General features: G+C 65.9%; 45 protein-coding genes, 1 tRNA gene and 3 pseudogenes (2 of these 49 only partly in view). 20 read left to right on the top strand and 29 right to left on the bottom strand.

Annotated elements, in window-relative coordinates; all coding sequences use genetic code 11:
- The 7 genes from RZR99_RS16660 to iolB all read left to right on the top strand — a co-directional run.
- On the top strand, positions 1-943 hold the 3' portion of the coding sequence (locus RZR99_RS16660) for a sugar ABC transporter substrate-binding protein (RefSeq protein WP_323120870.1). It extends 107 nt beyond the left edge of the window; the window shows 943 of its 1050 coding nt (coding positions 108-1050); the start codon falls outside the window, past its left edge; it ends in the stop codon at positions 941-943.
- A 103-nt stretch (positions 944-1046) separates the two neighbouring features.
- Positions 1047-2192: an ABC transporter permease gene (locus RZR99_RS16655; protein WP_323120869.1), complete on the top strand. Its 1146-nt coding sequence runs from the start codon at positions 1047-1049 to the stop codon at positions 2190-2192.
- Positions 2193-2205: 13 nt separating this feature from the next.
- Positions 2206-3006 (top strand): ATP-binding cassette domain-containing protein, encoded by an 801-nt coding sequence (locus RZR99_RS16650; protein WP_323120868.1) that lies wholly within the window; start codon positions 2206-2208, stop codon positions 3004-3006.
- A 13-nt stretch (positions 3007-3019) separates the two neighbouring features.
- Positions 3020-5011 (top strand): bifunctional 5-dehydro-2-deoxygluconokinase/5-dehydro-2-deoxyphosphogluconate aldolase, encoded by a 1992-nt coding sequence (locus RZR99_RS16645; protein WP_323120867.1) that lies wholly within the window; start codon positions 3020-3022, stop codon positions 5009-5011.
- A gap of 11 nt (positions 5012-5022) precedes the next feature.
- Positions 5023-6996 (top strand): 3D-(3,5/4)-trihydroxycyclohexane-1,2-dione acylhydrolase (decyclizing), encoded by a 1974-nt coding sequence (gene iolD, locus RZR99_RS16640; RefSeq protein WP_323120866.1) that lies wholly within the window; start codon positions 5023-5025, stop codon positions 6994-6996.
- The gene (gene iolE, locus RZR99_RS16635; protein WP_323120865.1) at positions 6993-7904 is read left to right on the top strand and encodes a myo-inosose-2 dehydratase; all 912 of its coding nucleotides are present in this window, start codon (positions 6993-6995) and stop codon (positions 7902-7904) included. Before iolD ends, iolE begins: the two co-directional genes overlap by 4 nt.
- Entirely contained in the window at positions 7904-8704 is an 801-nt protein-coding gene (iolB, locus tag RZR99_RS16630; RefSeq protein ID WP_323120864.1) for a 5-deoxy-glucuronate isomerase, read from the top strand. The genes iolE and iolB overlap by 1 nt, the downstream gene beginning before the upstream one ends.
- Positions 8705-8744: 40 nt before the next feature.
- On the opposite strand, the gene RZR99_RS16625 is transcribed toward iolB, so the two are convergent.
- The 5 genes and pseudogenes from RZR99_RS16625 to RZR99_RS16605 all read right to left on the bottom strand — a co-directional run bounded on the left by RZR99_RS16625 (position 8745) and on the right by RZR99_RS16605 (position 13451).
- Positions 8745-9164 carry a helix-turn-helix domain-containing protein gene (locus RZR99_RS16625; protein ID WP_323120863.1) on the bottom strand — a complete coding sequence of 140 codons (420 nt, stop codon included), beginning with the start codon at positions 9162-9164 and terminating at the stop codon, positions 8745-8747.
- A gap of 250 nt (positions 9165-9414) precedes the next feature.
- Positions 9415-10110 carry an ABC transporter ATP-binding protein gene (locus RZR99_RS16620; protein ID WP_323120862.1) on the bottom strand — a complete coding sequence of 232 codons (696 nt, stop codon included), beginning with the start codon at positions 10108-10110 and terminating at the stop codon, positions 9415-9417.
- Positions 10107-12070 (bottom strand): annotated as a pseudogene (locus RZR99_RS16615) (branched-chain amino acid ABC transporter ATP-binding protein/permease). The gene RZR99_RS16620 and the pseudogene RZR99_RS16615 overlap by 4 nt, the downstream one beginning before the upstream one ends.
- Entirely contained in the window at positions 12063-12998 is a 936-nt protein-coding gene (locus tag RZR99_RS16610) for a branched-chain amino acid ABC transporter permease (protein WP_323120943.1), read from the bottom strand. The pseudogene RZR99_RS16615 and the gene RZR99_RS16610 overlap by 8 nt, the downstream one beginning before the upstream one ends.
- 12 nt (positions 12999-13010) lie before the next feature.
- Positions 13011-13451 (bottom strand): acyl-CoA thioesterase, encoded by a 441-nt coding sequence (locus RZR99_RS16605; RefSeq protein WP_323120861.1) that lies wholly within the window; start codon positions 13449-13451, stop codon positions 13011-13013.
- A gap of 429 nt (positions 13452-13880) precedes the next feature.
- Here RZR99_RS16605 and RZR99_RS16600 point away from each other — a divergent pair, with 429 nt between their 5' ends.
- Positions 13881-14216: a YbjQ family protein gene (locus RZR99_RS16600; RefSeq protein ID WP_323120860.1), complete on the top strand. Its 336-nt coding sequence runs from the start codon at positions 13881-13883 to the stop codon at positions 14214-14216.
- 39 nt (positions 14217-14255) lie between these two features.
- Here RZR99_RS16600 and RZR99_RS16595 read toward each other — a convergent pair whose 3' ends face one another.
- Positions 14256-14792 (bottom strand): NUDIX domain-containing protein, encoded by a 537-nt coding sequence (locus RZR99_RS16595; RefSeq protein ID WP_323120859.1) that lies wholly within the window; start codon positions 14790-14792, stop codon positions 14256-14258.
- 125 nt (positions 14793-14917) lie between these two features.
- Positions 14918-16174, bottom strand: coding sequence for a YbfB/YjiJ family MFS transporter (locus tag RZR99_RS16590; RefSeq protein WP_407655459.1), 1257 nt, complete (start codon positions 16172-16174; stop codon positions 14918-14920).
- Between the two features lie 119 nt (positions 16175-16293).
- On the opposite strand from RZR99_RS16590, the gene RZR99_RS16585 reads away from it, so the two are divergent.
- Positions 16294-17259, top strand: a complete 966-nt coding sequence (locus tag RZR99_RS16585) for a LysR family transcriptional regulator (protein ID WP_323120858.1) — start codon at positions 16294-16296, stop codon at positions 17257-17259.
- Between the two features lie 75 nt (positions 17260-17334).
- Here RZR99_RS16585 and alaS read toward each other — a convergent pair whose 3' ends face one another.
- Positions 17335-19959, bottom strand: a complete 2625-nt coding sequence (alaS, locus tag RZR99_RS16580; protein WP_323120857.1) for an alanine--tRNA ligase — start codon at positions 19957-19959, stop codon at positions 17335-17337.
- 346 nt (positions 19960-20305) lie between these two features.
- Between alaS and RZR99_RS16575 the strand changes: the two genes are divergently transcribed.
- Both RZR99_RS16575 and RZR99_RS16570 read left to right on the top strand, forming a co-directional pair.
- Complete coding sequence (locus RZR99_RS16575; RefSeq protein WP_323120856.1) at positions 20306-21526, top strand: CaiB/BaiF CoA transferase family protein; 1221 nt, start codon at positions 20306-20308, stop codon at positions 21524-21526.
- Positions 21527-21640: 114 nt separating this feature from the next.
- The gene (locus tag RZR99_RS16570; RefSeq protein WP_323120855.1) at positions 21641-22465 is read left to right on the top strand and encodes a hypothetical protein; all 825 of its coding nucleotides are present in this window, start codon (positions 21641-21643) and stop codon (positions 22463-22465) included.
- 145 nt (positions 22466-22610) lie between these two features.
- On the opposite strand, the gene RZR99_RS16565 is transcribed toward RZR99_RS16570, so the two are convergent.
- A complete protein-coding gene (locus RZR99_RS16565; RefSeq protein WP_323120854.1) occupies positions 22611-22823 on the bottom strand; it encodes an ornithine acetyltransferase in 213 nt (70 codons plus the stop codon).
- 255 nt (positions 22824-23078) lie between these two features.
- Here RZR99_RS16565 and RZR99_RS16560 point away from each other — a divergent pair, with 255 nt between their 5' ends.
- Positions 23079-24788, top strand: a complete 1710-nt coding sequence (locus RZR99_RS16560; protein WP_323120853.1) for a glutamine--tRNA ligase/YqeY domain fusion protein — start codon at positions 23079-23081, stop codon at positions 24786-24788.
- Positions 24789-24883: 95 nt separating this feature from the next.
- Here RZR99_RS16560 and RZR99_RS16555 read toward each other — a convergent pair whose 3' ends face one another.
- From RZR99_RS16555 to RZR99_RS16545, 3 genes are all read right to left on the bottom strand, one after another.
- On the bottom strand, positions 24884-25348 hold the full coding sequence (locus RZR99_RS16555; protein ID WP_323120941.1) for an NUDIX hydrolase: 465 nt from the start codon (positions 25346-25348) through the stop codon (positions 24884-24886).
- 13 nt (positions 25349-25361) lie between these two features.
- Entirely contained in the window at positions 25362-25748 is a 387-nt protein-coding gene (locus RZR99_RS16550) for a hypothetical protein (RefSeq protein ID WP_323120852.1), read from the bottom strand.
- A gap of 83 nt (positions 25749-25831) precedes the next feature.
- A complete protein-coding gene (locus RZR99_RS16545; RefSeq protein WP_323120851.1) occupies positions 25832-27172 on the bottom strand; it encodes a cytochrome-c peroxidase in 1341 nt (446 codons plus the stop codon).
- A 237-nt stretch (positions 27173-27409) separates the two neighbouring features.
- Between RZR99_RS16545 and RZR99_RS16540 the strand changes: the two genes are divergently transcribed.
- The 3 genes from RZR99_RS16540 (at position 27410) to fabV (ending at position 31753) form a co-directional block, all read left to right on the top strand.
- Entirely contained in the window at positions 27410-28993 is a 1584-nt protein-coding gene (locus RZR99_RS16540; protein WP_323120850.1) for an acid phosphatase, read from the top strand.
- 367 nt (positions 28994-29360) lie between these two features.
- Entirely contained in the window at positions 29361-30437 is a 1077-nt protein-coding gene (locus RZR99_RS16535) for an NAD(P)H-dependent flavin oxidoreductase (RefSeq protein WP_323120849.1), read from the top strand.
- A gap of 125 nt (positions 30438-30562) precedes the next feature.
- The gene (gene fabV, locus RZR99_RS16530; protein WP_323120848.1) at positions 30563-31753 is read left to right on the top strand and encodes an enoyl-ACP reductase FabV; all 1191 of its coding nucleotides are present in this window, start codon (positions 30563-30565) and stop codon (positions 31751-31753) included.
- Between the two features lie 103 nt (positions 31754-31856).
- On the opposite strand, the gene lpdA is transcribed toward fabV, so the two are convergent.
- The 5 genes from lpdA to RZR99_RS16505 all read right to left on the bottom strand — a co-directional run bounded on the left by lpdA (position 31857) and on the right by RZR99_RS16505 (position 38114).
- Entirely contained in the window at positions 31857-33263 is a 1407-nt protein-coding gene (lpdA, locus tag RZR99_RS16525; protein ID WP_323120847.1) for a dihydrolipoyl dehydrogenase, read from the bottom strand.
- Positions 33264-33265: 2 nt separating this feature from the next.
- Positions 33266-34567 (bottom strand): dihydrolipoamide acetyltransferase family protein, encoded by a 1302-nt coding sequence (locus RZR99_RS16520; RefSeq protein WP_323120846.1) that lies wholly within the window; start codon positions 34565-34567, stop codon positions 33266-33268.
- Position 34568: 1 nt separating this feature from the next.
- Entirely contained in the window at positions 34569-35612 is a 1044-nt protein-coding gene (locus RZR99_RS16515) for an alpha-ketoacid dehydrogenase subunit beta (RefSeq protein WP_323120845.1), read from the bottom strand.
- Positions 35613-35614: 2 nt separating this feature from the next.
- Positions 35615-36847, bottom strand: coding sequence for a 3-methyl-2-oxobutanoate dehydrogenase (2-methylpropanoyl-transferring) subunit alpha (locus RZR99_RS16510; protein WP_323120844.1), 1233 nt, complete (start codon positions 36845-36847; stop codon positions 35615-35617).
- 355 nt (positions 36848-37202) lie between these two features.
- On the bottom strand, positions 37203-38114 hold the full coding sequence (locus RZR99_RS16505) for an NAD(P)/FAD-dependent oxidoreductase (RefSeq protein ID WP_323120843.1): 912 nt from the start codon (positions 38112-38114) through the stop codon (positions 37203-37205).
- A 133-nt stretch (positions 38115-38247) separates the two neighbouring features.
- On the opposite strand from RZR99_RS16505, the gene RZR99_RS16500 reads away from it, so the two are divergent.
- The 3 genes from RZR99_RS16500 to RZR99_RS16490 all read left to right on the top strand — a co-directional run bounded on the left by RZR99_RS16500 (position 38248) and on the right by RZR99_RS16490 (position 39911).
- A complete protein-coding gene (locus RZR99_RS16500) occupies positions 38248-38685 on the top strand; it encodes an Rrf2 family transcriptional regulator (protein WP_323120842.1) in 438 nt (145 codons plus the stop codon).
- Positions 38686-39265: 580 nt separating this feature from the next.
- Complete coding sequence (locus RZR99_RS16495) at positions 39266-39721, top strand: hypothetical protein (RefSeq protein WP_323120841.1); 456 nt, start codon at positions 39266-39268, stop codon at positions 39719-39721.
- On the top strand, positions 39711-39911 hold the full coding sequence (locus tag RZR99_RS16490) for a hypothetical protein (protein WP_323120840.1): 201 nt from the start codon (positions 39711-39713) through the stop codon (positions 39909-39911). Before RZR99_RS16495 ends, RZR99_RS16490 begins: the two co-directional genes overlap by 11 nt.
- 129 nt (positions 39912-40040) lie before the next feature.
- On the opposite strand, the pseudogene RZR99_RS16485 reads toward RZR99_RS16490, so the two are convergent.
- The 12 genes and pseudogenes from RZR99_RS16485 to RZR99_RS16430 form a co-directional block, all read right to left on the bottom strand.
- Positions 40041-40481: pseudogene (locus RZR99_RS16485) on the bottom strand (transposase); the annotation flags it as partial.
- 326 nt (positions 40482-40807) lie between these two features.
- Entirely contained in the window at positions 40808-42550 is a 1743-nt protein-coding gene (locus RZR99_RS16480; protein WP_323120838.1) for a ShlB/FhaC/HecB family hemolysin secretion/activation protein, read from the bottom strand.
- A gap of 32 nt (positions 42551-42582) precedes the next feature.
- Positions 42583-43083 carry a contact-dependent growth inhibition system immunity protein gene (locus RZR99_RS16475; protein ID WP_323120837.1) on the bottom strand — a complete coding sequence of 167 codons (501 nt, stop codon included), beginning with the start codon at positions 43081-43083 and terminating at the stop codon, positions 42583-42585.
- Between the two features lies 1 nt (position 43084).
- On the bottom strand, positions 43085-43273 hold the full coding sequence (locus RZR99_RS16470; protein ID WP_323120836.1) for an endonuclease toxin domain-containing protein: 189 nt from the start codon (positions 43271-43273) through the stop codon (positions 43085-43087).
- Between the two features lie 35 nt (positions 43274-43308).
- On the bottom strand, positions 43309-43464 hold the full coding sequence (locus RZR99_RS16465; protein ID WP_323120835.1) for a DUF6572 domain-containing protein: 156 nt from the start codon (positions 43462-43464) through the stop codon (positions 43309-43311).
- Positions 43465-43657: 193 nt separating this feature from the next.
- Positions 43658-43962: pseudogene (locus tag RZR99_RS16460) on the bottom strand (hypothetical protein).
- Between the two features lie 17 nt (positions 43963-43979).
- The gene (locus tag RZR99_RS16455; protein ID WP_323120834.1) at positions 43980-44336 is read right to left on the bottom strand and encodes an immunity 8 family protein; all 357 of its coding nucleotides are present in this window, start codon (positions 44334-44336) and stop codon (positions 43980-43982) included.
- Between the two features lie 136 nt (positions 44337-44472).
- Entirely contained in the window at positions 44473-44874 is a 402-nt protein-coding gene (locus tag RZR99_RS16450; protein ID WP_323120833.1) for a hypothetical protein, read from the bottom strand.
- Positions 44871-54257 carry a hemagglutinin repeat-containing protein gene (locus tag RZR99_RS16445; protein ID WP_323120832.1) on the bottom strand — a complete coding sequence of 3129 codons (9387 nt, stop codon included), beginning with the start codon at positions 54255-54257 and terminating at the stop codon, positions 44871-44873. Before RZR99_RS16445 ends, RZR99_RS16450 begins: the two co-directional genes overlap by 4 nt.
- A 448-nt stretch (positions 54258-54705) precedes the next feature.
- Positions 54706-54858: a hypothetical protein gene (locus RZR99_RS16440; RefSeq protein WP_323120831.1), complete on the bottom strand. Its 153-nt coding sequence runs from the start codon at positions 54856-54858 to the stop codon at positions 54706-54708.
- Between the two features lie 389 nt (positions 54859-55247).
- Positions 55248-55324: transfer RNA gene (locus tag RZR99_RS16435), tRNA-Arg, on the bottom strand.
- Between the two features lie 205 nt (positions 55325-55529).
- A complete protein-coding gene (locus RZR99_RS16430; RefSeq protein WP_323120830.1) occupies positions 55530-56360 on the bottom strand; it encodes an undecaprenyl-diphosphate phosphatase in 831 nt (276 codons plus the stop codon).
- 172 nt (positions 56361-56532) lie between these two features.
- On the opposite strand from RZR99_RS16430, the gene RZR99_RS16425 reads away from it, so the two are divergent.
- Positions 56533-56697, top strand: a complete 165-nt coding sequence (locus RZR99_RS16425; protein ID WP_323120829.1) for a hypothetical protein — start codon at positions 56533-56535, stop codon at positions 56695-56697.
- Between the two features lie 187 nt (positions 56698-56884).
- A protein-coding gene (locus RZR99_RS16420; protein ID WP_323120828.1) for an aldose epimerase family protein crosses the window boundary here: on the top strand, positions 56885-57671 show its 5' portion. Its footprint extends 122 nt past the window's final position; the window shows 787 of its 909 coding nt (coding positions 1-787); it begins with the start codon at positions 56885-56887; its stop codon lies beyond the right edge, outside the window.

Raw genomic sequence — 57671 nt, 5'->3', positions numbered from 1 at the left:
TTTCGTCCTGATCACCCATGCACCCGATTCCGACTCGTGGTGGAACACGATCAAGAACGCGATCAAGCAGGCGGACGAGGACTTCAACGTCACGACGGACTACCGCAACCCGCCGAACGGCGACATCGCCGACATGGCGCGCCTGATCGAGCAATCGGCCGCCCGCGACTACGACGGTGTGATCACGACGATCGCCGATTTCGACGTGCTGAAGAATTCGCTCGGCAAGGTCACGGCGAAGAAGATCCCGCTCGTCACGATCAATTCCGGCACCGAGGAACAGAGCGCGCAGCTCGGCGCGATCATGCACGTCGGCCAGCCCGAGTACGTCGCCGGCCATGCGGCGGGCGAAAAGGCGAAGGCGGCGGGCGTGAAGACCTTCGTCTGCGTCAACCACCTCGCGACCAACACCGTGTCGTTCGACCGCTGCCGCGGCTTCGCCGACGCGATCGGCGCCGACTACAAGACCTCGACGATCGATTCCGGCCAGGACCCGACCGAGATCCAGTCGAAGGTCAGCGCGTACCTGCGCAAGAACCCGAACACGCAAGCGATCCTGACGCTCGGGCCGACGCCCGCCTCGGCGACGCTGAAGGCCGTCCAGCAGATGGGCCTCGCGGGCAAGATCTATTTCGCGACCTTCGACTTCTCCGACGACATCGCGAAGGCGATCCAGAGCGGCACGATCCAGTTCGCGATCGATCAGCAGCCGTACCTGCAGGGCTACATCCCTGTCGCGGTGCTCGCGATCGTGAAGAAGGACAAGACCACCGACCCGGTGAAGATCCGCCGGATCCTCGAAGCCAATCCGAAGTTCCAGGCGCGCCTCGCGACCTACGGGCTGCAGCCGTCGTACGGTCCGAAGAACATCCGCTCCGGCCCGGGGTTCATCACCAAGGCCAATCTCGACAAGGTGTTGAAGTACGCGGGCCAGTACCGCTGAGCGGCCGCGACGGCCGATCCAATCGTAGCGCGGCGCCCCCGCCGCGCGCTTTACCGGCCAGGCGGGGCTGCCCGCCCCGCGCGCCGGGCATCAAGGAGACATCATGGGTGTAGCCGGTAAACCTCTGTCCGCGCATACGCAGGAGCCGCCCCAGCCCGGGGCCCGCCCCGACGAGCGGGTGCGCGGCGAAGCGTGGTTCCAGCGCTTCCTCAACCGCCCCGAATTCGCCGCGATCTCCGGCACCGTGCTGGTGTTCGCGATCTTCGCGTTCGGCGCGGGCGGCTCGGGCATGTTCAATCTCGACGGGATCATGAACTGGTCGCAAGTCGCCGCGTATCTCGGCATCCTGGCGGTCGGCGCATGCCTGCTGATGGTCGCGGGCGAATTCGACCTGTCGATCGGCTCGATGATCGGCTTCGCCGGGATGATGGTCGCCATCCCGACCGTCTATTTCCACTGGCCGATCTGGGCCGCGATCCTGTTCGCCTTCGCGGGCTCGATGGCGCTCGGCGCGCTGAACGGCTATCTCGTGATGCGCACCCGGCTGCCTTCGTTCATCGTCACGCTCGCGTTCCTGTTCATTCTTCGCGGCCTGACGCTCGCGCTGTCGATCATGTTCGCCGATCGCACCATCGTGTCGGGTCTCGGCGACTACGCGCACGCCGATCCGGTCACGCACTTCCTGTTCCAGGGCGTCGCATTCCACGATGTGTTCCGCTGGCTCGCGCATGCGGGCTTCGGCCAGTTGCTCGACAACGGCGAGCCGCTCGTGCCGGGCGTGCCGAAGGTGATCCTGTGGTGGCTCGCCGTCACGGCGATCGGTGCGTTCGTGCTCGCGAAAACCCGCTACGGCAACTGGATCCTCGCCGTCGGCGGCGACGCGAACGCGGCGAAGAACGTCGGCGTACCGGTGCGCCGCGTGAAGATCTCGCTGTTCGTGCTGACCGCGTTCTGCGCGTGCCTCTTCGCGGTGCTGCAGGTGGCCGACATCGGGTCCGCCGCCGCCGACCGCGGGCTGCAGAAGGAATTCGAAGCGATCATCGCCGCGGTGATCGGCGGCACGCTGCTCACCGGCGGCTACGGCTCGGTGATCGGCGCCGCGTTCGGCGCGCTGATCTTCGGCGTCGTGCAGATCGGCATCACCTACACCAACATCAGCTCGGACTGGTTCCGGGTGTTCCTCGGCGTGATGCTGCTGATCGCCGTGCTCTTCAACCACTACGTGCGCCGCCGCGTGTCGCAATCGTAACGGGAGCCGTCTCATGTCCACTCCGCAATCCGACGACACGATCCTCGCGCTCGAGAACGTCAGCAAGTATTTCGGCAAGGTGATCGCGCTGTCCGGCGTCACGCTGCGCCTGAAGCGCGGCGAAGTGCACTGCCTGCTGGGCGACAACGGCGCCGGCAAGTCGACCCTGATCAAGACGCTCGCCGGCGTGCATGCGCCGTCCGACGGGCAGTACCTGGTCGACGGCAAGCCGGTGCGCTTCGAATCGCCGAAGGACGCGCTCGACCTCGGCATCGCGACGGTCTACCAGGATCTGGCGCTCGTGCCGCTGCTGTCGGTCGCGCGCAACTTCTTCATGGGCCGCGAGCCGCAGAAAAAGCTGTTCGGCTTCATCAACGTGATGGATCTCGATTCCAGCGCGCAGGTCGCCGGCGCGAAGCTCGCCGAGATGGGCATCAACGTGCGCGACCCGCATCAGCCGATCGGCACGATGTCGGGCGGCGAACGGCAATGCCTCGCGATCGCGCGCGCGATCCATTTCGGCGCGCGCGTGCTGATTCTCGACGAGCCCACCGCCGCGCTCGGGGTCAAGCAGAGCTTCAACGTGCTGAAGCTGATCCACACCGCGCGCGCGAAAGGCATCTCGGTGATCTTCATCACGCACAACGTGCACCACGCGTATCCGATCGGCGATTCGTTCACGCTCCTCAACCGGGGGCGCTCGCTCGGCACGTACACGAAGGACACCATCAGCAAGGACAAAGTGCTCGACATGATGGCGGGCGGCGCCGAGATGCAGAAGATGATCGGTGAACTCGACGGCGCGACGATCTAACACAGGACCCGTTATGGCTCTTACTCCCCTTCCCTTTGCGCAGAACCGGGCGCTCGACGTGATCTGCATCGGCCGCGTCGCGGTCGATCTCTATGCGCAGCAGATCGGCGCGCGGCTCGAAGACGCGACGAGCTTCGCCCGCTATCTGGGCGGCTCGTCGGGCAACATCGCGTTCGGCTGCGCGCGGCTCGGCCTCAAATCGTCGATGCTGTCGCGGGTCGGCCGCGATCACATGGGGCGCTTCCTTGCCGAAACGCTCGACCGCGAGGGCTGCGACACGAGCCACCTGCGCACCGACCCCGACCGGCTGACCGCATTCGTGCTGCTCGGCATCAAGGACCGCGACACGTTTCCGCTGATCTTCCATCGCGAGAACTGCGCGGACATGGCGTTCGACGAGCAGGACGTCGACGAGGCGTACATCGCGTCCTCGAAGGCGCTCCTCATCACCGGCACCCACTTCTCGACCGAACAGGTCAATCGCGCGAGCCGTCGGGCGCTCGACTGCGCGCGCCGCAACCAGGTCCGCACGGTGCTCGACATCGACTACCGCCCGGTGCTGTGGGGGCTGACCGGCAAGGCCGACGGCGAAACCCGCTTCATCGCGAACGAAGGCGTGACCGCGCACCTGCAGCGGATCCTGCCGCTGTTCGATCTCGTGATCGGCACCGAAGAGGAATTCCGCATCGCGGGCGGCAAGGACGCGCTGCTCGATGCGCTCGCGATGGTCCGCGCGGTGACGCCCGCGACCCTCGTCGTGAAGCGCGGCCCGCTCGGCTGCTCGATCGTCGAAGGCCAGGTGCCCGCGACGCTCGATGCGCTCGCGCTGATCGGCGGCGTGGAGGTCGAGGTGATGAACGTGCTGGGTGCGGGCGACGCCTTCGCCTCCGGGTTCCTGTCGCAGTGGCTGCGCGGCCGGCCGCTCGATACCGCCGCGCGCGTCGCGAACGCGTGCGGCGCGCTCGTGGTGTCGCGCCACGGCTGCTCGCCCGCGATGCCGACGCCCGCCGAACTCGACTATTTCCTCGCCGAGGCGCAAAGCGATCCCGTCCGGATGCGCCGCCCCGATCTCGATCGCACGCTCGCGCGCCTGCACCGGGTGACGCCGGCACGCACGCCGCGCACCGAGGTGCTCGGCTTCGCGTTCGACCATCGCAACCAGTTCTTCGAGCTGGCGCAGCTGACGGGCGCGCCGCTCGCGCGAATCGACACGCTCAAGCGGCTGTTCGTCGAGGCCGTTGCACAGACCGAGCAACAGCTCGGCCTGCAAGGCCGGATCGGCGTGCTGATCGACGATCGCTACGGCCAGGACGCGCTGAACGACGCGACCGGACGCGGCTGGTGGATCGGCCGCCCGGTCGAGCTGCCCGGTTCGCTGCCGCTCGAATTCGATCACGGCCGCTCGATCGGCACCGCACTCGCGTCGTGGCCCCGCGAGCACGTCGTGAAGTGCCTCGTCCGCTACCATCCGGACGAACCGCTCGAACGGCGAATCGAGCAGGAGGCGCAGCTGCGCGCGCTCTACGACGCGGTGCAGGAAAGCGGCCACGAACTGCTGCTCGAAGTGATCCCCCCGCGCCATGCCGATCTGCCGCAAGGCCCCGACACCGTGTATCGCGCGCTGAAACGCCTGTACAACCTCGGCATCTACCCGGAATGGTGGAAGCTCCTGTCGCTCGACGCCGCGCAATGGCAGGCGGTCGACGCGCTGATCGCCGAGCGCGATCCGCATTGCCGCGGCGTGGTGCTGCTCGGCCTGTCCGCGCCGGTCGACGAACTGGTCGACGGCTTCCGCGCGGCCGCCGCGTCGTCGACCTGCCGGGGCTTCACGGTCGGCCGGACGATCTTCCACGAGCCGAGCCGCGCGTGGCTCGCGGGCGAGATCGGCGACGACGAGGTCATCGCGCGCGTGCGCCAGACCTTCGAGACGCTGATCGGCGCGTGGCGCGAGGCGCGCGCGGGCGCCTCCCGCGGCAACGGCGGCGCCGCGCGGCGCGTGGCGTAGGAGCGCCCGCGATGAACCAGCGAGCGTTGCACCCCAACTCCAACGAGGATCCCAACGTGAACGACCTCTCCCCCGGCACCGTCCGCCTCACCGCCGCGCAAGCGCTGGTCCGCTACCTGGCCGCGCAGCGGGTCGCGGCAGACGACGGCAGCGGTCGCACCGAGCCGCTGTTCGGCGGCGTGTTCGCGATCTTCGGCCACGGCAACGTCGCCGGGCTGGGCGAAGCGCTGTACCAGCACCGCGATGCGTTGCCGACCTATCGCGCGCACAACGAACAGGCGATGGCGCACAGCGCGATCGCCTACGCGAAAGCGCATTTCCGACGCCGGATGATGGCCGTCACGACGTCGATCGGACCGGGCGCGACCAACCTCGTCACCGCGGCGGCGCTCGCACACGTGAACCGGCTGCCCGTGCTGCTGCTGCCGGGCGACGTGTTCGTATCGCGCGCGCCGGACCCGGTGCTGCAGCAGATCGAGGATTTTCACGACGGCGGCGTGTCGGCCAACGACGCATTCAAGGCCGTGTCGCGCTACTTCGACCGCATCGTGCACCCCGCGCAACTGCTCGCCGCGCTGCCGCGCGCGCTGCGCGTGCTGACCGACGCGGCGCTGTGCGGCCCGGTCACGCTCGCGCTGCCGCAGGACGTGCAGACGATGGCGTACGACTATCCGCTCGCCTTCTTCGCGCCGCGCGTCGTGTCGTTTCATGCGCCCGCGCCCGTCGAGGCGGAGCTCGCGGCCGCGCTCGCGCTGTTGCGCGGCGCGCGGCGGCCGTTCATCGTCGCGGGCGGCGGCGCGCTGTACAGCGAAGGCGGCGCGGCCGCGCTGCGCGCGTTCGCCGAGCGCCACGGCATCCCGGTCGGCGAGACCCAGGCAGGCAAGAGCGTGCTGCCGTGGGATCACGCGCTGAACGCGGGCGCGGTCGGCGTGACGGGTTCGCCCGCGGCCAACGCGCTCGCCAGCGCGGCCGACTGCGTGATCGCCGTCGGCACACGGCTGCAGGATTTCACGACCGGCTCGAATACGCTGTTCCCGCAGGCCGCCGTGATCGGCATCAACGCGAACGCGTTCGACGCGCTGAAGCATCGCGCGGCGATCGTCGAGTCGGATGCGCGGCTCGCCCTCGACGCGTTGTCCGCCCGCCTCGCCGACTGGCGCGCCGACGCCGCCTGGACCGAACGGGCGCACACGCTCGCCGCGCAGTGGCGCGACGCGGTCGACACGCTCACCGGCGCGCCCGCGCGCGCCGGTGAGCTGCCCTACGAAGCCGACGTGATCGGCGCGATCCAGCGCTCCGCGCCGGACTCCGCCGCGCGCGACATCGCGGTGTGCGCGGCCGGCACGCTGCCCGCCGAACTGCACAAGCTGTGGCGCGCGGCCGCGCCCGGCGGCTATCACGTCGAGTACGGCTACTCGTGCATGGGCTACGAGATCGCGGGCGGTCTCGGCGCGAAGCTCGCGCGCCCCGATCGCGACGTCGTCGTGACGGTCGGCGACGGCAGCTACCTGATGCTGAACAGCGAGATCGCGACCTCGGTGATGCTCGGCGCGAAACTGATCGTCGTCGTGCTCGACAATCGCGGCTACGGCTGTATCAACCGCCTGCAGCAGGCCTGCGGCGGCGCGCCGTTCAACAATCTGCTGGACGACTGCGTGCAGGGCCCGCTCGGCGCGCCGCCGATCGACTTCGCCGCGCATGCGCGCGCCCTCGGCGCGCACGCCGAGCATGTCGCGGACATCGGCGCGCTCGACGCCGCGCTGCGGCGCGCCCGCGCCGCCGAGCGCACCTACGTGATCAGCATCGACACCGATCCGGCCCGCACCACGCCCGACGGCGGCTGGTGGTGGGAGGTCGCGGTGCCGGAAGTCTCGCCGCGCGAGGCGGTGCGCGACGCGCGCGTCCGCTACGAACAACAGGTCGCGGCACGCGCGGGCAGCGCCGTGCCGCCCCCCTCTCCCTCTACTCCGGAATCATCGACATGAGCGCATTCGACATCCGTATCGGCATCAATCCGCTGTCGTGGATGAACGACGACCTGCCGTCGCTCGGCGGCGAGACCCCCTTGTCCGTCGCGCTGACGGAAGGCCGCGAAATCGGCTACGAGGGTTTCGAGCTCGGCAACAAGTTTCCGCGCGAGCCGCAGGCGCTCAAGACGCTCCTCGCGCAATACGACCTGTCGCTCGTCTCGGGCTGGTATTCCGGACGGCTCGCCCGGCGCAGCGTGCAGGAAGAAATCGACGCGGTCGGCCCGCATCTGGAGCTGCTCGCGAAGAACGGTGCGACAGCGATGGTGTACGGCGAGGTGGCGGACACCATCCAGGGCGCGCCTCAGCCGCTCTATCAGCGCCCGCGCTTCACGACGGACGCGCAGTGGGACACCTACGCGCAGCGGCTCGACGCGTTCGCGCGCTATACGCTGAGCCACGGCGTGCGGCTCGCGTACCACCATCACATGGGCGCGTACGTCGAGACGCCCGCCGACGTCGATCGCCTGATGGCGTCGACCAGCGACGCGGTCGGCCTGCTGTTCGACGCGGGACACATCACGTTCGCGGGCGGCGACGCGCTGACCGAGCTGCGCAAGCACATCGGCCGGGTCTGTCACGTGCACTGCAAGGACGTGCGCCCGGCCGTGATCCGGCTCGCGCGCAACCGCAACTGGAGCTTTCTCGACGCCGTGATCAACGGCGCATTCACCGTGCCGGGCGACGGCGCGATCGACTTCCCGGCGCTCGTCGACCTGCTCAAGCGGCACGGCTATCGCGGCTGGTTCGTCGTGGAAGCCGAGCAGGATCCGGTCGTCGCGCCGAGCTACGCGTACGCGAAAAAGGGCTACCAGACACTGCGCGCGCTCGTCGACGCGCCGCTCGATCACCAGGAGGCAGCGTAATGGACCTGCTCGTCAAGGGCGCGGGCGACGGCACGTCGATCGCGCGCGTCACGCCGGAATCGGCGCACTGGCAGCACGTCGGCTTCGCCGCCTACCGGCTGCGAACCGGCGAAACGCTCGCGCTGCACGAAGCCGCGCGCGAGATGTGCATCGTCGTGCTGACCGGCACGGTCGACATCGAGGCCGACGACGGGACACAGTGGACCGCGCTCGGCTCGCGCGACAGCGTGTTCGACGGCGTCGCGCCCTACGCGCTGTACCTGCCGCCGGGCCCGCGCGTCACGGTCCGCGCGTCGCGCGATGCGGAGCTGGGCGTGGCCAGCGCGCCCGCGGCCGGCCGCTATCCGGCGCGGCTCATCACGCCGTCGCAGATGAAGCGCTCCGTGCGAGGCAGCGGCGCGAACACGCGCTACGTGTGCGATATCCTGCCGCAGACGGAAGCGGCCGAAGCGCTGCTCGTCGTCGAGGTGCGCACGCCGTCGGGACATTCGTCGAGCTACCCGCCGCACAAGCACGACACCGACAACGTGCCGCTCGAAAGCTCGCTCGAGGAAACCTACTATCACCGCGTGCATCCGCCGCAGGGCTTCGTGTTCCAGCGCGTCTATACCGACTCGCGCGATCTCGACGAATCGATGGCCGTCTGCGATCACGACGTCGTGCTGGTGCCGCGCGGCTACCATCCGGTCGTCGTGCCCTACGGCTACGAGTCGTACTACCTGAACGTGATGGCCGGTCCCACCCGCGTGTGGCACTTCAAGAACGATCCGGCGCACGAGTGGATGCTGGAAGGCCGCTGAGCCGGCCCGGCCCGCCGCTCGCCGGACGGCCGCGGCGGGATCAGCGTTTCAGCGCGGCGCCGTAGAACTGCTCGATGAGTTCCTGGACCAGGTAACGGTGATGCGGCGACAGCGCGTCGATTTTCGACGCGAGTTCGATCGTCTCCACCGTCACCGGATAGGCGGCGCGCGACAGCGGCGGCGGCGGCGCATACGCGCCCGAGCCGGACGGCGGGCCGTAATGCAGCCAGTGCAGATCGACCCGCAGCCAGTCGGCCAGCGTGCGCAGTTTTTCGAGCGTCGGGATCGTGCGGCCGGACAGCCATTTGTGCGCGGTCTGCGGCGTGATCGAATGCGCGCCGCGGTGGCGCAGATTGAACTGCAAAGCCAGCGCCGTCGCCCCCTTCACCTGCTCCGGGCTGCGCAACAACGCAAATTTCAGACGTTCGGTGAACGCCGATTTTTCTTCGGACGTCGGCATGCGCGCATTGTCGCGTTCCCGGCGCGGCGCGCGGACAACCGACAAGCTATATTTAACTCTCGTTCGCGCTAAAAACGAATTCGGCGCCGCCTTCTTTCGGCCGGAAAATGCCTTTAATCCCCATCAATGCGAGAGATAGCGAAAAAATGGCGAGCCGTAACCCGCCATGCGTCCGATCGCCTTACCTTAATTGAGATAATGCGGATGCCGCTGCACGCGGGCGTAACGCCGCGCATCGGCCGGCCATCGCTCACCCCACGCTCAGCCACCGCTGCGCGGTCGCTTCGTCGATCCCGTCGCGCGTCCCGTCGTAGACGATCTCGCCGCGCCCCATCACGGCGACGCGCGACGCGATCGCCGGTGCCAGCTGCATCCGCTGTTCGATGAGCAGGATCGCGACCCCGCCGGCGCGCAGCCTCGCGAGCGCATCGCCGACCTGGCCGACGGCTTGCGGCGCGAGCCCTTCCGCCGGCTCGTCGACGATCAGCAGACGCGGCGCGGCAACCAGCGCCCGCGCCAGTGCGAGCATCTGCTGCTCGCCGCCCGACAGCACGCCGGCCTTCGCGCGCCAGCGCTCGGCGAGCATCGGAAAGGACGCGATCACCGCGTCGAACGCGGCCGGCGACGGCGCGCCGCGCAGCCCCAGCCGCAAGTTGTCCTTCACGCTCAGCAACGGGAACACGTCGCGACTCTCCGCCACGTAGCCGATTCCGCGTCGAGCGATCGCGAAGGTCGGCGCGCCGGTCAGCTCCTCGCCGTCGAAGCGCACGGAGCCCGTCGCGCGCACCATCCCCATGATCGCCTTCGCCAGCGTCGAACGGCCCGAGCCGTTGCGGCCAAGCAGCGCCAGCGCTTCGCCGCGCGCGATCGTCAGGTCGACGCCGTCCAGCACTTGCCGCGATCCGTATCCGGCACGCAAGCCGCGCAGTTCGAACCACCCGCTCATGTCCCGAAGCCCTCCCCCAGATAGGCCGCGCGCACCGCCGGGTCCGCCCGGATCTCGGCGGGCGTACCGGTCGCGATCCGTTCGCCGCGCACCAGCACCGAGATGCGGTCGGCCAGTCCGAACACCGCGTCCATGTCGTGCTCGATCATCAGCAGCGTGCGGCCCGCCGTCGTCGCGCGGATCAGTTCGATCGTCCGCTGCGCGTGCTCGCGGCTCATCCCGGCGGTCGGTTCGTCGAACAGGAACAGCGATGCGCCGCTCGCCAGCGCGAGCCCGACGTCCAGCGCGCGCTGCTCCGCATAGCTGAGCGCACCCGCGAGCACATCCCGGCGCGCCGCGAGGCCGATCGCGTCCATCACGTCGTGCGCGGCGCGGTCGATCGCGGCCGATTCGCGCAGCCGGCGCCACCAGCGGCGGCGCTGCGCGGGGGCGTGCAGCGCCGCGCAGCGCAGGTTGTCGAACACCGACAGGCGCTCGAACACCGAGGTCTGCTGGAAGCTGCGCGCGACGCCGAGACGGGCGACCGCATGCGGGCCGCGCCGGCCGATATCGATGCCGTGCAGCCGGATCCGGCCGCGCGTCGGCGGCATCGCGCCCGCGATCAGGTTGAAGAGGGTCGACTTGCCCGCGCCGTTCGGCCCGATCAGCGCATGCCGTTCGCCGGGCGCGATCGACAGATCGATACCGCGCAGGATCGAGGTCGCGCCGAAGCGCTTGTCGACGCCCGACAGGCACAGCGCCGGCACGTTCGCGCTCATCGCGGCGCTCCCGGGCCGCCGCCGCGCCGCGCGACGGCGCCCAGCGCCAGCGCGACGACCGCCGCGGCAGCCGCGACGCCCCATCCGAACGGTGCGGCGGCCGCGAGCCGCCACGGTCCGAGCACGGCGATCTGCCCGTCATCGCGCCCGAACTGCCACGCATAGCCCATTTCCGCCGCGACGACGATCGCGATGCACCAGGCCGCCGCCGCGACCGCCCCGCACCCCGCGCGCCATCCCGCGCCGCGCGCGCCGCGCCGCCGCCACGCAGCCAGCCGGGCGCGACTCCATCCGCTCACGCCGTCGGGCGCGGCCATCACCACGACCACGAACACGAGTCCGAGATACAGCGGCCAGGCCCGCGACACGTTCGCCACGAATACACTGAAAAACGTCAGCAGCACGGCACCCACGACCGGCCCGAAAAACGTCGACGTGCCGCCGATCACCACCGCGAACAGCACCGCGCCCGAACGCGCCATGCCGACGCTCTCCGTCGTCGCGACTTCGACGTTGATCAGCGACAGCGCGCCCGCGATGCCCGCGAAAAACGCGGCCGCGACCGTCATCGCGAACCGCACGCGGCGCGGGTCGGTACCGAGCGCCGCCACCCGCGCCGGATTGTCGCGCACCGCGCGGGCGAGCCGCGCGAACGGCGTGCGCGTGATCCCGTACATCGCGAGCGCGGCCAGCACGCACCAGCCGGCAATCAGCGCGTAGGCCTGCGCGGCCGGCGCGAAATTCCATCCCAGCCATGCGCCGGCCGTGCGGTCGATCGATACGCCGCCCGGGCCGCCGAACCAGTCGGGCACGCTCCACGCCGCCGCCGCGACCAGCTCGCCCAGCCCGAGCGTGATCATCGCGAACGCGGTGCCCGCGCGCCGCGTGGCGATCCACCCGAACAGCACGCCGAACCCCGCCCCCGCCACGCCGCCCGCCAGCGGCAGCAGCGGCAACGGCAGTCCGAAACGGATGAATCCGTGCGCGGCGGCGAACGCGCCCAGGCCGGCCAGCGCCGCGTGTCCGAACGACAGCAGGCCGGTGCCGCCGAGCAGCAGGTTGTACGACAGCGCGAGCACGATCAGCGCGGCGGTCTGCGCCAGATAGCCGAGCATCCAATCCTGCGGCCACGCCCAGGCGGGCACCGCGAGATACGCAGCGAACGCCAGCCAGGGCAACCCGCCGCGGATCGGCCTACGCATCGGCGCGCTCGCCGAACAGCCCGCGGGCACGGCACGCCAATACCGCGACGAGCAGCAGATACGGCACGAGCGGCGCGAGTTGCGCGAGCGTGAGCCCGCCCCAGGCAGCCGGCAGCGCACCTCCGGCCCGGTTCGCAACGTCGCCCAGCGAGAGGCTGCTGGCGGTGGCGAAGGTCTGCAGACAACCGACCATCAGCGAAGCCGCGAGGGCCCCGCCCAGCGAACCGAGCCCGCCGATCACGACGACCGCGAACACGATCGAGCCGAGCGTTTCCGCCATCGCGGGTTCGAGCACCGCGAGCGGCGCACCGATCACGCCGGCCAGTGCGGCCAACGCGGTGCCGGCCGCGAACACCAGCGTCATCACGCGCGGCACGTCGTGGCCGAGCGCTTCGACGGCCGCGCGGTGCGTGAGCGCCGCGCGCACGACGAGCCCCGTCCGCGACACGCGCAACACGGCCCACAGCACGCCCAGCATCGCGATCGACACCGCCATCATGAACGCGCGATAACGCGGAAACGGCGCGCCGTAGACCGTGAACAGCGGCCCGTCGAGCACGGCGGGCACCGGCGCGGCGAGCGGCGCGAGGCCCCACGCCAGCTTCACGCCTTCGGCGATCAGATACGCGAGCCCGAAGGTCAGCAGCAGTTCGCCCAGATGTCCGCGCGCCTTCACGCGACGCAGCAGCGTGCGCTCGCCGAGCGCGCCGAGCAGACCGACGAAGAGCGGCGCGACGACCAGCGCCGCCCAGAAATTCGAGCACGCGGCGATCGCGTAGCCGACATACGCGCCGAGCATGTAGCAGCTCGCATGCGCGAAGTTCAGCACGCCGAGCATGCTGAAGATCAGCGTCAGCCCGGCCGAGAGCATGAACAGCAGCAGGCCGTAGCTCAAGCCGTTCAGCGCGTTGACGACCATCGACTGCATCATGCGCGCGCCCTATTGCCCGAGCGGCGCGAGCGCGGCGCGCAATGCATCGGGCAGCGCCACCGGCCGCCGGCTGTCGCGGCCGACGTACACGTGGACGAAATGCCCCTGCGCGGCCGCCGTCGGGTCGCCTTCGGCGAACAGCCCGATTTCGTAGCGCACGCTCGACGAACCGAGTTTCGCGACCCGCAGGCCCGCGTCGACACGTTGCGGAAAGACCAGCGGCGCGAAGTAGTTGCACTGCGTCTCGACCACCAGACCGATGGTCGACCCGCGCTCCACGTCGAGCACGCCCGCGCGGATCAGGAACTCGTTCACCACCGTATCGAAGTAGCTGTAGTAGACGACGTTGTTCACGTGGCCGTAGACGTCGTTGTCCATCCAGCGGGTCGTGATCGGCAGGAAATGACGATAGGCGCTGCGCGGCAGCGCGACAGGTTTGACGGTGGACATGATCGGAAGAGTCAGAGAGAAGCGTTGGACAGGCGCACGGCGGCGCCGGCGATCGCGCGGCGCGGGCCGGCGCCGTCACGGGCCGCCGACGCGCGAGGCGTTCGCGCGGTGCGGCACGCGGCCCCCTCGCGCCGCGCGAACGCGGCGCATCCACGACCGCCGCCCGACCACCCGGACGGGCGCATCGCGAGTGCGGCGGCGCCGCGGCGGAAAGGCATCGGATGACGGAGGGGGTGGGCCACGGGCAATCCTCTTCGGTCCTGCAGGTTGGCGTTCGCCGGACGGCGGCGCGCTGGACAAACCGCCGCCGCCCGGGCGACCATGCGACACCGGCCGGCGTGCCGCACAGAAAAACATACATCGCGCCAAATTCCAAGAGGCCGGCGCGGCCTCCGGCACGCCGAGCCCGCCCATCCAACGGAGAACACCATGGCAGACCGGAACCTGATCACCACCACCTTCGACCTTCCCGGCTACCGGATCGAACGCTCGCTCGGCATCGCGCGCGGCATCGTCGTGCGCTCGCGCTCGATCGTCGGCACGTTCGGCGCGTCGATCCAGACGCTGTTCGGCGGCAACATCTCGCTCTACACGTCGCTTTGCGAGCGCGCGCGGCAGGATGCATACGAACGAATGCTCGCGCAGATGGCCGAACTCGGCGGCAACGGCATCGTCGGCATGCGCTACGACGCAACGGAAATCGGTTCGGGCGTGACCGAAGTGCTGTGCTACGGGACCGCCGTGCGCGTGAGCCCGCTCGATTGAGCGCCGCCCGCGCGATGCCGCCGGCCGGCCAGGCGCCCGCTACTGCCCCGCCCGCTCGACGAATTCGAAGTCGAGCCCGCGCGCGCGCATCCAGTCGGCGAGCGCATAGCCGGTCCCCGCGCGCCACGGCCGCAGTGCCGGCGGATCGACGAGCCGGTATTCGAGCAGTTCCGGCGACAGCGCGATCTCGCCGTACGCGCGCACGTGATACGCGATGATCAGTTCGTTCTTCCGGATGAATTCGTAGACGCCGACCAGCTCGACCGTCTCCGCTTCGAGCGCCGTTTCCTCGCGCACCTCGCGGGCGATGCCCGCTTCCGGCGTCTCGCCGTTCTCGAGGAATCCGGTGATGAGCGCGAACACGCCTTCCGGCCAGGCCGCGTTGCGGGCGAGCAGGATCTTGCCGTCGTATTCGACGATCGCGGCCACCACCGGCAGCGGGTTGTTCCAGTGAACGTAGCCGCAGCCGGCATCGGGGCAGGCCTGCCGCAGCCGGCCGCCTTCTTCGGCGGGATCGGCCCGCTCGGTCAGAGGGCGCGCGCAGCGAGGGCAGAAACGGTAGTCGGCAGTCGTCATCGTGAGGAGAGGACGGGCGTCTGTTCGCTCACGCCGCACCGACGGAGCACGCGCCCGTTCGGCGCTGGAAAGACTGCATTCTAGCGAGTTTGCACGCCGCGCATCGGGCATCGCGCCGCCGGCTTTCAGTCCGGTTGCGCACGTCGCGCCGCGTGCCACGCCCCCCCGGCGAAGCCTGCCGTGCCGATCATGAGCGACGCCACCGCGAGCCACAGCGCGGGCGCGAACGACCCGCTGTGCGCCGCGAGCGGCGCGGCGATCAGCGGCCCCGCGATCTGGCCGATGCCGTACGAGGCGGTCGCGTATCCCATCAGGCCCGCCGCGCGCTCGCCGTGCAGCCGGCGCGCCTCGCGCATCGCGAACAGCGTGATCGCGGTGAACGGCAGGCCGATCAGGATGCTGCCCAGCGAGAACCCGGACGCCGTCGGCCAGACGATGCCGAGCGCGACGCCCGCCGCCTGCAATGCGCAGCTGCAGGCAAGCAGCGCGCGGTTGTCCCAGCGAACCGGCAGCCGCGCCCCGAGCAGCGCACCGACGATCAGCGCGGCGCCGAACATCGGCCAGAACAGGTCCGGCCACGGCGAGCCCGCGGGCAGCGCGGCGCGCGCGATGACCGGCAGGAACGTCGCGGTAATGATGTAGCCGAAGCCCGGCAGACCGTAAAGCAGCACCAGCCAGCAGGCATCGGCCCGCGCCTGCCGCGCGCCGCCCGGCACGGCGGACGGCGGCGGCGGCGCGGCCGATGCGGCGCGGCGCGGCGACGGTTCCGCGAACACCCGCCACACGATCGCCGCCAGCACCGCCGACACCGCGGCGAAACCGATCCATCCGAGCGCCGAGCGCTGCCCCGCCAGCGCGCTGCCGATCAGGCCCGTCACGACGATGCCGAAACCGGGCCCGGTATAGATCACACCGCTCCACGCGGGCGCGTCGAGTTCGGCGAGGCGCCGCAATCCCCATTGCGATGCGAACACGAACGTCCACGCGCTCACGATGCCGCCCACGAAGCGCACCAGCGCCCATACGCCGAATGGGCACGCGACGCCCATCGCGAGCGTCAGCAGCACGGTCGCGGCCAGACCGGCGCGCACCATCCCGGCGGGCGACGCGGCCAACCGGGCGCAGGTCATCGCGCCGACGAAATAGCCGGCGTAGTTCGCTGACGCGAGCCAGCCGCCGTGGCGAATGTCGAGTTCGCCGCCCGCGAGCATCAACGGCAGCAGCGGCGTAAACGCAAACCGGCCGATGCCGAGCGCAACGGCCATCACGGCCGCGCAGGCGAGCGCCGCATCGCGCGCGCGCCGCTCGTCGCCGACCAGTGGCCGCGAGGGCGGCGGATCCTGCGCGACACCGGATACACCGGGGGGAGAAACCTGGTTCATGAGAATCGAATCCGACGGGTACCCCGCCGCGATAAAGCCCTGACGCGAACGATGCTAACTTGACCAACCCATCTCAAAAAATGAATAATTCAGATTCAATCCATCCCATGGAGAGAATCATGGATTTGGCAGCGCTGGCGATCTTTCGGGCGGTCGTGCGGGAAAACGGCGTCACGCGCGCCGCCGCCAAGCTCAACCGCGTGCAGTCGAACGTCACGACCCGGATCAAGCAGCTGGAGGCGCAGCTGGGCGCGGAGCTGTTCGTCCGCGACGGGCGCAGGCTGGTGCTGACGCCCGCCGGCGAAACCTTGCTGCCCTACGCGGAGCGCCTGCTCGCGCTCGCCGACGAAGCGCGCCACGCGGTGCGCGAGGACCGGCCGCGCGGCCGGCTGCGGCTCGGCACGATGGAAAGTACCGCGGCCAGCCGCCTGCCTGCCGTCCTCGCGCGCTATCACCAGACCTGGCCCGACGTCGCGCTCGAACTGGTCACCGGCACGACCGGCTGCCTGATCGACAAGGTCCGCGAGTTCGAGATCGACGCGGCGCTGGTCGCCACGCCGCTCGACCCCACGGTACTCGACGCACGCTTCGAAACGGCGGCGATCTTCCGGGAGGAACTGGTCGTGCTGACGCCGCGCGGGCATCCGAGCGTGCGCGCTCCGCGCGACGTGCTGCTGCCGACGCTCGTTGCCTTCGAGCGCGGTTGCGCGTACCGGAGCTACGTCGAACAGTGGTATGCGGCGCACGGGATGAAGCCCGCGCGCGTGCTGGAACTCGGGTCGTACCACGCGATCGTCGCCTGCGTCGCCGCGGGTGCGGGCATCGCCGTCGCGCCGCGCACGGTGCTCGACGCGCAGCGCGATCTCGACAACCTGTCGGTCCACCCGCTCGCCGGATTCGCGCCGATCGACACGCTGCTGATCTGGCGACAGGGCCACGCGTCGGCCGCCCTGAACGTGCTGCGCGACGCGCTGCTCGCGGCCACGGCCGGGCCGCCCGGCGCGCCGCCCGCCAGCCCGCGCAAGACCCGGAAGGAAACGCTCGCGCAGCCGGACTGCCCCGCGCGTCGTTTCGCCGGGCCATAAAAAAACCGCGAACCCTCCGGCTCGCGGTTTTTTATCAGCGAACGCCGCACGCGAAGCGCGGCGCATCGCGACGCGTTACAGCAAACCTTCGACCCAGCCCTTCACGCCGGCCAGCGCCGCCGGAAGATTCGCCGGCTCGGTGCCGCCCGCCTGCGCCATGTCGGGCCGGCCGCCGCCCTTGCCGCCCACCTGCTGCGCGACGAAGTTGACGAGTTCGCCCGCCTTGACCTTCTTGCTCGCATCGGGCGTCACGCCCGCGATCAGGCTGACCTTGCCGCCGTCGACCGACGCCAGCACGATCGCCGCGCTCTTCAGCTTGTCCTTCAGCTTGTCGACCGTCTCGCGCAGCGTCTTCACGTCGGCGCCGTCGAGCGTGGCGGCCAGCACGTGCACGCCGCCGATCTCGACCGCCTGCTGCGCCAGTTCGTCGCCCTGGCTCGATGCGAGCTTCGACTTGAGCGCGCCCAGTTCCTTCTCGAGCGCCTTCACCTGCTCCTGCACCTGGCCGATCCGCTGCGTCAACTCCGACGGCTGCGCCTTCAGCGCGGCGGCCGCCGCGTTGATGCGCGCGTCGAGCTCCTGCACGTAGCGCACCGCGTTGTCGCCCGTGATCGCCTCGACCCGGCGGATGCCCGCCGCGACGCCGCCTTCCATCACGATCTTGAAGAAACCGATGTCGCCGGTGCGATGCACGTGGGTGCCGCCGCACAGTTCGCGCGAAAAGCCGAGATCGAGCACGCGCACTTCGTCGCCGTATTTCTCGCCGAACAGCGCCATCGCGCCGCCCTTCACCGCTTCGTCGTACGGCATCACGCGCACGATGCCCGGCGCGTTCGCCAGGACTTCCGCATTGACGATCGCCTCGACCCGGCGGATCTGGTCGTCGGTCAGCGGCGCGTTGTGCGCGAAGTCGAAACGGGTCTTGTCGGCATCGACGAGCGAGCCCTTCTGCTGCACGTGCGAGCCGAGCACTTCGCGCAGCGCCTTGTGCATCAGATGAGTGGCCGAGTGATTGCGGGCCGTGCGCGCGCGGCGCTCCGCATCGATCTCCGCCTTCACGACGTCGCCGACCTTCAGCACGCCCTGCTCGAGCGTGCCGTGGTGGCCGACCACGTCGGCCTGCACCTTCAGCGTATCGCCGACCGCGAACCGCACGGCCGCGTTGCCGAGCGTGCCCTGATCGCCCGCCTGGCCGCCCGACTCCGCGTAGAACGGCGTGTGGTCGAGCACGACGATCGCCTGCTGGCCGACCTTCACTTCGCCGACGGCCGAGCCTTCGACATACAGCGCGACGACCTTCGCATCGTCGAACGCCAGTTTTTCGTAGCCGTGGAACGTGGTTTTCGCGCCCGAGTACTCGAGACCCTGCGTCGCCTTGAACTTGCCGGCGGCGCGCGCCTGCTCCCGCTGACGCGCCATCGCGTCGTCGAACGCCGGCTCGTCGACCGTCACGCCGCGCTCGCGGCAGACATCGGCCGTCAGGTCGAGCGGGAAGCCGTAGGTGTCGTGCAGCTTGAACGCGAGTTCGCCGTCGAGCACCTTGCCGCCCTTCGCGTCGAGATCCGCCAGCGCCGCCTCGAGAATCGACATGCCGTGCTCGATGGTCTCGAAGAAACGCTCTTCCTCCTGGCGCAGCACGTCGGTGACGCGCGATTCCGCTTCCTTCAGCTCCGGATAGGCCGCGCCCATTTCCGAGACCAGGTCGGCGACCAGCTTGTGGAAGAACGCGCCCTTGCGGCCCAGCTTGTAGCCGTGGCGGATCGCGCGGCGCACGATCCGGCGCAGCACGTAGCCGCGGCCTTCGTTGCCCGGGATCACGCCGTCGACGATCAGGAACGAGCAGGCGCGGATGTGATCGGCGATCACCTTCAGCGAGTTGTTCTCGAGATCGGCGATGCCGGTTTCGCGCGCCGCCGCCTTGATGAGCGTCTGGAACAGATCGATCTCGTAGTTGCTGTGCACGTGCTGGAGCACCGCGGCGATCCGCTCGAGGCCCATGCCCGTGTCGATCGACGGCTTCGGCAGGCGCGTCATGTTGCCCTGCGCGTCGCGGTTGAACTGCATGAACACGAGATTCCAGATCTCGATGTAGCGGTCGCCGTCTTCGTCGGGAGACCCCGGCGGGCCGCCCCACACGTCCGGACCGTGGTCGTAGAAGATTTCCGAGCACGGGCCGCACGGCCCCGTGTCGCCCATCTGCCAGAAGTTGTCCGACGCGTAGCGCGCGCCCTTGTTGTCGCCGATGCGGATGATCCGCTCGGCCGGCACGCCGACTTCCTGCGCCCAGATGTCGTAGGCTTCGTCGTCGTCGTGATAGACGGTCACCCACAGCTTGTCCTTCGGCAGCTGATAGACGCTCGTCAGCAGCTCCCAGCTGTAGTGGATCGCGTCGCGCTTGAAGTAGTCGCCGAACGAGAAGTTGCCGAGCATCTCGAAGAACGTGTGGTGGCGCGCGGTGTACCCGACGTTTTCCAGATCGTTGTGCTTGCCGCCCGCGCGCACGCTGCGCTGCGAGGTCGTGGCGCGGGTATAGGGGCGCGACTCGGTGCCGAGGAACACGTCCTTGAACTGCACCATTCCCGAATTGGTGAACAGCAGCGTGGGGTCGTTGCCGGGCACGAGGCTCGACGAACGGACGATCGAATGGCCCTTCGATTCGAAGAACTTGAGGAATTTCTCGCGGATTTCGGCGGCTTTCATGGCGGGCGGGGACGGTCTGAGGCTGACTTTACGCGCCGCCGGCCCGGACGGGCGGCGGCGCAGGGTTCTGAAACGATCGATTATACGGGATAGATCCCCGCCCGCGTCCGGCCCGCCGCGCGGCCGGACGCCGGGGGATTGTCGCGGCCGGGCGGCGCCCCGCGCGCCGCCCGGCCGGCGCGCGGCCTTCTCCTGCGGCGTGTGCCCCGCGAGATGCCCGCGCCCCGCGCCGGACGCGGCGGAATCGCTTTAAGATGCAGCCATCCCTGCCCGCGCGGCAGCGCCCGCCCCGTCGCCCGGGACGCGCCCGCGCGACGGCCAACACCAACGAGGAGACAGATCGAAGATGGGTGCCTTGAGTCATATCCGCGTGCTGGATCTCAGCCGCGTGCTCGCCGGTCCGTGGTGCGCGCAAACGCTCGCCGATTTCGGCGCCGACGTCATCAAGATCGAACGGCCCGGCGCGGGCGACGACACCCGCCACTGGGGGCCTCCATACCTGAAGGCGCCGGACGGCACGGACACCCGGGAAGCGGCCTACTACCTCGCGGCGAACCGCAACAAGCGCTCGGTGACGGTCGACATCGCGACGCCCGAGGGCCAGCGGATCATCCGGGAGCTGGCCGCGCAAAGCGACGTCGTGCTGGAGAATTACAAGGCGGGCCAGTTGAGCAAGTACGGGCTCGACTACGCGTCGCTGCGGGAAGTGAAGCCGGATCTCGTGTACTGCTCGGTGACGGGCTTCGGCCAGACCGGCCCGTACGCGCACCGCGCCGGCTACGACTTCATCGTGCAGGGCCTGGGCGGCTTCATGAGCATCACCGGCGAACGCGACGATCAGCCGGGCGGCGGCCCGCAGAAGGCCGGCGTCGCGATCGCCGATCTCACGACCGGGCTCTACGCGACGATCGCGATCCTGTCCGCGCTCGCGCACCGCGACCGCACGGGCGAAGGCCAGTACATCGACATGGCGCTGCTCGACGTCCAGGTCGCGCTGCTCGCGAACATGAATACCAACTACCTCGCGAGCGGCGCGCCGCCCGCGCGCTGGGGCAACGCGCACCCGAACATCGTGCCGTACCAGACCTTCCAGACGAGCGACGGCTGGATCATCGTCGCGGTCGGCAACGACGGGCAGTTCCGCAAGTTCGTCGAGGCGGGCGGCCGCGCCGAACTCGCGGACGACGAGCGCTTCTCGACCAATCCGGCACGGGTGCGGCATCGCGACACGCTGGTGCCGATCCTCTCGGAGATGACCCGGACCCGCGGCAAGCGCGCGTGGATCGACGCGCTGGAAGTGGCCGGCGTGCCGTGCGGGCCGATCAACACGCTCGACGAAGTGTTCGACAACGAGCAGGTGGTCGCGCGCGGGATGGAGATCGAGCTGCCGCATCCGAGCGGCGCGAACGTGAAGCTCGTGCGCAATCCGGTCCGCATGAGCAGGACGCCGCCCGAGGCGAAGAGCGCGCCGCCGCTGCTGGGCGAACATACCGACGCGGTCTTGCGCGACGTGCTCGGCTATGACGACACCGCGATCGCCGCGTTGCGCGAGAAGCAGGCGATCTGATCCGGACGCCGCATGACGCGGCCGCGCGGGCCGCGCGGCCCGCGTCGGCCGCCGACATCGCGAGGTCATGCCCGCGCGGTACATATCGCCCCTCATTCCCCATCGAGGATCCTCATGTCGTCGCGCCGCACCTTCCTGCTCTCCACCTCCACCGCCGCCACGCTGCCGCTGCTGAGCGCTGCGCTTTCCGCCTGCGGCACGAGCGATGCCGCCGCACCCGACGGCCCCGCCGTGTCCGACGCCGAACTGAAGCGGCAGATGACGGGCAAGCTGACGGCCGAACTCGGCGACGCGGCCGTTGCGGGCACCGTCATGCCGTATCTGCTCGATGTCGGCTTCACGTGGGATTTGCCGACGATGCCGGCCGCGCAGGCCGACCGCATCGTCGCGTACGGCTTCGGCAACCGCCCGAATGCCGCGAGCGGCAACACGCCGAGCAATCCGGGCGGCCCGCATCAGGCCGCGCTGCCCGATCCGGGGCCGGTCAACGAAGCGCTCGCCGACGCGGTGTACCGGATCTACCAGATGAAGCCGGTCAAGGTCTACGCACAGTGGGAGATCGCCCGCTTCCTCGTGTCGAAATACGGGCTGCGGAACCTGCACTCGATCGAACCCGTGATCGCCGGCGACGGCTCGGTCAGCTACCTGAGCACGGACGGCGTCGCCGCCGCGATCGTCGCGCTCGAGGGCAGCGGCGCCGCGCTGGGCAACGTGGCCGTCGTCGGTCATCGGGATCATGCGAAGCGCTGCATCCAGACTTCGCAGGCGCGCGGCATGAATGCGCGCGCGGTGCAGGAGGTCGCGCTGCCGTCGGTCTACGATCCGCAATCGGGCCAGGCCTGGACGCGGCGGCGCGACCTGTATCTGGTGCACGACATGTATGCGCAGCTCGCGACCCTGCGCGCGAACCTGATCGCGGCCGCCTACCCGAACGGCTGACGCGAGGCAAAGCCCCGGCGGCCGGAACCGCCGCGGCCCGGGCCGCGGCAGGCGCCACACGCGATGCGCGCGGTCCATCCGTCCGCGCGGCCGCCCGGCTCCGCCGGGACTCGCCGTTTGGCGGTTCTCCTTCGCCCGCCGCGCGTCAGCGCGCGGTACCCGCGCCGATCAACCCGCCCGCCGCCGCGCCGGCCACCGTGCCGAGCGGGCCGCCCGTCACGAGGTAGCCGAGCGCGCCGCCGGCGGCGGCGCCGATTCCGGCATTGCGCTGGGTATGCGTCATCGCGCACGCGCCGAGGCTGGAAACCGCGACGACGATGACAGCGGCACGGACGAGAAAGCGGGGGGTCTGGGTCATGATTCAACTGCCTTGAAATGCCCGCCGCGCATGGCACAGCGCGGACGGTACGGGATCTGTGAGCGCATCTTAAAAAAACCGCCGGCGCCCGGCAAAACGATTTACCTCCGGTTACAGCGGATCCAGGTCCGGCCCGGACGAGCTGTCCGCACCGCCCCGTCAAGGGATCGCGCGCCTCAGGAGCGGCTTGCGTCAGGTAGAATTGACGGATTAATGCGCCGCAGCACGCGCCACCACCCTACTTTCCCTTTCCGCATGAGCACCGAACACAACGACGCCCCCGCGGCATCCAATTTCATCCGCAACATCATCGACGACGACAACCGCACCGGCAAATGGGGCGGCCGCGTCGAGACGCGCTTTCCGCCGGAGCCCAACGGCTACCTGCACATCGGCCATGCGAAGAGCATCTGCCTGAATTTCAGCGTCGCGCGCGACTACGGCGGCGTCTGCCACCTGCGCTTCGACGACACCAATCCGGAAAAGGAAAGCGTCGAGTACGTCGACTCGATCGTCGACGCGGTCCGCTGGCTCGGCTTCGACTGGCAAAAGAACGCGGTCGACCATCAATACTTCGCGAGCGACTACTACGACAGGCTGTACGAGTACGCCGAGCTGCTGATCCAGCGCGGCAGCGCCTACGTCGACAGCCAGAGCGCCGACGAAATGCGCGCGAACCGCGGCTCGCTCACCGAGCCGGGCAAGCCGTCGCCGTTCCGCGACCGCACGCCGGAGGAAAACCTCGACCTGTTCCGCCGGATGAAGGCAGGCGAGTTCAAGGAAGGCGAGCACGTGCTGCGCGCGAAGATCGACATGGGTTCGCCGAACATGAACATGCGCGACCCGGTGATCTACCGGATCCGCTTCGCGCATCATTACCGGACGGGCGATGCGTGGTGCGTGTATCCGATGTACGACTACACGCACTGCATTTCGGATGCGATGGAAAACATCACCCATTCGCTGTGCACGCTCGAATTCGAGGATCACCGCCCGCTGTACGACTGGGTACTGAACCAGCTCGCCGACGCCGGCATCTTCACCCGCCCGTTGCCGCAGCAGATCGAATTCTCGCGTCTGAACCTGACCTACGCGATCACCAGCAAGCGCAAGCTGCTGCAGCTCGTCACCGAGCAGCACGTGGACGGCTGGGACGATCCGCGCATGCCGACCATCGTCGGCGTGCGCCGCCGCGGCTTCACGCCGGAAAGCATCCGCCTGTTCTGCGAGCGGATCGGTGTCACGAAGATCGATTCGTGGATCGACATGAGCGTGTTCGAAGGCGCGCTGCGCGACGATCTCGACGCGAAGGCGCCGCGCACGGCCGCCGTGCTCGATCCGCTCAAGCTGATCATCGACAACTACCCGGAAGGCCAGTCGGAAGAATGCACGGCGCCCGTGCATCCGCATCATCCGGAACGCGGCCTGCGCACGTTCCCGCTGTCGCGCGAACTGTGGATCGAGCGCGACGATTTCACCGAAGCGCCGCCGAAGGGCTATTTCCGCCTGTTCCCCGGCAACAAGGTGCGGCTGCGCTACGGCTACGTGGTCGAATGCACCGGCGTGGACAAGGATGCGGACGGCAACGTCACGGCCGTCCACTGCAACTACTTCCCGGACAGCAAGTCGGGCACCGAAGGCGCGAACACCTACAAGGTGAAGGGCAACATCCACTGGGTCAGCGCGCCGCACGCGTGCCCGGCCGAAGTGCGGATCTACGATCGCCTGTTCAAGGAACCGAACCCGGATGCGGGCGGCCGCAACTTCCTCGAAGCGCTGAACCCCGATTCGAAGAAGATCGTCCAGGCATACCTCGAACCCGGCGCACGCGATGCCGAGCCGGAAGCGCACTACCAGTTCGAGCGCCACGGCTACTTCGTCGCCGACCGCTACGACTCGAAACCGGGTCAACCGGTGTTCAACCGCATCGTCGGCCTGCGCGACAGCTGGGGCAAGCCCGCGTAACGCGGTCCGCACGGCTCGCACACGAAAAAATGCCCGGCTTTCCAAGCCGGGCATTTTTGTATCGGCTCACCGGTCGCAGCCGGCGCGCGCCGCACTCACGCAGGCAAAGACCGATGCAGATCGGCCAGCGGCAGCGTCGTGCGAAACAGCCGCGCGAGACTCCGGCTCGCGTACTGGTCGACCTCGGCGGGCGCCGTCCAGCGGTAGTCGTCCATCTCGGGAATCATCGTGCCGTCGGTGCGGCGCGGGAACATCGACGTGCAGATGCAACGCGACAGGTCCCACTCGGCTTCGGCCGCGCGCGCGGCGAACAGATGAAGATCCTTGTCGGGGCGGTACAGGAACACCCCGAGATCGGTCAGCCGGTCGGGCGCGAGCGTGATGCCGGTCTCCTCGACCAGTTCGCGCAACGCCGCCTGCTGCGCCGTTTCGCCGGGCTCGCCCTGGCCTTTCGGGATATCCCAATGGGTCGTTTCGGTCGCATGCGCCAGCAGCACCCGACCGTCCCCATCCAGAATCACGACCCCGCACGAGATCGTGCGCGGCCCACGGCTGCGCATCACGCGCCCGGCATCAGCGCTTCTGCAGCGCCCACTTGCCGGACGCCGACTTGCAGAACACCGGCTTGAGCGTCATCGACTGCCCTTTCGCGGTGAGCTCGACGACGATCTCGCGGCACGCGCGTCCGTTGTCGTCGGAGCTGGTCGGCGTGAGCTTCGCGGCGATCGGCGTAGCGTGCCCGTCGTTCTGCCAGTCGACGGTTTCGCCGTCCTTGCCTTCGTCGCGCACCTTCTGCACGGCCTTCGTCAGCGACGCCGTATCGGCCTTGCTCATATAGCTGAGCGGCGTGTCGTTCAGGAAGCCGAGGTTGTTCTGCGCATGCGCGGCGCACGCGCCGGCAACCAGCGCGGCGCCGGCCAGCACGCGCGTCAGGACGGGAAAGGAAGCTCGCATCGACATCGTCTGTTCTCCTTGAAAGCGATCGGACTTCCGCGCGGCACACCGCGCGGGCGATAGCGTTCGAGCATAGCACGCCGCCCCGCTCAACGCGCCGGAGCGGGCGCGGCGGGCTGATAACCGTCGGTGAGCGTCTGCAAGAAGGCGATCACATCCTTGATTTCCGCTTCGTTCAGCGCGGGGGGCTCGCCGCGCTTGCGATCGAACGGCGCTTCGGCGTTGAGGTTGCCCCAGTACTGCTTCGGCAGATCGTCGAACTTCTGCACGACGCCGTGCTTCACCGGATAGAACTTCTCCGGGTTCGTGTCGCGCTCCACATAGAAATGCATCACTTCTTCCAGCGTGTGATAGATGCCGTTGTGGAAGAAGGTCTTGCGCAGCGCGACGTTGCGCAGCGTCGGTGTGCGGAACAGCCCGCAGAATTCGTCGCGGCCCTTCAGGTCCTTCCGTTCGGGTCCGCACGCGCCGAGATCGTAGAACTTCGGATCGCGATTGACCGCCAGCGCGCGATTGCGCGGCACGCCGATCGCGATCAGCCCGAAATCGCTGAACTGCGGCGGCGTGCCGTCGAGCGCCCGCTGGCTCAGGTGACAGCTCGCGCAGTTGCCCTTCTTCTCGTCGTTGAACAGTTGCAGGCCGCGCAGTTCGGCGGGCGTCAGTCGGGCGCGGCCCGCGAGGTACGCATCGTATTTGCTGGTGTACGGGTAGAACACCTCGGGGGTCTGCTCGAACGTGCCGAACGCCTGCAGTACCGCCTTGAACGTCGCGTCGTCGTCGTCGAAGACGTGCGCGCCGAACGCCGCGCGGAATTCATCCGCGTAGGGCGCGGCCCGCACCGCGCGCGCGACCTTCGCCGGCGTGCTGTTCATCTCGAACGACGACGTGAGCGGAATGCGCGCCTGCTCCGCGCCGCTGTCGACGCGGCCGTCCCACGTGAGACCGCCCGTCGGGCCGTTATCGACGCTCTCGTCGCCTTCGTCGTCGGAGTCGTGATAGTGCTCGCTGAACGCGGGCACCGACTGCAGGTACTTGAGCGTCGGCGCCGCGCGAAAGCCCTGCTGATGCATGTCGTCGCCGCCGAGCTGCACGGACAGCGCATTGGGCGGCCCGAACCCGTGATCCGGGCTGTGACACGAAACGCAAGCTAACTTACCGGAGCCCGACAGCGACGGGTCGAAGAACATCGCCTTGCCGAGCGCCGTCATCCGCTTCACGCCCTCGTACACCTGCGCCCGCGTTTGCGGCTGGCCGTTCGCGACGGCGGGCGCGCTCGCGGCCGCAGCGGCCGGGGCGACGGCCGTCGCGGCAGGCCCGTGCGAATCGCAGCCAGCCAGCCCGGCCGCAGTCGTCAGCGCCGCGAGCAGGCTCAGCGCGCCCCATGTCGTTCGGGTCCAGGTCGGGTACGGCGGCAGAAGGCTGCGCATCATCGGTTCGGCGAGATTGAATGGAGAGAGGCGCGAGCGTATGTCAGGCGCATGTCATTTCCATGACGGCATGACTGATAGCTATTCGAAAGCTCCACTACATTCCGCTGTCAAACGGTCCTTACATAATTCGCGCAGCCGGCTGTCAGATGACGTTCAAATAGCGTTCGGAATGCGTTCAACCGCATGCGCGCGCCGGTCCCTCAGTACCAGTACATCGTGCGACAAGAGAGAAAACGAATGAACAAGACTTGGATCCGCGTCACGCCTATCGCGTTGGCCGCGGCTATCGGCCTGAGCGCATGCGGCGGGGATGACATTGCGTCACCGGGCCTGGCGGCGGTGAAGAATGTCGTGGTGATCTACGCCGAAAACCGCAGCTTCGACAACCTCTACGGCAACTTCCCCGGCGCGAACGGGATGCAGAACGTCACGGCGGCGAACGCGCAGCAGCTCGACCGCAACGGCGCGCCGCTCGCGACGCTGCCGAAGATCTGGAACGGCCTGACCGCGACGGGCGTCACGCCCGCGGTGACGGAAGCGATGACGGCGAACCTGCCGAACGCGCCGTTCGCGATCGACGATCCGAAAGGCTTCAACACGGCGATGAACGTCACGACGCGCGATCTCTACCATCGGTTCTACGAGAACCAGATGCAGATCAACGGCGGCAAGAACAACATGTTCGCCGCGTGGGCCGATTCGGGCGGCCTCGTGATGGGCCGCTACCTGACCGACGCGTCGAAGCTGCCGCTGTGGAAAATCGCGCAGCAGTACACGCTCGCGGACAACTTCTTCATGGGCGCCTTCGGCGGCTCGTTCCTGAATCACCAGTACCTGATCTGCGCGTGCGCGCCGTTCTACGCGAATGCCGACAAGAGCCCGGCGGCCGGTTCGATCGCGGTGCTGAACGCCGACGGCGTATCGCTCAAGACAGCAACCAATTCGCCCGCGTCGGCGCAAAGCGGCCCGCCGAAGTACGTGAACTCCGGCAACCTCACGCCCGACTTCTACGCGATCAACACGATGCAGCCGCCGTATCAGCCGAGCGGCAACAAGGCGCCCGCGAGCGGCGACGCGACGCTCGCCGATCCGGCCGCCGCGACGACCATGCCGCCGCAGACGCAACAGAACATCGGCGACCTGCTGACCGGCGCGAACGTCAGCTGGGCGTGGTACGGCGGCGCGTGGAACCAGGCGCTGCAGGCGGCGCAAAGCGGCACGTCGGGCGTGATCTACGGTCCGAACATGACGGCGCCGAACTTCCAGCCGCACCACCAGCCGTTCAACTACTACGCCAATCAGGCGCCGGGTTCGGCGAGCCGCGGGCAGCATCTGCTCGACGGCGGCGTCAACGGTGCCGAGTTCATCAAGGCAATCGACGCGGGCACCTTGCCGCAGGTCGCGTTCTACAAGCCGCAGGGCAACCTGAACGAGCATGCCGGCTACACCGACGTCGCGTCGGGCGACCAGCACATCGCCGACCTGATCTCGCATCTGCAGAAGAGCCCGCAGTGGAAGAACATGGTGGTCGTCGTGACCTATGACGAAAACGGCGGGTTCTGGGACCACGTCGCGCCGCCGAAGGGCGACCGCTGGGGCCCCGGCACGCGGATTCCGGCGCTCATCGTCTCGCCGTTCTCGAAAACGGGCTTCGTCGATCACACGCCGTACGACACCGCGTCGATCCTGCGCTTCATCACGCGCCGCTTCTCGCTGCCGCGCCTCGCCGGCCTCAAGCAGCGCGACGACGCACTCGTCGCCAACGGCGGCAAGCCGATGGGCGACTTGACCAACGCGCTCAACCTGTCGACGGGTCAATAAGCGCACACCGGGCAACACGACAATACCGAGCAGGATTTCGCAGGGCGGCCTTGGCCGCCCTTTTTTGCATGGGAGGCCGGCGCGCGCGCCGGATAGCCGGCTCGCCCGCCGCCGCCCCGCTCTCGGTGCAGGAGGCGGACGGTTCATAAAATTCATATCAACCACATGTTTCGTCGGCGACGTGTATCGTGTCGACTGCGCGCCGTGTCCGAAAGATGCCAGGCGACGCTGCCTGAACCCGCGCAGGCGATACCGTTGCCGGACCCGGCATCCGCATCGCGTCATCGCGGCGCCGATCGCCGGCGATTCGCCACCCGCCCGGCATTCCGCCGTCCGTCACCGCTCACCCCGCAAAGGATCCGCTCCCATGCCCCGCCCGCTCTCCACGCCCTTGACCCGGCAACTCGGCATCGAACTGCCCATCGTGCAGGGTCCGATGAACGGCGGCTCGCCGCCCGACATGGTGATCGCAGTCGCCAACGCCGGCGCACTCGGCTCGCTCGCCGCGGCCGCGCTCGGCCCCGATGCGATCCGCGCGCAAGTCGCCGCGATTCGCGCCGGCACGTCGAAGCCGTTCAACGTCAACCTGTTCGTACTCGACACGCCCGCGCCGAGCGACGACGAGATCCGCCGCGCGCTCGACCGGCTGCAGCCGGTCCGCGCAGCGCTCGGGCTCGAACCGGGCCGGCCGCTCGAACGCTATTGCGAGGATTTCCGCCAACAACTCGACGCATTGATCGAGCTCGAGGTTCCGGTCGCGAGCTTCACGTTCGGCCTGCTCGATGCGCCGTCGATCGAACGCCTGCACCGGGCGGGCAGCCTCGTGGTCGGCACGGCGACCAACGTCGCGGAAGCGCTCGCGTGGGAGGCGAACGGCGCCGACGTCATCTGCGCGCAGGGCGCCGAGGCCGGCGGCCATCGCGGCACCTTCCTCGGTCATCCCGACGCGAGCATGATCGGCACGCTCGCGCTGGTCCCGCAGATCGTCGATGCCGTATCGCGGCCGGTGATCGCGGCGGGCGGCATCATGGACGGACGCGGCATCGCCGCCGCGCTGACGCTCGGCGCGCAGGCCGCGCAACTCGGCACCGCGTTCCTGACCAGCGCCGAATCGCCCATCCACCCGGCATGGCAGGCGCAGATCCGAGGCGCGGCCGACACCTCGACGCGCACCACCCGCGCCTTCACCGGGCGCCCCGCGCGCGGCATCGTCAACGACTACATGCGGCACATGGCCGCGCACGAGCAGGACGTGCCCGCCTATCCGGTACAGAACGCGTTGACGCTGGAGATCAGGAAGGCGGCCGGCGCGGCCAACCGGCCCGATTTCATCTCGCTGTGGGCGGGACAGGCCGCGGGCATGAGCGGACGACGCGCCGCGCGGATTCCCGCCGCCGCGCTGGTCCAGGATCTGGCCGACGAAACGCGCGACGCGTTCGGTTGAAGCACGGCGGCGGCGAACCGCGTCCGGCGCGAGCCGCCGCAAGGTCGGGCGGTCGGCGCCTCCATTAGAATGCTCGCAGTTTTGCCCGCCGGCGGTCTGGCGGGCCTCTCTTCTGCGAGGCTTTCATGATCATCAAACCGCGCGTGCGCGGCTTCATCTGCGTGACCACGCACCCCGCCGGATGCGCGGCGAACGTCAACGAACAGATCGATTACGTTCGCGCCCGCGCGCCGCTCGTCAACGGTCCGAAGAAGGTGCTGGTGATCGGCGCATCGACGGGGTACGGCCTTGCCGCGCGAATCAGCGCGGCGTTCGGCAGCGGCGCGGCGACGCTCGGCGTGTTCTTCGAGCGGCCCGGCGCCGACGGCAAGACAGGCACGCCCGGCTGGTACAACACGGCGGCGTTCGAGCGACAGGCGGACGCGGCCGGCCTGTACGCGGCCAGCCTCAACGGCGACGCGTTCTCCGACGAGATCAAGCAGAAAACCATCGACACGATCCGGCGCGACCTCGGCGAGGTCGACCTGGTCGTCTACAGTCTCGCCGCCCCCCGCCGCACCCACCCGAAGACCGGCGAGACCTTCTCGTCGACGCTCAAGCCGGTCGGCCGTGCGGTCAGCCTGCGCGGCCTCGACACCGATCGCGAAACGCTCAAGGACACGCTGCTGGAACCCGCGACGCAGCAGGAGATCGACAGCACCGTCGCGGTAATGGGCGGCGAGGACTGGCAGATGTGGATCGACGCGCTGCTCGACGCCGGCGTGCTCGCCGACGGTGCGCGGACCACGGCGTTCACCTACCTCGGCGAGAAGATCACGCACGACATCTACTGGAACGGTTCGATCGGCGCGGCCAAGCAGGATCTCGACCGCAAGGTGCTCGACATGCGCGGCAAACTCGCCGCGCGCGGCGGCGACGCGCGGGTCGCGGTACTGAAGGCGGTCGTCACGCAGGCCAGTTCCGCGATCCCGATGATGCCGCTCTATCTGTCGCTGTTGTTCAAGGTGATGAAGGCGCGCGGCACGCACGAAGGCTGTATCGAGCAGGTGCACGGCCTGTTCGCGGAGAGCCTGTACGGGGATGCGCCGCATCTGGACGCGGAAGGCCGCCTGCGCGCCGACTACAAGGAACTCGACCCGGACGTGCAGGCGCAGGTCCAGGCGCTATGGCGCCAGGTGACGGACGACACGCTCCACGAACTGACGGATTTCGCCGGCTACAAGCACGAATTCCTGCGGTTGTTCGGTTTCGAGATCGCGGGCGTCGATTACGACGCCGACGTCGAGACGGATGTGCCGATTCCGCATCTGGTTTGAGCCGGGGGCGTGGATGGGTAGCAGTGCGGGAGCGCGCCGCCCCACCCAGCCGCCGCCCGCCAATCCGGCGGCGGCCGGCACGCTTCCCCCTCCTCAACCCCTCTCAGATGTGCAGCGCGTGCCCGAGCGCGCGCAGCGCGGCTTCCTGCACGGCTTCGCCGAGCGTCGGATGCGCATGGATCGTGCCGCCGATGTCCTCGAGCCGCACGCCCATCTCCAGCGATTGCGAGAACGCGGCCGCCAGTTCCGACACGCCGCGCCCGACCGCCTGCCAGCCGACCACCACGTGCGTGTCGCGCCGCGCGACGACGCGCACGAAGCCGTCCGTCGCATCGAGCGTCATCGCGCGGCCGTTCGCCGCGAATGGAAACGACGCGCTGATGCAGTCGGCGCCCGCCGCCTCGGCCTCCGCCGGCGACCAGCCGGCCGTCACGATCTCCGGATCGGTGAAGCACACCGCCGGGATCGCGGCGGGGACGAACTGCCGGCGCCGGCCGGCAATCAGCTCCGCGACCATTTCGCCCTGCGCCATCGCGCGATGCGCGAGCATCGGTTCGCCCACCAGGTCGCCGATGGCCCACACGTCGCGCATCGACGTGCGGCACCGGTCGTCGACCTTCAGCGCGCGGCCGTCCCGCTCCAGCGGCAAATTTTCGAGCCCCCAGCCGTCGAGACGCGGACGGCGGCCGACCGCGACGAGCACCCGGTCCGCCGGCAGCGTCCGCTCGGCGCCGTCGGCCGCTCGAATGCGCACCGCGGCCCCTTCCGCGTCGAGCCCGAGTACCGTATGGCCGAGCCAGGTCCGCACCCCGAGCCGGGCGAGCGCGTCGGCCACCGGCTTCACCAGTTCGGCGTCGTACGCGGGCAGGATCCGCTCCGCGGCCTCCACCACGTCGACCTCGACACCCAGCTTGCGGTAGACGGTGCCGAGTTCGAGACCGATGTAGCCCGCGCCGACCACCACGAGCCGCTGCGGCAGCGTACGCGGCGACAGCGCGCCGGTCGACGACACCACCGGTCCGCCGAACGGCATCGACGGCAGTTCGACCGGCTCGGAGCCGGCCGCGAGCAGCAGGTGCTCGCAGCGGATCCGCGTCGACGCCTGCTGCGCGCCGTCGGCGAACACGTCCACCGTCTTGCCGTCGACCACGCGCGCGTCGCCGTGCACGACCCGCACGCCGTGCTTCTTCAGCAGCGCGCCGACGCCGCGCGTCAGGCGCTCGACGATGCCGTCCTTCCACGCGACGCTCTGCGCAAGGTCGAGCGTCGGCGCGCCGGCACGGATGCCGAGCGGCGAACCGTTCGCGTGCCCGCGCGCTTCATCGAACGCGTCGGCGACGTGAATCAGCGCCTTCGACGGAATGCAGCCGATGTTGAGACACGTCCCGCCGAGCCGCTCGCGCTCGACCAGCACGGTCGGAATGCCGCGCTGCCCGGCACGGATCGCCGCGACATAGCCGCCCGGGCCGCCGCCGATCACGAGCAGCGTCGTTTGCTCCATTTGACTCATGCTTACTCCGTAAACAACAGCGCGGGCTGTTCGAGCAGCCCGCGAACCGCCTGAATGAATTCGGCCGCATCCATCCCGTCGACGACGCGATGGTCGAACGACGACGACAGATTCATCAGCTTGCGCGTCGCGAGCGCGCCGGCGACGATGGCGGGCCGCTCGACGATCCGGTTCACGCCGACGATGCCGACCTCCGGATGATTGATCACCGGCGTCGACACGATGCCGCCGAGCGCGCCGAGACTCGAGATCGTGATCGTCGAGCCGGTCAGCTCGTCGCGCTGCGCGCGGTTCGAGCGCACCGCCTCCGCGAGCCGGCCGATCTCGGCCGCGATCGCCCAGACGTCGCGCGCCTCCGCGTGGCGCAGCACCGGGACGGTGAGCCCCGCTTCGGTCTGGGTCGCCACGCCGACATGTACCGCACCGTAGCGGGTCACCACCCCGGCTTCGTCGTCAAAACGCGCATTGATCTGCGGGAAATCGCGCAGCGCGATCACCATCGCGCGGATCAGGAGCGGCAGCAGCGTCAGCTTGCCGCGCGCCTCGCCATGCCGGCGGTTGAGCGCCGCGCGCAGCGCTTCGAGTTCGGTCACGTCGATTTCCTCGACGTAGCTGAAATGCGGAATGCGCCGCTTCGCTTCCTGCATCTTGCGTGCGATCGAACGGCGCAGGCCGATCACCGGCACCGCGGTCTCGTCGGTGCGCGCCGCATAGCCGGACCCAGACTGCACGCCCGCCGCCGCGCCCGGCTGGCCGTTCGCGTACGCGTCGAGATCCGCATGCTCGATCCGCCCCGCGTCGCCCGTGCCGTGCACGTAGCGCAGCTCGATGCCGAGATCCCACGCGCGCTTGCGCACCGCGGGCGACGCGAGCGGCCGCTCGCCGGCGGCGCGCACCGGGCGCGCGGACGACGGTTCGCGGCGCGCGACGGCAACGGGCGCCGGTTCGGGCGCGCGCGGCGCAACGGCGGCCGGCACGGGACCGGCGACATGCGGCACAACGGCCGGCGGCTCCTTTCGCGCGGCCGCCACACCCGCCGCGCCCGGCTTCAGGTTGCCTTCGCCGTCGACTTCCAGCCGGATCAGCTCGCTGCCCACCGCCATCACTTCGCCGAGCCGGCCGCCGAGCGCGAGCACCTTGCCCGAGACCGGCGACGGAATCTCGACCGACGCCTTGTCGGTCATCACGTCCGCGAGCGGCTGATCCTCCTTGATCGTCTGGCCGACTTCCACGTGCCAGGCCACGAGTTCGACCTCGGCAATCCCTTCGCCGATGTCCGGCATCTTGATCACATGCACGCCCATGTCATGCCTCCATCACGCGCCGCAGCGCATCGCCGACCCGTGCGGGACCGGGAAAATACGCCCATTCCTGCGCATGCGGATAGGGGGTGTCCCAGCCGGTGGTCCGTTCGACGGGCGCCTCCAGATGGTAGAAACAGTGCTCCTGCACGAGCGACACGAGTTCCGCGCCGTAGCCGCAGGTGCGGGTGGCCTCGTGCACGACCACGCAGCGGCCGGTCTTGCGCACGGAGGCGATCACCGTGTCGAGATCGAGCGGCCACAGCGTGCGCAGATCGATCACCTCGGCATCGATGCCGGTCTCGTCGGCCGCCGCGAGCGCGACGTGTACCGTCGTGCCGTAGGTCAGTACCGTCACGTCGGCGCCCGGCCGCACGACCGCCGCGCTGTCGAGCGGCACCGTGTAGTACCCCTCGGGCACCGCGCTCGACGGGTGCTTGAGCCACGACGTCACCGGCCGCTCGTAGTGGCCGTCGAACGGCCCGTTGTAGAGCCGCTTCGGCTCCAGGAAGATGACGGGATCGTCGTTCTCGATCGCCGCGATCAGCAGCCCCTTGGCGTCGTACGGATTCGACGGCATCACGGTGCGCAGCCCGCACACCTGCGTGAACATCGCCTCCGGACTCTGACTGTGGGTCTGTCCGCCGTAGATCCCGCCGCCGCACGGCATCCGGATCGTCAGCGGCGCGATGAACTGCCCGGCCGACCGGTAGCGCAGCCGCGCGCCTTCCGACACGATCTGGTCGGACGCCGGGTAGAAGTAATCGGCGAACTGGATCTCGCAGACGGGCCGCAGCCCGTACGCGCCCATCCCGACCGCCGCGCCGACGATCCCGCCCTCCGAGATCGGCGTGTCGAACACGCGCGACTTGCCGTACTTCACCTGCAGCCCCTCGGTGCAGCGGAACACGCCGCCGAAATAGCCGACGTCCTGGCCGAACACGACGACGTCGTTGTCGCGCGCGAGCATCACGTCCATCGCGGAGCGCAATGCCTGAATCATCGTCATCGGCTGCGTGTCCGATGCCGTTCCGTTTCGTTCCGTCATGGTCACGCTCCCAGTTCCTGGCGCTGCCGGCGCAGATGGTCCGGCATCTCCTTGTACACGTCGTCGAAGATCGTCGCGGGGCTCGGAATCCGCTCGTCGACCAGCGTGCCGTACCGTTCCGCTTCCTTCTGCGCGGCCAGGACTTCGGCCTCCAGTTCCGCCGTGAGATCGTCGTGCGCGCGATCGGACCAGATGCCCTTCGCGATCAGGTGACGCTTGAAGCGGGCGACGGGATCGCCGAGCGGGAAATGGCTCCAGTCGTCGCCGGGCCGGTATTTCGTCGGGTCGTCGGAGCTCGAATGCGGACCCGCGCGATAGGTGACCCATTCGATCAGCGTCGGGCCGAGATTGCGCCGCGCGCGCTCCGCTGCCCAGCGCGACGCCGCATACACCGCGAGGAAGTCGTTGCCGTCGACGCGCAGCGACGCGATCCCGCAGCCGACGCCGCGCCCCGCGAAGGTCGTGCCCTCGCCGCCCGCGATCGCCTGGAACGTCGAGATCGCCCACTGGTTGTTGACGACATTGAGCACCACGGGCGCGCGATACACGTGCGCGAACGTGAGCGCCGTATGGAAATCGGCCTCGGCGGTCGCGCCGTCGCCGATCCACGCGGATGCGATCCGCGTATCGCCCTTGATCGCGGATGCCATCGCCCAGCCGACCGCCTGGATGAACTGCGTCGCGAGATTGCCGGAGATCGAGAAGAAGCCCGCGTCGCGATCCGAATACATCACGGGCAGCTGTCGGCCTTTCAGCGGGTCGCGCTCGTTCGACATCAATTGGCACATCATCTGTTCGAGCGACACATCGCGCGCGATCAGGATGCTCTGCTGGCGGTAGGTCGGGAAGCACATGTCGTCGCGCTGAAGCGCCATCGCGTGCGCGGCGCCGATCGCCTCTTCGCCGAGGCTCAACATGTAGAAGGAGATCTTCTTCTGGCGCTGCGCGATCAGCATCCGCGCGTCGAAGATGCGGGTCTTGAGCATCGCGCGCATCCCGGCGATCAGCCGGGTGTCGTCGAGGTCCGGCGCCCAGGGGCCGAGCGCGTGACCGCGGTCGTCGAGCACGCGTACCAGGCTGCGTGCGAGGTCGGCGGTGTCGGCCGCCGCGACGTCGATGGGCGGGCGGCGAACCGCGCCGGCCGGCGACAGATGCAAATAGGAAAAATCCGTGCTGCAGCCCGGGCGCCCGGTCGGCTCCGGCACATGCAGACGCAATGGCTCTGACAGGCTCATCGTCTCGTCTCCACGCTCGATTGTGTCTCACTCTGTTGGGCGCGCCCGCCGTCGGTGGCCGGCCGGCACGCTGCGATGCGCGCGGACTCACTGCCCGCGCGTCGCGACGCCGCCGCGCGGGTGACGCGCGGCGGCTCCTGAAAGTCTAGGGGATGAGCGGCGGGCCGTCGATGTCCAACGCGCTCACTCGGCGTGAGCACATTTGCCATGCGGCGGTGCAGCGAAGGCGGCACGGCATCCGCGGGCAGCGGCGCGCGCCGACCCCGTCGACCGGGAAGCAATCGAAACGCCGGGGCATTGAGATCCCCGGTTCATCCCGCCCGGTGCGCGGTCCCGAACCGGCGCGATCGGCGCGCTAGGCGCCGGGCCCCATCACCAGCGAGCGATGGGCCATCACGCCCGCCGCCACGCCGGCCGCGGATGCGAACGTCGCGTTCGTGAACAGCGTGGCGGCGTCGCCCGCCGCGTAGACGCCGTCGACGGTCGTCTGCTTCCATTCGTCGACACGGATGACGTCGCCGCTCGGGCCGGCCTCGATCGCACAGCCCAGCATCTCGGCAAGCGAATGCGTGAGCACGGTTCGGGGCGCGACGAACAGCGCGGCGATCTCGATCGCGCGGCCGTCCGCGAGCCGGACGGCTCGCAACGCCGGCGCCTCGCCCAGCAATTCGACCACCGGCGAGCGCTCGATGCGCACGTTGCGGCGCTTCAGTTCCTCCCGCTGCGCCGCATCCGGCTCGATGCTGCCCTGCGTGAAGTACGTCGTCGGCCCCCAGTCCGGCAACAGCATCGCCTGATGGATCGACATCGCGTGAGCGGCCAGCACGCCCAGCGGCCGGTCGCGCACCTCATATCCATGGCAGTACGGACAATGCAGCACCGTCCCGCCCCAGCGCTCGCGCAAGCCCGGGAGCGCAGGAAGCTCGTCCCGCACGCCGCTCGCCAGGATCAGGCGGGCCGCGCCGGCCGTCGCGCCGTCGGCGAGCGTCACGGCGAATCCGTTCGCGCCGCGCGCCGCCGCCACGACTTCACCTTCGATCATGCGGACCGTCGGATAGGCCGCCACTTGCGCCCTCGCCTCCCGGACGATCTCCGCCGGCGCCCTGCCGTCCTGACCGAAGAAGCCGTGCGCGTGCGCGGCGAACCGGTTGCGCGGCAAACCCGCATCGACAATCAGCACGCGACGCCGCGCGCGGGCAAGCTGCATCGCGGCCGACAAACCCGCGAAACTCCCGCCGACGACGATCACGTCGTAGTTCGTATCCATTCCGTTTCTCCTGTCTCGTTCGCCACTTCAAGAAACTCTTAAAGTTACATGATATCGACATGTTACACTTTCACGCAACATCAAAAGTTTCATGAGTGCCGTCAGGCGATGTCGATCGAATCGGGAGCAATGAATGAGAGTGGATAGCCGTTTGTCGCGGACGCTGCACGTGCTGCTCCACATGGACCAGCAGGAGGGGCCGATGACGTCGGAGACGATCGCGGCCATGCTCGGCACGAATCCCGTCGTCGTACGACGCATGCTGGGCGGGCTGCGCGACCAGGGGTACGTGGAATCGGCGAAAGGCCACGGCGGCGGATGGCAACTGACGCGGGACCTGAACACGCTGACGCTGCTCGACATCTACCGGGCGGTCGGCGAGCCCGCGCTCTTCTCCGAACTGCTGACGGGGGATCATCCCGACTGTCTCGTCGAACAGGCCGTCAATGCCAGGCTGACGGCGACGATGCAGGAGGCCGAAGCCGCCCTGCTCGAACGGTTCGGCAGCATCACGCTCGGGATGCTGTCGCAGGAGGTCGGGGTGCGCGGGCAGATGGGTCGGCGGGGTTGAGGCGGTGGTTGGCCTCCGGTTCATCGGATGAACGAACGGTAAACGCATGGACAAGCGCGCGTCACCGCTCCAGCGTCATCTCCGAATCAGCCCTCAAGATTTTCGCAACGCCTCGCATCGTTTATTGCCCGGTTTCACCTGGGCCCACATCCATGGCCGCCGGCGATGAGCGCGGCGCATTGCCTGTTCGCCCCGTCGCCCTGTAGAAAACCCCATCGCATCACTGACCATGCCGACATGCATGATCTTCATTCGGCATAGCCACCATAATTGGTAGCTATGCTAACGGATCTCGGGAACTATCATGATTCCGAGACAACCCCGATCAATCGACTCTTCTCAACGACGATGGGTGATCAATTGAATATTTTCCACTGAAGGTTACGGAAGATTGATCGCATCGACATTTGACCACTCATCCATTCCGCCCATGCGCGCCTTGGGGTTGGATGACATTCGCCCAGTTTTAATTAATTTAAAATTTAATCACCAGAACCTCTTACGCAAGCACCTTTAAAAAAACATCACCGGCACGCTCTTGGCATTTCCACATCATCATCAATCGCACGCCAATACTCCGATGGACACCTCACTTGACTGCCCCAGCTCCCAGCCCGGCCCTGGCAGCCGGGTTATCGGTGTCGTACTCGTCGTTGAAAAAGAGCAGCGCATCGCACCATTAAAACAGGCCGTTCCACTGGAGCAGATTGCTCATCTCGTTCCGGATTCAGTTCCCGCGACTGAAATTGTGCGACTTGCCTCGCCCTGCCAAACGGAGAGATGTCAGCATTACCTCGATGAAAAATGTTCCTTAGCCAGCAGAATAGTCAAAGCCTTACCCGAAGTAGTGAACAAATTGCCGCACTGCTCCGTGCGGAAATCGTGTCGATGGTGGTTTCAAGAAGGAATGCACGCTTGCATGAGATGTCCGCAGATCGTCACCGAGCCATTTACCTATCCCGATCGCATTAAAGATCTGTCGATACCCTTAAACACCCCTAACAGCTCACCTCAGGAGTTGCAAAATGGACAATGAAAAACCGACCTCCAAGACCCCCGTTCCGAAAGTCGACTTGGGTCAGCTGACGGAAGCGGTTACCGCTTCCGTGAGAAATGCCCTCGAGGAGCGCGCACCCACCGAAGCCACCGCTCGGGTTTTTCGGAATCCGAGAATAATTATCGGAATCATCATGGAACCGCAATCCGTGAGCGAAAAGGAGCTGTGACGATCGGCGCTTCCACCCATCGTCAATCGGCGAAGGCAATCAGCACGATCGCGGCATTTATCGGGGATAGACGTGGCCGCGCTCGTTCGGACCGTATTCTGAGATTTTTAAGTGGAACGTCCGAGGCAGTCATACTGCCACTTTGATCGCAGGCAGCGTCGCGAAGTATGCCTCATCCGGCGTTTGATCCGCCAAGCTCGAATGAGGCCGTTTTCGGTTGTACAGCTCAATGTACTCGCCGATGGAACGCCGGGCATGACCGACCGACTCGTACGCTTTCAGGTAGACCTCTTCGTCCTTGATGCTGCGCCATACCCGCTCGACGAACACGTTGTCGCGCCAGCTTCCCTTGCCGTCCATCGACAGCCGGACGTTCCGGCCCAGCACGGCCTCGGTGAACGCGTTCGCGGTGAACTGGCTGCCCTGGTCCGTGTTCACGATTGCGGGCTGCCCGTAGCGCGTGAACGCTTCCTCGAGCGCCTCGACAGCGTGCATTGCTTCGAGCGTGATGGTCACTCGGTGTGCGAGGATCTTGCGTGTCGCCCAATCCACCACCGCCGTCAGATACACGATGTCCGCGCCGATTGAATTTTGACCGCATCCCCGTTCCCTCATGACAAACAAGTCCGCGTTCACTCAGCAGTTCCTGAAAGCGGTGCGGCACGCGCACTTGTTCGCATTGGAGGCAGGTTATCGTGCCTCGCATCGCGACCGTGCCCACGCGAGTGAAGTCATGGCCCGATTCGCAGCGGAATTCATAGTAGGACTTCATCCCACGCCATTCGAGCGTCAGAAGCGTGAGCCCCCGTTCAGCGGCAACCTCGACCAGACGGGGGCATATGCAACATCGGGCTTGCGACGTGTACGTGTCGGAGAAGTACCTTGGCTCATTGTCTTCAGAACTGAGCGGTCACCTGAAAACCGAGCGTCACTCGCGCAGTCGGAAAACCCGACGGCTTGTAGACAGGCGTACCCGCGAAGAGATCGTACGCAAAGGCTCCGAATCGCGTACCCACGCTGCCCTTTATGCCGATCACTGCGCCAGCCAACTGCGTCCCGACAAGGACGACAGGCTGCGGACCCCATACGCGACCATAGTCGAGTCCCGCATACACTGCCTGCCCCGTCTGCCCGATCGGCGCCTGCAATTCGTTGCGCCAGTAGAAGCCGCGTGCTGCGGCGAGCATCGTCTCGCCATCGAAACCGCGCACTGTATAGCGACTGCCAATCGTCAAGTCGTCGATGTAGTAAAGCGTGTTTCCGGTGTACTGGCCGTGGAATGTGCCGACATAGCGGAATGGCTGCTTACCGATGGCAAACGGCACCGACAAGTTCGCATCGAGCACCGCCATCTTGAAGCGATAGGTCGGCCCGCCACCCGCCGCCAACGTATCGTCCTGGGCGCCCAATCCACCGACACCTTGACGATATGCAAGTGAGCCGTCGAACTGCGCGCCGCCGAAGTAGTGACGATCAGTCAGGCCGAGTTCGATCATCGTGTTATTGCGGCGCTGCTGCGAGATCTCGGTGTCTTCGATAAAGTTTTGTCCAAAACGGCGCGACAGGCGAGCGTAGGCGCCGAACACATCGTTCTGACTACGCGACAGCACGCGGGCCAGTTTGAAATCGACCGTCTTTGAATTGCCGCTCGCGACGAATGTCTGATTCACGCCAGCAATCTGCTGGTAGTACGTGTTCGTGTAAGCGGACAGCGTGGCCGTCCAGTAGCCCCACGGGATCGAATAGAAGCCGTTCCAGCCGTGCGAGCCGAGGCGCTTGTCACCAAATTCCAGATCCTGGCTCACGCCGACGTTGAAAATGTCGTTCAGGCCGAGCGGATTGTCGATGCCGAGCGACAGATTGCCTTGCAGCTTGCCAGTCGCACGCGTGCCGGAGTTGTCGACGGACGCGACGACGGTCCACGGTTTGCCTCGCTTCACGTCGAGTACGACATCGCTTTCGCCGGGCAGCTCGCCCGGAACGACTTGCATCGAAACGTCCTGGCTCGACACGCGTTTCATTTGCTCAAGGCCCTGTTCGAGATCGCGCAGGTTCAGCAGTTCGCCGTCGCCCGTTGGAAATGCGGTCTTCCACGTGCCGCGCAGTTTCTCGTCGGCGAAGCGCACGTGGCGGACCACACCCGGGATCAGCGAAAACTTGAGGATACCGGTCGACAGATCCTGTTCAGGAAGTAGCACACGCGTCGTGACGTACCCGCGCGCTAGGATCGCTTGCGACAGACCCTTGACGAGGATGTCGAGGCCCTGTTTTCCGATGCACTGGCCAGCATAGTGCTCAAGCCATTCACGCGCGAAGGCGAAGCGATCCATCGGCAATGCCGACGCGCCTTGCGATTTCAGGGCCGTGGGTAGCGCATCGGGTACGTCGAGCGCAAAACGCTCGATCCGAAAGCAGGGCGTTTCCGACGGTAGCGTGGGATACCCACCGCTCGCCACCACGTCCGATCGCACCCCCGGCGCGGAGACCACCCGTTCACGCTCGCGCGCCTCTTCCTGCTGTCTGGACTGCTGATCATTACCCGGAATGATCATATGTTGCGGGATTTCCTGTGCAGCTACGCCTACTGTCACGGACAGCAGCGAGGCCGCAATGCAACTACCCCGTCGGACGATGCTCATGGATGTTGTTCTTATCAATCGGGTTCGTCGATTTATGGAATGCATCGATCCAACGCGACTCGCAGAGCAGCGCCGATTTCTGCTTCTGACGAATCGAATGGAAGGATGACTTTGGCGTCGTCGCCCAACCCTTCCCACGCTTCGAGCTTGTCATGACGGTTTGGATCAAGCGCTAGAACACCGTCGACGACTTTTGCGTGACACAAGATCATTTTCTTGAACAGGGCTTGCTTGGTTTTGTACCCAAACCGTGTAAGAAGGCCATCGACCCACTTCTTATAGTTCTCTCCAACCAGCCGAAAGTCGAAGAAAAGCGGATTTTCCGCACGTTGCTGTGGGGTAATGAAACGACTTTTCAACAACGCATCGTTGAGACAACGACCGAGTGTTTCGTCATCAGCATCTGTATCGAGAAAATATGCACAACCATCCGGATCTGCGATTGAAACGCTATATCCAGACTGCGTTCCAATGAAAATGAAATCTCGATTTCGATAAATGGCCGCACCGCGCCAAGGCTTAACATCACTCAATTCACTTCCCCTTTACCGTTGTCACAACAACCTTAACACCCTGGCTCTCACCGTACTGGATAGCCCGATTGATCTGCTCCCACTGCACCGCATTTGTTTGTTCCGGCACTGCAAGTTGCAGTTCTTTACTCACTATTTGTGCAGGATCAACCCGCGTGTCAAGGAGGGTGTAGGGTTTGTCATAGTTCAACAAATCCTGCCCCACGAACAATCGCTTTCGCCTTCTTAAAAATCAAGTGCAGCCGGTGGCAACGGATATTTTTCATGCAATTCAATCTCGCACTGACAACCACACGCATTTGGGAAATACCGATATAACGCACCATCCTCAATTAATCTCAAATATTTATTGATTTTTTCCTGAAGAAAAAATATACTCACTTTCCGACACCATCCATTCCAAATGATTGGAAATTTCGAGCTTGGCGATTCTCTTGTACGGATCAACCCCAATCAAATCAATAACATTCGTTTCGACAATAGACATGCAACTCCCCTTTTTCACCGTTCGGTGGGACGTCCACATCATCGACGCCGCAACGAGTGGCATCATACGTGTGAAAGTGATAATTTCTCACCTTCGGTATTCGTTATCTTGAAGAATTAGTATCGCCTCGCTATCAAATCCATCGGCAAGAATCTTGGAAACCACCGGTATCAAACCGGCTGAATTTTTATCACTCAATGAGACCAAAAAAACGATTCCGCCACCAACCCATGCTCGGCAGCGATTTCTTTGAGCGAAAAATCGGCGCCCCGAACTGGAGAAATTAAAAACTTCCCTCCGAATAACTCGAGGTTATTCGAGCGAATTTTATTTAAATCGGACTCTGCAGTATCACGATCGATTGAGAGATAGCAAAACAAGTCAATTGCCATTTAGTTTCCCTTTGGCTTTATGGTGACATATGCTGCCAAGCTTGTCGATAACAATCATTTTTTGCGGCGATCACAGGCCAATTATCACCTTCACTAGTTGCGACGTAGCGCCCAAGGATCGCTTTGGTGGCCTCATAATCATAGGCTTCAACAATCAACACGTGTCCACCCCATATTGGCCCCTTGATGGCACATTGCGATTTAAGCCACTCTGGCGTACAAACCTCGATGTCGAACGCTTCCGAACCTACCTCGCCTTGCGGACCAAGGTAGACACGAATCCACGTACTAAAATTCGACACATCGTCTGGCCAGTAGTTGATTAACCGATCTTCCAACTGCAACGACTGCAGCAATTTGATCTCAGCCTTCATGATGTGATATTCAGCTGCCCACCATCAATAGGCGCCCTATCCGGTGTGAGCTTCAATTCAAAGTCGGCCTGCACGCCGGTCGTGGCATACGAAATGTTCAGTTTCGCTGACGCGGGTGACAGATTCGAAAACCGTCCTATGATGCGACGAGCGACCCATCATCTCCGACCCAGACTATCCCAGGGATACTATAGAAGTAAGTCATCAAATCAACATCATTTTCATCGCGCGCGCCCTCCGGCCACTGGGAGCGGAGACTCTCAACAATTACCTCCGGCACATCGGACCAATGCGCGTCTTTATCGTAAATTGTATATCGCGGGTTGGGATTTTCAGGTGACGCGTAACAATCCACTCCCGGAGCGATAAACTTAATTTTTCCATCCCGGAGCAATCTATCAATCATCCAGAAAAAAGCATCTTTATGCTCCTCGAATGAGAACATCGGATTCCACGAGCCGATCGCACTGAACAGTCCAGAAACCCACAGTCCGAACGAATCCCTGACGATTTCATCAACGTGTTCTACCGATTTCAATGCAAACCTCCATCTTTAACGAATTTGATCTCAGGATTATACGTAGTTCCTACTGCACCTTTAGGTACATCAATGGTCCAGGCAGCGCCGGTTTGTCCCGATGAAGTCGAAAAATCTCTTAAAGCAAAATTTCCGTTGGGAGTATTCACAACGTACACAGTTCCTTTTCCTGGAATCGCTCTGGCAACAGGCAGCTTCGTTGTCCCAGTCAGCTCCATGAAAAACTGTTGAACTTGTGCGTCAGTGGCACCGGTGAACATTGCCGCGTTACCCGTGTTTGGTAACTCGGTAAACGTCGTGCCCCCAATGTTCAGTGTTCCGGGTACATTCGACGAGAAGAGGTTTGTTGTCTGTTGGATCGCAGGCGGTGCGTTTATAGCACCAGATGCGCTATTAGCAACTGGATATTGTACATTCCCCCCAGAGCTCCCCGCCGTGGCCGTTCCGGGCAAGGGCGACGCGCTTGCGCCATTGCCATACGGTTGCGTTCTTGCCGCATTGCCGGCCGCGCTCAAGTCGCCACTTGCCGTTTTGAGCGCACCGTTTCCAACCGTGGCGACATCCGCCGATGTTGTTGCCGCATCAGTTCCGACCGCCGCTTTCCCGCCGAGACCCAGCGTCGCCAGGACAGGCGTCCAGAACTCCGTGTCCGGACCAACCGACGTCCCCGATTTGTACGGCTTCTTCAGCCCGTCAAGCGAGACATAGCCCGGATCGCCCGGCGTGGCAAACGGCCCGCCGTTCGGAAGGTTGACGATCACGCCCGCGACGTTGACCATTCCGTTCCAAGCACCCGCCTTGGCGTCCGATGTCATGACGATTGCTTGTGCAACCTTCTTCGACAACGATGCAAAAACGTCGTTTGAAGTTTGATTGTTCGAATCGTTACCTGCATTGTAAAGCTGCACATTCGACGCCATCGCCGCGCCAGCACTACCGCCCACCAATGCGCCGCCGACCGTCGCGGCCACGTTCGCAGCAATATTGCCGACCAGCGACGAGCCGGTGGTATCGCCCACCGACTTGCTGATCTTCTCCGCCTGGTTCGCCAGCAGCGACGACATGCCAGCACCCGCTGCGCCGCCGATTGCCGTGAGCGCGCTGCCGCCTCCGAGCCCGCCGATCAGCGCACCGCCGCCCATCTGCAATTCGGCGCGCGACGCACCACCCTCCATCCAACCCTTGGCCTCGTTCAGCGCCGCTTGTGCGCCTGCCAGATCGCCGCTCTTATAGGCAGCGTCGGCAGTGGCGAGTGCTGCATCGCGCTTATGATCCGCATACAAGCCGATCCCCTGCGACACCGTCTGCCCGGCCGCCTGCGCCGCATTCATCGTATCGGCCTGCTGCGACAGCGTTTTTTGTACATCAGGCGTCTTCGAAACGGTCCCGTTCAGATTCGTCGCATCACGGTTCAGGTTCGCGACGTCCTGCGTCTGCTCGCCCGGCTTCGCGATATTGATCGTACCGGCGCTCACCGCGCTCTTCGTCGTCGCGCTCTGGTCGCCGCTGTCGTTCTGGAACACCATCGGCGTGACGCCGCCCGAGCCCGATACCGACGACGGGCCAACCGCCTTGTTGCTCGGCCCGACAGATGCACCCGCGCTGAAGCCCGCGCTGTTCGCGCTGTAGTGCGAGTGGTTCTCGATGTCGCTCGTCGTGAGCGTGCCGGTCGTCAGGCTGTTCTTCGACGGATCGGCCGTGCTGCCGATATACGCGCCCTTCAGGTCGGTGTTGCCCTTCACGGTCACGTCGAACCCGCCCGAACCGGCCTGGATGCCCGCCTGTTCGTTCACACCTGCATAGTTGCCGTCCGCGTGGCCGTTCTGCGCACTGAAACTCCCGCCGACGCCGCCAGCCTGACTGATCGTGACGCCGCCGCCCGCGCTCGACTGATGCGCGGCGCTCACGGTCGTATCCTGAACGCTCGCCACGTTCAGGCTACCGCCAACGTCAGCAACAACCTTGTTCGCGTTCACGTTCGCGCCGATCACGTTCGTGTCGCCGCCGCTCACGATGGTCGCGGTCTGGCTGGCGTTGATGTGCGTGTTGTTCTGGATCGCCGCGTCCGAATTGCCGTCGCCGTGCGCACGCTGCATCGACGCGGACACACCGACGCCATTCGTGCCGATCGACACGCCGACGCTCGAACCCGACGACGAGTTCGAGCTCTGCGTCTTGTCGGTATCGGTCGTGTTGACGAGATTGACCTGGTTGTTCGCGATCAGCGCCACGTTGGTTGCGTTCACGTTCGAACCGGCGATCGTGATGTTGCCGTCCTTCGGTGCACCGTTGCCCATTGCCACCAGTTTCGCGTTTCCACCCGCGTTAATGCTCGATCCGCGCTGAATCGTCTGGTCTTCCGACGACTGCATCGAACTATGGCTCGAACCCACGCTGACCTGCACGCCGATGCTCGGAGCCTGCGGCCCCTTGGCTCCATTGAGCAGCGCCGCGCCGCCCATGCCGCCAAATGCCACATCACCGGCTGCCGCGATGCTGTGGAGCGCCGACGCACGGCCGTTGTCGTCCTTCGCGGACTGGCGTGCGGCCTGCGTCTCGCTGATCGCATTGTTGATCGCATCGCCCACGGAACCCGACAGACCCACGGTCAACCCGCTCTTGCTCGTCTGCTGCTGCTGCGCTTGATGCGAAGTGTCGGTGGCCGAATCGATGACGATGTTCGCCGCCGTTCCCGTTACATCCTTTCCTGCTACCAGATCGCTGCCTTTCACGTGCAGCGTGTTGCCCGCGTTGACCGTCAGATTGCCGTCGAGCGAACCGACCGTACTGGCGTTGTTCGTGACGCTCGATGACTGGTTCTGCTGCGCCAGCTTGCTGTTGCCGATCGAGAACGACAGGCCGCCGCCCGACATCAGGCCCGAGTGCTGTTCCTGATAGGTGGTCGACGACTGGCTGGTGTCCTGCGACGTCGTTATGTTCACGTCGTGCGCCGCGTTCAGCGCCACATCGTGCGTACCAACGACCGTACTACCTTGAACGTTGATGTCTTTGCCGCTACCGATCGACACGCCATCCGCCGAGATCAGGCTGCCGTTCGCGATCGTCGAGGTTGCATCTTGCGAGCTGGCGATCTTCGTGCCGCTCACGACGCCACTACGACTATGTGTCTCGCGCGAGTTGTATACATGCGTTTCAGTAGCCGCTCCAACATTCACGTCGCCAGCCGCGAGCAGGTTCGCATCGCCCGTCTTCAGGTCGATCGTGCTGCCGATGACGTTGATGTCCTTGTTCGACACCACATTGAGCGTATCGCCGCCCGTGACAGTTGTGCCGGTCAGCGCCTGGTCCGATCCATGCCGGGTTTCCGCATAGCTGCGATTCCCCTGGTCGCCCGAGCTGTTGGCGTTGATGGTCGACGTGGTGCTCGCCGCACCGAAGGTCACGTTACCCTTGGCCGCAATCGTGCCGCCCTGGCCGAAGTCGAGCTGCGCACCTTGCGCGGTCAAGTCACCGCCCACACCGATGGCCGACTTGCCGCCGACGTTCACGGTGCTGCCGGTCGCGCTGTTGAGGTCCGTATCCGACACGCCGTTCGCACGCTGCACGACCTTGTGTTCGCCGGTCTGCTGCACGCCGAGATTCCAGTTCCCGCCGACATTGGCGTTCAGGTTCCCGCCGACGTTCAGGTTGCCCGCGTTCTGCTGGAAATCACCGCCGGTCTTGATCGACGCGTCGCCAGCCACGTTCAGGTTCGCAGCCGGCCCGAGCGTCGTTTTGTCGCTCGTCGCGCCGTCGCGGCTGACCTGGTGCGTCGTCTGCGTCGCCGTATCCAGAATCAGCTTGTTGCCTGCATTCAGATCGAGACTACCGGCCTTCACATTGGCCGACGTGAGATCCACGTTGCCCGTCGTGTCGAGCGACATCAGCCCACCGCTTTGCAGCGCACCGAACGCGTTGTCGATCTGCTTGCCCTGAAGGGCGAGTGTCGTGTCCGCCTTCACGGTCCCGCTGTTCGTGAAGACCTGCGTGTTCTTCAAATCGATATTGCCGGCCGTGATCAGCGGCCCGTTCGCGTTCTGCTGATCGGCCTTAGCCAGATACACGACCGGTACCAATACCTGCTGCCCACCGACCGTCTCGGTCTGCATGATGATCACGTTAGTCGTGAGCGCGGCCACTTGCTGCGGCGACAGGCTCATGCCAAGCGGCAGGTTCAGCGACTTCGACAATTCGGCGCCTGCGGCCATCAGCGACTGATACATGCCCTGAAGGTCCGTATACGGCCCCAACACCGCCTTGCCCGTCAGTTGCGTGACCTGGTTGCGCACGAGCTGCTGTTCGTAGAACCCGTCACCGAGACGTTTTTCCGTCGTCAGCGGATTCACGCCGATCTGGTTCAGGTAATAGTCGCTCGACAGGAAATTGTTCATTCGAGTGAACGCGGGGTTCGTCTCGATGAGATACGTCGGGTTCGGGGCGGGATTCGGCCGGTACAGGCCGCCTTGCGGAATCGTCAGGTTGTTCAACACATTCACGGCCGTCGCGCTCGCGATCACCGGATCGATCCAGGTGGGCGTACCGCCCTTGATCGCGGCGGCTCCCGATTGTGTGCCGCTCGCGCTACCGCTCACCGTGCCGATCGTCAGTCCCGGCACGGCCTGACCGGGCAGCAAGCCGAGCGACGGAATGGTCGCATTGGCCGCCGTGTTGTTCACGCTCACGCCGTTGCCCGAGATCGTACCGTTTGCGCCCCACGTCGAGCGATAGTCGGGCAAGCTGTATTGCCGCACATCGGCAGGCGCTGCCTGCGTATAGCCGCCTGGCCCGCCGACAAACGGCTTGTCGCCGAACGGCAAGGTCCAGTTGTGTTCCGAGTTGTCGTAGTTGTTGTAGTGGTAGTAGCCCGAATACGTGACCGTCACGCCCGGCGCTTGCTGGCCCGTCGCGCCCCAGCCGTCCATATCGAGGCTCGCGGGCTGCTTGATGTTGCCGACCGCCGTCACGCTGCTCCAGTAGTTCTGGAACGTCTTGACCGTCGACGCGTCCAAGTCGCCACCCGATGCGATCTGCGCGCCCGGGCTCAGTTTCGTCACGGTGTTGGCGACCGCCTTGCCCTCATAGGTCGTGTACTGATAACCGCTGTTCCACTGGCCGCCGTTCGGTGGAACGGTGAAGACCCCGCCCGGCTGCAATTTGAGCGCGGCGATGATCGGCGCAGGATCGTAATCGGGGTAATTCGGATCGTGGAACAGGTTGATCCAGTGCACGTCCTGACCACTACAGGCCGCGATGTAGTATGCGGCGCACCCCGACATGCTGATGCCGAGCTGTTGCAGCAGTGCCGGATCGACCTGACTCGTGTTGCCCGAGGTCTGCATCACGCGCCGAGTGTTCGTGACCTTGTCGGCGTGCAGTTCCATCGAAGCGCCCGACTGGATCGCCGCCGACGAATTGTTGACCAACGCCGCGTTCGTGTAGTTGCCGTTCGCATCCTTGCCGCCCGCCAAAGCCACTTTACCGAGCCCGAAGATCGTCGTGGTCGGCATCGAATCGCCCAGCGTCGTGTCGTCGCGGTTCTCGATGTCGTGTGCGAGGATTTCGAGCAGGCCCGACGTGTCCGATGCGCCAATCAGCGCGACAGGGCCGAGGTTCGACGCGGTGCCACTCGCCTGGATGGCGACGCTGCCGCCGACCATCGCGCCATAGTTCGTCAGGTTGCCCGAATGCGTACTGAGCAGGCTGCCGGCCGTCATCGCGCCCGTGTTGACGATATTGCCGGCGTTGACCGTCAGATTGTGGACCGATTGCAGGTTCGCGCTGTTGGCGAACGTGCCCGGCAACGTGAAGGTCAGGTCGTGACCGATGTTGAACTGCGTTTGCGACGTCGTCGTGAAGTCGCCTTGCAGGTTGAGCGCCGCGTCGCGCGCCGCGCTGAATGCGCCACCGCCAAGCAGCGTGGAAGCCGCTACCGACAGGTCGCGCGTCGAGCTGACCGACCCGTTGGTATTCGTCACCGCGCCCGACATCGCGACGTTCACGTCGCCCGTGGCATTCGCTACGTTGCCGACCTGTCCTCCTGAGTTGTCGAGACTATTGCCCTGAACGCGGAGGTTCGCGCCCATCAACTGGCCGCCCTGTGTGTTCGAGATCGAAGCCGCACTGATCGTTACGTCGCCCTGGCCGGTCATCTGCCCCATGCCATCGACGCCGCCCGCGTGGCTGTTCACGATCTGGCTGCCACCTTGCACGGTCATCCTGCCGGTGCCGAAGTCGTGCACTGCGCCATCCGTGTTATCGATCGACGCGGCTTGAATCGACAGCGTGCTCGCGTCGCCGGCCGTGCCCGCCTCGATGTGCCCTTGGTGGTTCGACAGCGCCCCGTTGCTGATGATCGACAGCGCCGCGTTCGAGCGCACCAGACCCTGAGCATTGTTCATCGCCCCGGCGATCGTGGCCGACAGGCCCAGTTTGGCGGCGATGACCCCACTACCATTGTCCAGACTGCCGGCTTTCACGATGGCCTGTCCGTTGGAGCCGATCGTGCCGCCGATATTTTGCAAGGCCCCCGCGCCGTTGCCGGGCATGAGCGTCAGCGTGCCGGTGCCGCCATGCGTGATAGTGCCCTTCGAGTTGTCCAGAACGGCCGGCGCGAGCGTCAGGTCCGTGCTGTTCGTCTGGATGACGCCGCCGTTCGAATTGTCGAGCGTGCCAGAGACGGCGAGTGTGGTCGGGCCGCTCTGCCATTGCGAGATGTGGCCGCCCTGGTTTTTCAGGTTCGCGAAACTCAACGAAAGCTGATTGGCTTCGATGTCGCCGTTCTGGCTATTGTCGATCAAGCCGGCGACAGTGGCCGTCAGCGTGGGGGAGACGATCTTGCCGTTCAGATTCGAGAGCGAGGCGCTATGAATCGTCGTCGCTGCCGTCTTTGAGCCGAGTTCACCGCCGTCGTTGACCAGTGCGCCACCTGCGGTCACGTCGACGTTGGCGTTCGACGTGAGCTTGCCGCCCAGATTCGTAATCGAGTCGACGGCGTTGACGCTCAGGCCCGTTTGGCCGGACGCCGAACCGGCCGAGTTGTCGATCGTCTTGCCTTGCAGGATGGTTCGGCCATTGCTGGCGATGGAGCCCGCTTTGTTGCTGACGGAGCCTGAAGCGTTACCAACCGTCAGCGTGCCCGTGCCGACGTGTGTGATCGTGCCGCCGTTGTCGTTGATCAGCGCAGCAGGCGTGAGCGACAAGTCCGTGCTGCGCGACTGGATCAGACCGTTGTTCGAGTTGTCCAGCGTGTCGGTGATCGCGACCGTCATCGGGCCGGTGCCGGTCTGCGTGACCGTACCGCCGTGGTTCAGCAGCGTCGAACCGTTCAGCGAGACCGTCGCCGCATTGATCGTGCCTTGGGAGTTGTCCAGCGTCGCGCCGTTCAACACGGCGCTTTGGCCCTCAACCCGGCCGCTGACATTCGCAAAATGATTGCCGGCGTCGACGGTGGTGGTCTGTCCGGCGTGCAGCGCGCCGTTGCCGTTGTCGACGCTCTGGCCGATCACGTGCAGGTTCGCGTCGGCCGACATCGAGCCGCTGTTCGTGACCGTGTTCCCCTGTACGGTGACGTCGCCCTTGCCGCCGATGACGCCGCCCGGGTCGCCGCTCACGTTCGTGCCGGCCGCGTTCGTGAGTGCGCCGGTTGCCGTCACCGACAGGCCATCCGCGTTCAGGGAAATCAGCCGGCCTGCCGAATTGTCGACCGATGCGCCAGCAATCGTTTGCTTGCCTGCGCTCTGAATCAGCCCGGCATTGTTCTGGATCGCACTCCCGCGAACGTCGGCCGTGCTTTGGGAACTCAGCATGCCGTTTTGGTTCGACACGGTGCCGGCCATCTGCACCGACAGTGGACCTTGCGAATTGGCACGGCCGCCCTGGTTCGACAGGTTGCCGCCGCCCAGCGTCATGCCCGCGCCGCTGGACAGATTGCCCCGGTCATTGATGACCGTGCCGCTCGCCTGTGCGTTCATGGCGCCCTTGGCGCTGACGGTCGAGCCGGCCAGATTCGCATCGCCCGCCGTCGCCGTCAGCGCGAGGTTGCCGTTGGCGGCCGTTGCGCTGTTCGACAGATCGACACCGCGACCGGTGAAGGCTGCGTTGCCGGCCGCGCTGTTGGTCCCCGTCGCGGTCAACTGGCCGCTGCTCGTGACGTTCAGATCGCCGCTCGTGCCGACCGTGCTGTCGACGTTGATGCCTGCGCCGAGCGTGCCCGTCGAGTTGAGACTGCCGACGTTAGCGGTCAGGTTCTGCTGGGCGGTCAGCGCGCCGCTGTTGGTCAGATCGGCAGCGCCAGTGTTGACCGTGACCGATTGCTTGCCATACGTGACGCCGCTGTTCTGAATGCCACCCGAGGCCGACAGCGACATGTTGCCGGCCGCATTGGTGTGGCCCGAGAGCACGAGACGACCGTTTGCCTGCAGCGTCAGATCACCCGCCTCTGCCGCGATGTCGCCCGCGTTCGCAACACCGACTCCATTCTCGGAACTAACGAGAAACACCCTGTTCGCGTACATACCACCGAGTTGGCTAACATCGATCGCGATGGTGGGCGCTGCGCCGTTGCCCGCGATCGGCGTGGCGCTCAGCGTGTTGTAATCGACCTGGTTCGATCCAGCGACCACGTTCAGGTTCTTCGCGTAAGCCTTGGCGTTGATCTGTACGGCACGTGCCAACAAATCCACCTGATCGACATTGGCCGTGTCGAGCCCTGCGCCGACGACCGAAATCAAACCCTGGTTGACGTTGAAACCCGTGAGCGCTCCGTCAGGCCCGAAGTTCGGATTGCCGGTTGTCAGCGTGGCTCTGCTCGTATTGATGAAGCCGCCGCCATCGACGACCAAGCCGGCCTGATTCGCGATCACGAGCTGTGCGGCTGCGCCTCCGATCTCGACTTTTCCACGAATAAAGCTCGGGTTGTTGCTGTTGACCTGGTTGACGATGAGGCGTGCCGCGTCGCCGGCTTGAAAATTGGGATTGCCACCGATAATGCCGCCCAGTTGAGTCTGGACGTTAACCGGCGAGTTGTTGAGAATAATCCCGGGCTTGGGTACGTCGAACTGGTTGTACGTGTTCATCGACACGCCCGACGAGCCGGGGCGGTTGATGTTCACCTGTTGAAGTCCATTCTGTGTCTGGATCACGGAAGGCGCATGCGCGCCGCCCGCAACAACCTGGGCATTGGCCCATATCGGCATCACGTCGGCCGCAACCAGTACAGCGAGTGCCACATGACGAAGCGTGAAGCTTGCGAATGCATGCGGCGAGCGAATGGCGAAATCGATTTCGCCCCGCCCTGCGTTCCCTGATGCACTGGCGGTTTCTTCCACCGCAACCAACATACCCCGTACGCGGCTGAATACCAGCCGATAATGGTTTTTATTCATGATCTTGGTCTACTCGCGATTCGTCCGATCCGCTCTCACGGACCTCGAACATCGCACGGAATCAAATAGGACAGCGTCAACAAGTGTTAAGCGTTATCGAGAAGCGACGGACTGCGGGACCTCTCCACACTCGTATCAACGACGAGCGCACCGACCGGCAATCCCGACCATGCATTTGGTTAGTCGCAAATATCGACGGTATTGGCTACAGCAATCGGCGTGAATATTACCTCACCCGACATCTCAAAAATTCCTGACGGAATTGCGAGGTCGAATCGGTACGTGATCGGTGATTAACATTTTTTAGCCACATGTCGCCGCCCTGAGAACAGTCAACTACGGCCACATCCACAGATATAATTGCTTCAGCACATCTCACTCAGGAGATTTCTCAAATTCCATTTTCTATTTCATTGCCGACCGGCCTAGGATGCATTCTCACTGTCCGTCATGCTGCCTTTTCGACATTTTTCGGCAATACCAGCGACTGCACTTCTGCAATAGATTGCCACTGTTGCAAATAATCGGCCTTATGCTGCGCCAGCCACCGGGCAACACGCGCGTTGTCCAGTAGATTTGTTACGTAGCGCTTGATAACCACCAGCTTTAGACTATCCGGACCGTAATTTTCCTCAAGTCACTTGGTATCCGCTTGTCGCACCGCCAACTCTCGCTCAAGACGCTGTATCGCCTCGAGTGTTCCGCTCTTTGCAGCTCGCTCCCATGCGCCAACACATTTTTCGTTGTATTGCGCCAGGTGAATGAGTGCTTCCATACCAAGAACACATCCCGCATCATCCAATCTCGGTCGTCCCGTCGTGCCCCAATCGAAGCACGTTGGCTGTCGAATGCCGCTAGTATTCAAGCCCAGCCGGTCCCACATGGATTGGTTGCGATCCAGGTTGACTACAAACACCTACATGCTGCCTACACGAGCATGCCGACAAAGGATGGGGAATTTGAAAATATCAGCTAACGCACTGATTTTGCTGGCCCGCCCTACACGATTCGAACGTGTGACCTACGGCTTAGAAGGCCGTTGCTCTATCCGTCTGAGCTAAGGGCGGTCGGAAGACGCGGCGAGCACGCCGCGCGAAGCGCAATCGCTTCCTTGAAAAGCTTGGGTGCTCGACCGTCACGCGGAGGCGATCCGATACGCGGCCCGACATCGAAAACGCGTATCGCCCCGCATCGATTGCGAACCTGGCCCAAACCAAGCCCGCAATTATACCTGATCGATACCCTCATCCGGCCGGGCACCCCCGCCGCGCATCAAGCCGGCTGAGCATGGAACATGAACCAGCCGAGACAGAACAGCCCTGCCAACACGCAGTACACACCGAACGAAGCCAGCCGTCCCCGCCCTTCGAAATAACGCATCAGGAAGCGCACGCTCAGATAGGCCGCGATCGCGGTCAACACGCCGCCCAGCGCCGCGTCGGCCAGTTGATCCGGCGCATGGAACAACTTGGGCAGTTCGAGCAGCCCCGCCGCGAAAATGATCGGCGTACCCAGCAGGAAAGAGAATTCCGCCGCCTTCTCCGCCGTCAGGCCCGCCGCATTACCCGCGATCATCGTGAGGCCGCTGCGCGAAAAACCGGGGATCAGCGCGCCGACCTGTGCAAGACCGACGAAGAACGCCTGCCGGAAAGTCAGTTTCTCCGGCGCGCGATGCGCACGTGCGCGCTGCAACCGGTCGCCCACCCACAGCAGAATGCCGTTGACGATCAGCGCGATCGCAACGATCCGCAAATCGTGAAACACCCGCTCGAGACGCTTTTCGAGCAGCAGCCCGACCAGCCCGGTAGGAATCGTGCCGATGATCAACGCCCACATCATGTGGCCGTCATCGTTCCTGCGACCGCCGAGCGACGCGAAGAAGCCCTTGATCAGCGCGATCCAGCGGGCGCGGAAGTACCACAGCAACGCAAACGCGGTCCCGAGATGCAACGCGACCAGAAACGGCAGCAGTTGCGGCGCATGCTTGTCGATGTGCATGCCGAACAACGCGGGGACGAGCAGCGTATGGCCCAGGCTGCTGACGGGGAAAAGTTCGGTGACGCCCTGCAGGACGCTCAGAAATACCAGAAACCAGAGGCTCACGCGTCGGTCCTTTGCTTGGAGAATTAAACGGGGAATTTAAAGCGGGACGGCAACATGCCGTCCACGACAAACCGCGCCCCGATTATGCCGAGCGGAAGTGACCGCGCCAAGGCATTCGGCGCGGAATGGGCATCTGACCCACAGGCGAGTCAATAGTCCGATATTTTATGTAATGAATATGAAAGAAAAAGCCCGCCATCGATACGCGGCGGGCTTCAATCGTTCAAAAGGTTTCGCGTCAGCGACCGACCTTGTAAAAAAACAGAACCGTGCTGCCAGTGAACATGCCGAACAGCGCAAGGCCCATTGCGGTTGCCAGATCCATGCTCGCTCCTAGAGGGTCAAGAGCCGGCGCCAAAAAGAAGTGACCGGTTGACGGCATTGTCCTTACAACTGACCTTTTCTGACACTCGCAATTTCCCTGGAAGGGTTTTCCCTTAGCCGGTACGCTGGCGCACCGCACAAGCAGCGCGCGATCCGTTATGCTTTTTCGCCCCGTCTCAACCCTTGCCGAGCGAACCAACATGCCGATCTTCCAGCAGCAGGACATCCTCGAATTCAACGACGGCCCGTCGCGAATCCGCGTCGCCCCGCAGGCCGGTGGCCGTCTGCTCTCGTGGCAGATCGGCGACGAGGCCGTAATCTTCTGGCCGGAATCGGCCGACTGGTCGCAACCGGCCCGGATCCGCGGCGGCAATCCGCTGCTCTTCCCGTTTCTCGGCCGCCACCGCGTCGACGGCCGGATCGGTCGCTGGCGCGACCGCGACGGCGTGGTGCGCGACCTGCCGATGCACGGTTTCGCGCGTGACCTGCCGTTCGCCGCGCAAGCCGATGCCGACGGCCGAGGCATCGTGATGACGCTCGACAGCAGCGACGCAACCCGCGCCGGCTACCCGTTCGAATTCCGCTTCACCGCCATCTATCGCCTGGTCGATTCGCACACCCTCGACGTCACGCTGACCACCCGCAATCTCGGCACGGCACCGCTGCCGTATTACGCGGGGCATCACTTCTACTTCGCGCTGCCGCACGCCGAACGCGCCGCCACCACGCTCGAGCTGCCGCCCACCCAGCGCTGCCACCACCAGGAAGACGGCACGATCAGCCCGCGCGAGCCGGGCGCCGCGCGCTATACGCTCGACGAATCACGCATTCTCGACCGCTTCCATTGCCTCGACGGCCTCCCCGACACGCCCGTGCGCATCGCGATGCCCGGCCGCCGCCACGCGATCGACATCGACCTGCGTCGGCCCGGCTCGATCCCCTGGTACGCGGTCACGACATGGACCGAAACACCGCAATCCGACTTCT

The organism is Burkholderia alba, from assembly GCF_034721475.1.
Taxonomy (GTDB): domain Bacteria; phylum Pseudomonadota; class Gammaproteobacteria; order Burkholderiales; family Burkholderiaceae; genus Burkholderia; species Burkholderia alba.
The sequence above is the reverse complement of the archived record's forward strand: the minus strand, read 5'-3'. Positions and strand labels throughout refer to the sequence as shown.

Excerpts from the sequence above, each read along its gene's own strand:
- RZR99_RS16655 (WP_323120869.1), top strand. The coding sequence starts at position 1,047 with ATGGGTGTAGCCGGTAAACCTCTGTCCGCGCATACGCAGGAGCCGCCC.
- RZR99_RS16650 (WP_323120868.1), top strand. The coding sequence starts at position 2,206 with ATGTCCACTCCGCAATCCGACGACACGATCCTCGCGCTCGAGAACGTC.
- RZR99_RS16645 (WP_323120867.1), top strand. The coding sequence starts at position 3,020 with ATGGCTCTTACTCCCCTTCCCTTTGCGCAGAACCGGGCGCTCGACGTG.
- iolD (WP_323120866.1), top strand. The coding sequence starts at position 5,023 with ATGAACCAGCGAGCGTTGCACCCCAACTCCAACGAGGATCCCAACGTG.
- iolE (WP_323120865.1), top strand. The coding sequence starts at position 6,993 with ATGAGCGCATTCGACATCCGTATCGGCATCAATCCGCTGTCGTGGATG.
- iolB (WP_323120864.1), top strand. The coding sequence starts at position 7,904 with ATGGACCTGCTCGTCAAGGGCGCGGGCGACGGCACGTCGATCGCGCGC.
- RZR99_RS16625 (WP_323120863.1), bottom strand. The coding sequence starts at position 9,164 with ATGCCGACGTCCGAAGAAAAATCGGCGTTCACCGAACGTCTGAAATTT.
- RZR99_RS16620 (WP_323120862.1), bottom strand. The coding sequence starts at position 10,110 with ATGAGCGGGTGGTTCGAACTGCGCGGCTTGCGTGCCGGATACGGATCG.
- RZR99_RS16610 (WP_323120943.1), bottom strand. The coding sequence starts at position 12,998 with ATGCAGTCGATGGTCGTCAACGCGCTGAACGGCTTGAGCTACGGCCTG.
- RZR99_RS16605 (WP_323120861.1), bottom strand. The coding sequence starts at position 13,451 with ATGTCCACCGTCAAACCTGTCGCGCTGCCGCGCAGCGCCTATCGTCAT.
- RZR99_RS16600 (WP_323120860.1), top strand. The coding sequence starts at position 13,881 with ATGGCAGACCGGAACCTGATCACCACCACCTTCGACCTTCCCGGCTAC.
- RZR99_RS16595 (WP_323120859.1), bottom strand. The coding sequence starts at position 14,792 with ATGACGACTGCCGACTACCGTTTCTGCCCTCGCTGCGCGCGCCCTCTG.
- RZR99_RS16590 (WP_407655459.1), bottom strand. The coding sequence starts at position 16,174 with ATGAACCAGGTTTCTCCCCCCGGTGTATCCGGTGTCGCGCAGGATCCG.
- RZR99_RS16585 (WP_323120858.1), top strand. The coding sequence starts at position 16,294 with ATGGATTTGGCAGCGCTGGCGATCTTTCGGGCGGTCGTGCGGGAAAAC.
- alaS (WP_323120857.1), bottom strand. The coding sequence starts at position 19,959 with ATGAAAGCCGCCGAAATCCGCGAGAAATTCCTCAAGTTCTTCGAATCG.
- RZR99_RS16575 (WP_323120856.1), top strand. The coding sequence starts at position 20,306 with ATGGGTGCCTTGAGTCATATCCGCGTGCTGGATCTCAGCCGCGTGCTC.
- RZR99_RS16570 (WP_323120855.1), top strand. The coding sequence starts at position 21,641 with ATGTCGTCGCGCCGCACCTTCCTGCTCTCCACCTCCACCGCCGCCACG.
- RZR99_RS16565 (WP_323120854.1), bottom strand. The coding sequence starts at position 22,823 with ATGACCCAGACCCCCCGCTTTCTCGTCCGTGCCGCTGTCATCGTCGTC.
- RZR99_RS16560 (WP_323120853.1), top strand. The coding sequence starts at position 23,079 with ATGAGCACCGAACACAACGACGCCCCCGCGGCATCCAATTTCATCCGC.
- RZR99_RS16555 (WP_323120941.1), bottom strand. The coding sequence starts at position 25,348 with ATGCGCAGCCGTGGGCCGCGCACGATCTCGTGCGGGGTCGTGATTCTG.
- RZR99_RS16550 (WP_323120852.1), bottom strand. The coding sequence starts at position 25,748 with ATGTCGATGCGAGCTTCCTTTCCCGTCCTGACGCGCGTGCTGGCCGGC.
- RZR99_RS16545 (WP_323120851.1), bottom strand. The coding sequence starts at position 27,172 with ATGATGCGCAGCCTTCTGCCGCCGTACCCGACCTGGACCCGAACGACA.
- RZR99_RS16540 (WP_323120850.1), top strand. The coding sequence starts at position 27,410 with ATGAACAAGACTTGGATCCGCGTCACGCCTATCGCGTTGGCCGCGGCT.
- RZR99_RS16535 (WP_323120849.1), top strand. The coding sequence starts at position 29,361 with ATGCCCCGCCCGCTCTCCACGCCCTTGACCCGGCAACTCGGCATCGAA.
- fabV (WP_323120848.1), top strand. The coding sequence starts at position 30,563 with ATGATCATCAAACCGCGCGTGCGCGGCTTCATCTGCGTGACCACGCAC.
- lpdA (WP_323120847.1), bottom strand. The coding sequence starts at position 33,263 with ATGAGTCAAATGGAGCAAACGACGCTGCTCGTGATCGGCGGCGGCCCG.
- RZR99_RS16520 (WP_323120846.1), bottom strand. The coding sequence starts at position 34,567 with ATGGGCGTGCATGTGATCAAGATGCCGGACATCGGCGAAGGGATTGCC.
- RZR99_RS16515 (WP_323120845.1), bottom strand. The coding sequence starts at position 35,612 with ATGACGGAACGAAACGGAACGGCATCGGACACGCAGCCGATGACGATG.
- RZR99_RS16510 (WP_323120844.1), bottom strand. The coding sequence starts at position 36,847 with ATGAGCCTGTCAGAGCCATTGCGTCTGCATGTGCCGGAGCCGACCGGG.
- RZR99_RS16505 (WP_323120843.1), bottom strand. The coding sequence starts at position 38,114 with ATGGATACGAACTACGACGTGATCGTCGTCGGCGGGAGTTTCGCGGGT.
- RZR99_RS16500 (WP_323120842.1), top strand. The coding sequence starts at position 38,248 with ATGAGAGTGGATAGCCGTTTGTCGCGGACGCTGCACGTGCTGCTCCAC.
- RZR99_RS16495 (WP_323120841.1), top strand. The coding sequence starts at position 39,266 with ATGGACACCTCACTTGACTGCCCCAGCTCCCAGCCCGGCCCTGGCAGC.
- RZR99_RS16490 (WP_323120840.1), top strand. The coding sequence starts at position 39,711 with ATGGACAATGAAAAACCGACCTCCAAGACCCCCGTTCCGAAAGTCGAC.
- RZR99_RS16480 (WP_323120838.1), bottom strand. The coding sequence starts at position 42,550 with ATGAGCATCGTCCGACGGGGTAGTTGCATTGCGGCCTCGCTGCTGTCC.
- RZR99_RS16455 (WP_323120834.1), bottom strand. The coding sequence starts at position 44,336 with ATGAAGGCTGAGATCAAATTGCTGCAGTCGTTGCAGTTGGAAGATCGG.
- RZR99_RS16445 (WP_323120832.1), bottom strand. The coding sequence starts at position 54,257 with ATGAATAAAAACCATTATCGGCTGGTATTCAGCCGCGTACGGGGTATG.
- RZR99_RS16425 (WP_323120829.1), top strand. The coding sequence starts at position 56,533 with ATGAATATGAAAGAAAAAGCCCGCCATCGATACGCGGCGGGCTTCAAT.